Origin of the sequence: Xanthomonas hortorum pv. cynarae, from assembly GCF_002939985.1 — a bacterium.
Lineage (GTDB): Bacteria > Pseudomonadota > Gammaproteobacteria > Xanthomonadales > Xanthomonadaceae > Xanthomonas > Xanthomonas hortorum_D.
On the sequence record NZ_MDFM01000004.1, the window covers coordinates 57,672 to 115,342 of the forward strand.

Sequence of the window (57,671 nt, forward strand, 5' to 3'; positions counted from 1 at the left end):
GCGATGTGCGAGGCGATTACTTGATGGTGGCGAGCTTCAGGCTGGCCGGCGAGCTGACTTCGATTTCGGCACGCGAGCTGTCGCGCTGGATCTTGCCGAGCACACAGACGTCCTTGCCTTCCAGGGATTCGGGAGCAAAGCTGAACTTGCCGCGGTTGGCGCCGTCGATGCGGGCCGAGAAGGTGTGGCGCGGGAACATGCCACCCATGTACAGGAAGGTGGGTTCGCCTTCCGAGCTCTGCGCGTACTTGGCCTTTTCGACCTTGCCGCACACCATGCCGTCCTTGCCGACGAAGCGGGTGGCCATTTCCGGCGGAATCATTTCCTGCGACTGAGCCGAAAGCGTGGGAGCAACGATGACGAGAGCAGCGACGGGGAGGAGCGAGAGCAGGAACTTCATTGGGATTCTCCAGAATCAAAAGTCGAACGGTGACCCGTTTAAGTGCGCGGGCTTCTATTCAGCTATCGGCTAGCTGCCGTTCAACTTGAATCCAAAAAACGTGATTCCTATCTCACTTCATTCTAGGCGCACGTCGCGTGTCGGGAGGCTCCCGACACCAGATGGTCGTAACCGCGACTGCCGGCACCACTGCAGCCCCCAGGCGGGTTTGCTGCGTGCAGAAAGTCGTCGTGTAGCGCGCTACACGACGACTTTCGTGCTCTGACTAAGCATGCATAACTAGCGCTTGTTACGTGCCTTGATCGCTATACGTCAGGCGGCTTCTTCGGCCAATTGCTGCTGACCGAGTTCGGCGCTGTCCAGCAAGGTTTCGATATCCAGCAGGATCAGCATGCGATCGTCCTGGGTACCGATGCCCGAGATGAAACGGGTGTCGACGGCGGCGCCGAATTCAGGCGTCGGGCGGATCTGGTCGTCGTTGAGCGGGATCACGTCGGAGACGCTGTCCACCACGATGCCGACCACACGGTCTTCGACATTGAGCACGATCATCACGGTGAAGGCGTCGTAGCGCGCTTCTTTCAGCCGCAGCTTCAGGCGCAGGTCGATCACCGGCACGATGGTGCCGCGCAGGTTGATCACACCCTTGATGTAATCGGGAGCATCCGGCAGGCGGGTGACCGAATCGTAGCCGCGGATTTCCTGCACTTTCAGGATGTCCACGCCGTAGTGTTCTTCGCCCAAAGCGAAGCTGAGGAATTCACCACCGGTGCCGGTGGCAGTGCTTTTATCGTTCATGGAAACTCCGGGCGTTGCGGCTGAGTGTCAGATTGCTGCAGAAATGCGGCAGAAGCGTGCGAAAAAGAGTGTGGAAAAGGTTGCCCTAGCAACATCGGCGCAGCGCACGGCAACTTTAGCGGTGCGCTGTGCATGGTACGGGCGGGTTCAGAACACGCCGCTCTTGCGCGCGTTGCGCTGGCGGTCGACGCGGAAAATGTAGCGTTGGATGGTTTCGTCGGCACCGCGCGGAAGATCGCTGAACTGCAAGCCGACACGGAAGCCTTCGCTACCGTTGGGCAGGGACTGCTTATATTGGCTGCAGACGGTGAGCGGTAGCGTGATCGGCGCGGTGTCGGGCAACTGCAGCGTGCAATTGCGGTAGGTGCGTTGCGGTTCGAGCAGCGGCATGCCGTCCACGATCGCCACCGCCAGGCCGCCGCTGCTGATGTCGATCACGCGCAGCTGCAAGTTGAGAGTGCCGCCTTGTGCTTCGTCCTGACGAATGGTGCAGATGGGCGAATCGGTGATCGGCGTTTCCAGCCGGTACGATTCGCGGCGCTGCATGTGATACATGGCGTCGGGCAATGCAGCGCGGAAGGCGACGTGGATGTCGCGTTCCAGCCGGTCGGGCGTTTCCAGACGGAAACGGATATTGACCCGTTCCAGTTGCGCGTAGCACAGCAGATACTTGGCATCTTCGATGGCGCGGTTGGAAGCTTCGTTATGGCTGCCGTCCAGAATCACGCAGTCATCGTCTTCGTCCACTTCGAGCACGGCGGTGGGCACGGCCATGTCGCGGCCGGCCACGTGCATGGTCACCCCGGCGCGTTGGTCGAGCAGCTGGCGCAGCAAGCCACGGATCTGCCGTTTGTTGCGCAGCAGATAGCGCTCGTCGCCTTCGGCAAGGTGGTCGGCGTCGTGGTCCAGCTCTGAGGTATCGCCTTGGGACATGAGCACCAGCACAGTGGATGCGGGAATGCGCCCGGACGGTTGTCCCGGCGTCGCCTTGATATCGGCGGCAAAACCAAATCTTTAACAGCGGCTCATAAAACGACTGCGCTCACCGCTAGGCCGGTGTGGCCGGCTAGGTAATCGAGCGGTGCGGAATGCATCGGTTGCGGAGCGGCTGATCTGTGGTTTGGCCGCAGGGCCCTTGCCCGCCCACCATCGCGGGACACGCTGCAAGTACGTCCTTGTAAGCTCTTACGCGGCATCCATGCCGCGTAAGGTCCCGCGACGGTGGGCGGGCAAGGGCCAGTCGAGATGGTCGGTGTGCATGGCTTTCAACAAAGCAACCAGCAGACTCTCTGGTGCGGTAAGGGCATCGCGCGCTCGACTGACTAAGCTTTTGACCGCGACTCAACGACGCGAAATCTCGGTTGTCTTTGAGTGGTTGAGCGGTGCGGAATGCATTGGCTGCGGAGCGGCTGATCTGTGGCTTGGCTGCAGGGCCCTTGCCCGCCCACCATCGCGGGACACGCCGCAAGTACGTCCGTGTAGGCTCTTACGCGGCATCCATGCCGCGTAAGGTCCCGCGACGGTGGGCGGACAAGGACCGGTCCAGATGGTCGGTGCGCACGATTAAGAGCAGTGCGTGATGCGCGTTGTTCGATGACGTAGCGCCGGCTCAACGTCCGATGCACATCGCGCGAAAAACAGCTTTTTGCGCGACCACCGACCAACTTTCTGGTGCGGTGTCCTCGCCGATTGCGGGACCGTGTGGCGGCATGGATGCCGCCACCGAGCCTCCACGGACGGATTCACGGCGTGTCCCGCGAGCGGCGAGGGCACCGCGCGCTCGACTGACTAGGCTGGGCCTTTAGACGTCGCCACGATTCGAAATTTTGGTTGTCTCGCTAAGTGATTGGACAGTGCAGACAGGTCGTGCTGAGCGGCGAGGGCGCCGCGCCCTCGACTCATCGAGCGTTTGACTTACATCAGTGGTAGGCGTGGCGTGCGTTGGCCAGCAGGGTGCTCAGTTGGTCTTGTTGTTCCAGACGGAAAACCGCCACTGCGTCCACCAACTGCGCGGCCTGGTCTTCCATCGAGCGCGCTGCGGCAGTGGCTTCTTCCACCAATGCGGCGTTCTGCTGGGTGGTTTCGTCCATCTGGGTGACGGTCTGGTTGACCTGGGTGATGCCGGCGGCCTGCTCGCGCGAGGCGCTGGTGATCTCGCCCATGATGTCGGTGACGCGCTGCACCGAGCTCACCACCTGCTGCATGGTGTTGCCGGCTTCGGAGGCGAGTGCGGCACCGCTACCGATGCGTGCGACCGAGTCTTCGATCAGGTGCTTGATCTCCTTGGCGGCGCCGGCCGAGCGCTGGGCGAGGCTGCGCACCTCGGAGGCGACCACGGCGAAGCCGCGGCCTTGTTCGCCGGCACGTGCGGCTTCCACTGCGGCGTTCAAGGCCAGGATGTTGGTCTGGAAGGCGATGCCGTCGATGACGCTGATGATCTCGGCGATCTTCTTGGACGAGGTGTCGATGTCGGCCATGGTGGTGACCACGCGGCCGACCACATCGCCGCCCTTGGCCGCCACGCCGGCTGCGTCCAGCACCAGGCGATTGGCCTGGTCGGCGTTGTCGGCGTTCTGCTTGACGGTGGCGGTGAGCTCTTCCATCGAGGCGGCGGTTTCTTCCAGCGCGGCGGCTTGTTGCTCGGTACGACGCGACAGGTCGCTGTTGCCGGTGGCGATTTCGCTGGCGGCGGAGTTGATCGCCAGCGATGAATCCTTGATCCGGCGCACGATGCCGGCCAACTGGTCGGCGGTGGCATTGGCGTCGTCGCGGATGGTGGCGAACACGCCTTGCAGGTCGCCATCCATGCGCGCGGTCAGATCGCCTTGCGACAGCGACGAAAGCAGCGCGGACACGCGCGACAGGCCATCTGCATTGTTGTCCAGCAGCACGTTGAGTTGCTCTGCTAGCAGCAGCAGGAAGCCTTGCTTGCCCTCGGTGCCGACGCGCTCGCTCAGGTCGCCAGCGGCGGCGGCCCGCACGATACGCGCGACTTCTTCTTCGACCTGCACTTCCTGGGTGCGGTCGGCCCACTCGACCACAAAGCCCATGCGTTCGCCGGCCGCGCCCAGCACCGGGTTGACCACCAGCCGCATGGTGCGGCCGCCGACATGGATCTGCGCGGTGTGGGTGCCGGTGAGCTGGTCGAGCATGCGTGCCTGATGTTCGGGCTTGCGATGGAACTGGTCGATGCTGGCATTGATCAACGCATCGGCATCGAAGTGGGGCAGGTCGCGGCGCAGTTCGTCCTGCACGCCCTTGAGCATGCGCTGCAGCGGGCGATTGACGTAGATGATGCGGCGATCGGCGTCGGCGATCATCACGTTGGTGCTGACGTCGTCCAGTGCGGTGCGCACGCGCAGCGCTTCGCTGGCGATCAGGTGGTCGCGTTCCAGACGTGCGCGCAGGTCGTCGCGCATGGTGCGGGCGCTGAGCAGCAGGCGACCGAGTTCGTCGTGCCGATCGATCTCGATCGGGTTGTCCAGGCGGCCGGCCGCGACATCTCCGAGCACGCGCTCCACCGCCAGCAACGGGCGGGTAACCATCTTGCGTGCCGCCACAAAGACCACCGCGATGCACAGCGCCAGCACTACCAGCGAGAACAGCAGCATGCTGCCCATCAGCTCGTCCAGCGGGCCGTCGATGGCGCTGCGCGGCTGGGTGCCGATCACCGCCCACTGCCACGGCGCATAGCGCTGGGCGGTGACTTCGAACGCCTGGCTGTTGCCCTTAGCGTCGCGCAACTGCAGGTTGGCGCTGGGCTGCTTGCCGTCCAGCACCGATTGCAACAGCGCCTGCTGCTCGGCCGGCACCAGTGCCGCCAGGGCGGGCGGGGTGCCCGGTGGGGCGGCGATGACCTGTCCCTGATGCTCGCCCGGGGCCATGTCGACAATGACGAAGTAGCCATCCTGGCCGAGCTTGGTGGTGCTGACCTGCGCCTTGAGCGCGGCCAGGCCCTGGGTGTAGTTGCGACCGACGAACAGCGCGCCGATCACTTCGCCGGCCGCATTACGCAGCGGCTGGTAGTGGGTCATGTACTGCTCGCCGAACAGCTGCGCCTGGCCGGTGAAAGGCTTGCCTTGCGACAACGCGGCGTAGGCCTTGCCCTTGCGGTCGAGCAGGGTGCCGATCACGCGTTCGTTCTGCTTGTTGCGCAGCGAGGTGGTGATACGCACGAAGTCCTCGCCGGTGCGCGCGAAGATCGTGGCGACACCGCCGGTGGCCTGCGCAAAGCGGTCCACCGCGTTGACATTGAGGTTGAGCGCCTGCTTGCCGGCGCGCAGCGACGGGGTGGCCTGTTCGCCGATGGTGACGGTGCTGGCGGTATCGAGCGTGCGTGCGCCGCTGGGGAGCATGTCGTCGAACACGCTGCCCAGGCGCTGGGTGCTTTCGGTCAGGGTGACGTCGTACATCGCCACCGACTGCTGCATCAGCCGGGTGCTGGAGCGCAGTTCGGCCTTGACCTGGGATTCGATATCGCCAGCGGACTGGCGGTAGATGGTCAGGGCCAGCAGGCCCAGCGAAATGGCGATGACCAGGGTCAGCAGCGCGGAGAGCCGGGTGCCAACGGAAAGCCGGTTGAAGGAATGCATGAGGAATCGACCTTGCCCGGGGGAGGGCGTTACGGATGCGTGAAGTCGATAGCGGCCGTCTATGCTCAAAATTGATGTTTTATGTTGAATTAGGCACAAATTGTCGCGTTCGCTTGGTTCCACAGCAGGGGCGCAAGATTGCCATTTGTTAAGGACGGGTGAGTTTTCACGACCAGGCAGCGTCTGCATCCAGCATCTCGTGCGCTAATTTGAAGAAACATCTCGGCACAAAAAAAGGGCCGCCTCCCTCGCAAGGAAGCGACCCTCAAGATTCGTTGACCACGAATCAAACTACTCTCGAATGGTGTTCTTGAATGCGGCGTGTGTTGCGGGTTGCGGTGTGTGTGTCTTAGAACTCCTGCCAGTCATTCGGCCCGGCCGCTGCGGTCGCCGTGCCGTTGGCGCTGCGACGTGGCGGGGCGATGCTGGCGGCACTGACGGCCGGGCGCGCAGCGAAGCGTGCATTGACCGGCGCAGCGACCATCGACGATGGCTGACGTGCCACCGGGCCTTGCTCGACGATCTTGAACACGGCCACCGCTTCGGTGAGCTGCTGGGCCTGTTCTTCCATCGCGCGGGCGGCGGCGGTGGCTTCTTCCACCAATGCGGCGTTCTGCTGGGTGGCTTCGTCCATGTGGGTAACGGTCTGGTTGACCTGCTCGATACCGGCCGACTGCTCCTGCGAGGCGGCAGAAATCTCGCCCATGATGTTGGTGACGCGCTGCACGCTGGCGACGATCTCGGCCATGGTCTTGCCGGCCTGGTCCACCAGCTGCGAGCCGTCGGCCACACGCTGCACCGAGTCGTCGATCAGGCTCTTGATCTCCTTGGCCGCGGCGGACGAACGCTGTGCCAGCGTACGCACCTCGGAGGCGACCACCGCAAAGCCACGGCCCTGGTCGCCGGCACGCGCCGCTTCCACCGCCGCATTCAAGGCCAGGATATTGGTCTGGAACGAGATACCGTCGATGACGCTGATGATGTCGGCGATGCGCTTGGACGAGGCTTCGATGCCGCTCATGGTGTCGACCACCTTGCTGACCACGGCGCCGCCCTGTGAGGCCACGCTTGCGGCGCCGATGGCGAGCTGATTGGCCTGGCGTGCGCTTTCGGCGTTCTGCTTGACGGTGGAGGTGAGCTCTTCCATCGAGGCAGCGGTTTCTTCCAGGTTGGCGGCCTGCTGTTCGGTACGCTGCGACAGATCCTGGTTGCCGGCGGCAATCTCGCTGGCGGCGGCATTGATCGAGGTCGCCGAGTGCTGGATGTGCCCGACGATGCCGGCCAGCTGGGTGGAGGTGGCGTTGGCGTCGTCGCGCATCTGTGCGAACACGCCCTTGAAATCGCCGTCCATGCGCGCGGTCAGATCGCCTGCGGCGATGGACCGCAAGATGCCCGACAGCGACTGCAGGCTGCCGTCGGCGGTGGCCATCAACTGATTGAGGCTCTCGACCATCACGCGGAAATCGAACTGGAACTGCGCCGCATCGCCGCGTGCGCTGAAATCGCCGTTGGCCGCGGACTGCGCCAGCTGCTTGATCTGCTGATTCATCGAGGCCAGGTTGGTTTTCACCTGCGCCATGGTGTCGGTCAGCATGGCTTTTTCGCCGGGCAGCGCGTCCATGTCCTGGCTGAGGTCGCCGATCGCATAGCGGCCCATGATCTGCGCCAGGCGCTGCGTGAGCTGGATGTGGCTGTCGACCAGCGCGTTGGTGTCGCCGGCCATGCGGCCGTAGTCGCCCGGGAATGCGCCGGCATCCATGCGGAAGCTGATCTGGCCGCTGTCGTGGCGCTTGGCCATGTCCAGCTGCGCGGTGATCAGGTTGCGTACCTGCGATTGCATCTTGTCCATCGCCTGCAGCAGGCGGCCGGTTTCGTCGCTGGCCTCGCTGTGCACTGCGTTATCGAGCTTGCCGTCGGCAATCGCCTCGGCAGCGCGGGTGGCGCGGTTCAACGGGCCGGTGAGGCTGCGGGTGATCATCCAGGCCAGCAGGGCGCTCAGCAGCACCACGGCAACGCCGCCGCTGATCAGCATGCTACGGCCACGCGCCATCGAGGCACTGGCCTGGTCATAGGCCAACTGGCTGCTCTTGCGCTGTGCGTCGGAGTAGGTGCGGATCGCATCCTGCCAGCGCTGAGTAGCCGGCGCGGCGCGTTCGAGCAGGATCGGCATGGCCTGGTCGGCCTTGCCGGCCATGCCCAGCTCGCGGACCTGCTGGTTATGTGCCAGGGCCTGCTCGCGGGTCGAATCCAGTGCGTTGCGCAACTCCTGGTCGTGCGCATCGGCGGGGAACGCGTAGAGCTTGTCGCGCAGTTCCTTGTAGCGGATGCGCTGGGCGTCGATCACTGCGGCGAACTGCTGGTTCTGTTCGGTGGTGGTCGGCAGAACGATGTTGCGCAGGTTCAACGAGATGGTGGCATTGGCATCCAGCATGTCGGTGGCGTACTGGATCATCGCCATGTTGCGATTGACGATGGTGTCCAGACGCTCACGCGCCTGGCTTAGCGTATACAGGCCGGCGGCCACCAGCGCGCACGAGAGAAGGATCAAAACGCCAAAGGCCAGCGAGAGGCGCTTGCCGACGTTGAAGCGGTGCAGGAAGCAGTTCATTGAGGGACCTGAGCGGATGTGCCGTTGGGGTGGCAGGACGTACAACGCAGCGCTGGAGCATTGCGTCAGGCGTCATGCCTTGTGTGATGCATCGGTCAGATAACGGCGTTAGGCGCGCTGCATTGAGGCAAGCAGAACTGGCTGGTAAAGCCCGGTCTCAGCCATGTGATCGCCATGTGTAGAGCAGGTAGGGAATTGGTGGGGAGGTGTCAGGAATACCCTGAAAAAGCAGCCGTAAATAGCGGTTTTGACCCAAGCTTGGCGCGGGGTGACGTGCACGATGTGAAGTGCGATTTCACGCTTGCCGCAGTGCCTGCGGGTTACGTGCAGGCAGCGATGTCGCGCATAACGCAAAACGGCACCGCAAGGGCGGTGCCGTGGTGAACATCTTGCAGATCCAGATCCAGATCCAGATCCAGATGGTGCAGATGCAGACTTACGTGAGCGCGTGCTTGAGACGTTTGCGCAAGGCGCAACCATCTCAAGCGCGATGTGGAGGCACTGAGGCGCGCTTAAAACCACATTGCCGACAGCGGTGGGGCGTGGCTCAGAACTCCTGCCAATCGCTAGGATCGGCCGCTGCTGCCGAGGCGCCAGTCACGCTGCGACGCGGCGGAGCGATGCTGCCGGCACCTGCGGCCGGACGCGCAGCGAAGCGGGCATTGGCCGGTGCCTTGGCAATGGCAGAGAGCTGACGCGCCACCGCGGTGTGCTCGGCAACCTTGAACACTGCAACCGCTTCGGTGAGCTGCTGGGCCTGTTCTTCCATTGCGCGTGCGGCGGCAGTGGCTTCTTCCACCAGTGCGGCGTTCTGCTGGGTGGTTTCGTCCATCTGGGTCACGGTCTGGTTGACCTGTTCGATGCCCGCGTACTGTTCCTGCGAGGCCGAGGAAATCTCGCTCATGATGTTGGTCACGCGCTGCACGCTGGCGACGATCTCGGCCATGGTGGTGCCGGCCTGGTCGACCAGGGTGGCGCCCTGGGTGACCTTGCTGACCGAGTCGTCGATCAGGTGCTTGATCTCCTTCGCCGCACCGGCCGAACGCTGCGCCAGGGTGCGCACTTCGGAGGCCACCACCGCAAACCCGCGGCCCTGTTCACCGGCACGCGCCGCTTCCACTGCGGCATTCAAGGCCAGGATGTTGGTCTGGAAAGCGATGCCGTCGATGACGCTGATGATCTCGGCAATCTTCTTCGACGAACCCTGGATGTCGGCCATGGTGGTGACCACCTTGGCCACCACATCGCCGCCTTGCGAGGCCACGGCAGCGGCGCCGATGGCGAGCTGATTGGCTTGACTTGCGTGTTCGGCGTTCTGCTTGACGGTGGAAGTGAGTTCTTCCATCGAGGCGGCGGTTTCTTCCAGATTGGCGGCCTGTTGCTCGGTGCGCTGCGACAGATCCTGGTTGCCGGAGGCGATTTCGCCCGAGGCCGACCCAATCGCATTGGCGGCCAGCTGGATGCGGCCCACGATGCCGGCCAGTTGTTCGGCGGTGGCGTTGGCGTCGTCGCGCATCTGGGCGAACACGCCCTGGTACTGGCCGGTCATGCGGGCGGTGAGATCGCCGGCAGCGATCGACTGCAACAGGCTGGAGAGCGACTGCAGATTGCCGTCGGCGGTGGCCATCAGGTGGTTGAGGCTTTCCACCATGATGCGGAAATCGAACTGGAACTGCTCGGCATTGCCGCGTGCGCTGAAGTCGCCATTGGCAGCGGCCTGCGCCAGCTGCTTGATCTCTGCATTCATCGTCGACAGGTTCAACTTGACCTGATTCATCGCCGTGGTGATCGCTGCTTTTTCGCCCGGCAACTGCGGCATGTCTTCGCTCAGATCACCGATCGCGTAACGCTCCACCAGGTGGATGGTCTGCATCTTGACCTTGATGTGCGCGGCGACCAATTCGTTGGTGTCGGTGGCCATGCGGCCGTAGTCGCCGGGGAACGCGCCGGCATCCATACGGAAGCTGATCTGGCCTTCGTCGTGGCGCTTGGCCATGTCCAGCTGTGCGCTGATCAGATTGCGTACCTGGCCCTGCATGCGATCCATGGCCTGCAACAGGCGGCCGGTTTCGTCGTTGGACTGCGTACGCACATCGTTATCGAGGTTGCCGTTGGCAATCGCTTCAGCGGCGCGGGTGGCCTGGGTGAGCGGGCGCACCAGGCTGCGGGTGATCAGAAAGCCCAGCAACACACTGAACAGCACCACCGCCAGGCCGCCACCGATCAGCAGGGCACGGCCGCGCGCCATCTCGGCAGTGGTTGCGACGTAGGCCTCCAGGGTGCGTTGACGCTGCAGCGCCGAATAGTCTGCCAACGCGTTCTGCCACTGCTCGGTGGCCGGTGCGGCCTTTGCCAGCAGCAGCGTGAGTGCTTCATCGGGCTTGCCGGTCAGGCCCAGCTGCGCGACCTGCTCGTTGGCCTTGGCGGCTTCTGCGCTGGCCAGGTCGATCCGGTTGCGGATCTCGGTGGCCTGCGGCGAGGCGGAAAATTCGTACAGCTTGTCGTGCGTGTGCTGATAGCTCTCGAGCTGCTTCTTGATGATGGCGTAGAAGCGCAGATTGTCTTCTTGCGTGGTCGGCAACACGATATTGCGCAACTGCACGGCGATGACCGAGTTGGCATTGGTCATGTCCTGCGCGTGCTGCATGATCGTGATGTTGCGATTGACCACGGTGTCCATGCGGTCGCGCGCCTGCGCCAGCGTGTAGAGGCCTGCGGCGACCAGCGCGCATGACAACAGGATCAGCGTGCCGAAAGCGAAAGTCAGGCGCTTGCCGACGTTATACCGTTGAAGAAGAGCAATCATTGTGGGGTCTCGAGGCAGTGGCAAGAAGGACAAGACGCGTCGGCGCGGACGCGTTGGGCACTAGGTGAGGGAATGCGAGGCTGGGCATGGAGCGAGCCGATCATCGGTGCATGTGATACGTCGTCACGACGCGACCGAGTGCAGGGCAGGTGTGCATGCTTGGGATCTGTAACGGCCGGCTTGCTTGCCGCTTGATTCGCAAGGCCCATCACGTATGGGTGGCCGTCATTGAAGTGACGTGGATGTGCACAACCTGCCCGGAAAGCCCGGTGGGGCGCGATACCCGGAAACGCGCCGATGGCAGCGGATTCACTTTGCGATCACGCTTTCAAAAAGCACTGCGAAGGTGCCGCATTGCAAAAAGCTGGGTAAAGCACCGATTGAGCGTGGATGCACGCTAGCTGCTTCAGCGTACTGGCGTGCTGCATCAGACCGCTGGATGCAAGACCGCGTGCAATGGGCTCACGCCGTCACGCGGCGCGACCAAGCCGGGCGGGTGCGGCGGCTGCCTGTAACTGAAACACCGAGACAGCATCGCGCAACTGCTGCGCCTGTTCTTCCATCGAACCCGCGGCGGCGGTGGCTTCTTCCACCAGCGCGGCATTCTGCTGGGTGGCCTGGTCCATCTGTGCGATGGTCTGGCCCACCTGCTCGATGCCTTGCGACTGCTGCTGCGAGGCTTCGCTGATCTCGTGCATGATCTCGGTGACGCTTTGTACCGAGTTGACGATGTCCTGCATGGTGCGGCCGGCCTGGCCGACCAGCTGGTTGCCGTGTTCGACCCGGCTCACCGAGTCGTCGATCAGCTGCTTGATCTCTTTTGCAGCACCGGCCGAACGTTGTGCCAGCGTGCGCACCTCGGAGGCGACCACCGCAAAGCCGCGCCCCTGTTCGCCGGCACGCGCGGCTTCCACCGCTGCATTCAAGGCCAGGATGTTGGTCTGGAAGGCGATGCCGTCGATGACGCCGATGATGTCGGCGATCTTCTTGGAGGCGGCCTGGATGCCGGCCATGGTGCCGACCACTTGCCCGACCACCTCGCCACCTTGCGAGGCCACCGTTGCTGCGCCAACCACCAGCTGATTGGCGCGGCGTGCATGCTCGGCGTTGTTGCGCACAGTGGCGGTGAGTTCTTCCATCGAGGCGGCGGTCTCTTCCAGATTGGCCGCCTGTTGCTCGGTACGCTGCGACAGGTCCTGGTTGCCGGTAGCAATCTCGCTGGCGGCATCGTTGATCGCATCGGTGGAATGCTGGATGCGCCCGACGATGTCGGCCAACTGCATGACGGTGGCATTGGCATCGTCGCGCATGCGCGCGAACACGCCGTGGAAGTCGCCATGCATGCGGGTGGTGAGATCGCCGGCGGCGATCGCCTGCAGCACGCTGGAGAGCGAGGTCAGATTGGCGTCGGCGGTGGCCATCAGTTGATTGAGGCTGTCCACCATCGCGCGGAAGTCGTATTGAAAACGCTGCGCATTGCCACGCACGCTGAAATCGCCGTTGGCGGCGGCCTGCGCAAGCAACTTGATCTCGCTGTTCATCGCCGCCAGATTGCCCTTGACCGTGTCCATGGTGTCGCTGAGCACTGCCTTTTCACCGGGCAGGCGATCCATGTCCTGGCTCAGATCGCCGATGGCGTAGCGCGACATGATCTGCGCCAATTGCATCATCACCGCGATGTGCGAGCCGACCAACGTGTTGGTCTCGCGCACCATGGTGGCGTAGGCACCGGGGAAGGTTTCGAACTGCATGCGATAGCCGATCTGGCCGGCGTCGTGGCGCTGCGCCATCTCGCTCTGTGCGGCCAGCACGGCCTGCAGCTGTTCCTGCATCTGACGCATGTTGTCGAGCAACTGGCCGGTTTCGTCGCGGCTGGGCGCGGCGATGCGCTCGTCCAGCCTGCCTTGCGCGATGTTGGCGGCCACCGCGGCGGCGCGGCGCACATTGCGGGTGAGCTTGGACAAGGTGTACCAGCCCAGGGCGGCAATCAGCACGGCCAGCACCGACAGGCCGGCGATCGCTTGCCACATCGCAGTGCGAGCTTCGACCAGGTGACGCTCGGACTGTCGCTGCAAGGCCTGCAACGACACGCCGCTCAAGTCCTGCATGGCCTGGCCGAGATCGTCGAGCGCGGCATTCCAGCGCGTATCGGCCTGTGCATCGCTGCCTTCCAGCGCGCTGCGCAGTGCAGCCAATGCCGCGCTTGCACGCGCCGCTTCGGTCTTGGCGGCAGTCGCCAGGGCGGGGTCGGGGTGCTCCAGCAAGCCCATCGCCTTGTCCAGCTCATGGCGAAAGCGCAGGTGGTTGCGTGCGAGCTGGCCCAGTTGTTCGCGCAGCATGGCGCGGCTGTCGGCTGCCTGCGACGGGTCGTTGGCCGCGTCCAGCCGGGTCAGCGACTCGGTGGCATCGGGGCTGTAGATCAGCGTGGCCACCACCAGGTGGTAGCTCTCGATATAGGGGGTGTAGACCAGTTGGCTGTCGTCGCGCAGTGCATCCAGCGCGGCAAATGCCTGCTCGCTCAGTGCGGCATAACCCTCCGCGGCAACGCCGGCGATATGGCGTTTTTGCAAGGCAAGCAATTCTTTCTGGCTGCGTTCGAAACCGGGCATGCGCGCGGTGGTGGCGAGCAGTTGTTGCAGATCGCGATTGGCGCGTTGCGCGGCGTTACTGGCGGCGCTGCCGCTGTCCACATGTGCGGCGTGCAGGTCGGTGATCAAACCCAGCATCTGCCCGAGCGGGGCATAGCTGCGCAGTTCGTTGCTGCTGATGGCCACACTTTCATTGAGCTTGCCGCGATAGAGCAGCACCGGGATGACCATGCCTGCCAAGGCAAGCACACCGATCGCGCCGAGCTTTCTTGCGATTGCCAGATCGTCCCAGCGGCTGCTCCAGCGGCGCGGGGAGGGGTGGGCAGTCTGAGTCGACAGCGCGGGCGAAGTGGTCATTGATGCTTCTCAAGGGCGTACGCAGCTTATCGGCCGATCACTGCTGTGCCTTGAGCCGGCCGGCACGATGGCCGGCCGGCTCCATTCAGTCAAAACTCCTGCCAGCTGCTGTCGTTGCTGGGCGCGGTGACCACGGCACGCGGCTTGGACGCGGCGCTGCGACCGGCTGCGGCGACCTTGGCCTTGACGGCCGTGGTCACTGCCGGGCGCAGCACTGCAGCGCGTACCGGTGCCTGGGCATAGGCGACATCGGTCTTGAACACCGCCACTGCGTCGGTGAGCTGGGTGGCCTGGTCTTCCAGCGCACGTGCGGCGGCAGTGGCTTCTTCCACCAATGCGGCGTTCTGCTGGGTGGTTTCGTCCATCTGGGTGATGGTCTGGTTGACCTGTTCGATCCCGGCCGACTGCTCCTGCGAGGCGGCGGAAATTTCACCCATGATGTCGGTCACGCGCTGCACGCTGGCCACCACTTCGCCCATGGTCTTGCCGGCGGTGTGCACCAGTGCCGAGCCTTCGGCGACACGTTCGACCGAATCGTCGATCAAACCCTTGATCTCCTTGGCCGCCGCAGACGAACGCTGGGCCAGGGTGCGCACTTCCGAGGCCACCACCGCAAACCCGCGGCCCTGTTCGCCGGCACGTGCCGCTTCCACCGCTGCGTTCAAGGCCAGGATATTGGTCTGGAAGGCGATGCCGTCGATGACGGAGATGATGTCGGCGATCTTCTTGGACGAGGCTTCGATGCCGCTCATGGTCTGCACCACCTTGCCGACCACGTCGCCGCCTTGCGAGGCCACGCTGGCCGCGCCGATGGCGAGCTGATTGGCCTGGCGCGCGCCTTCGGCATTCTGCTTGACGGTGGAGGTGAGCTCTTCCATCGAGGCGGCGGTTTCTTCCAGGTTGGCGGCCTGTTGTTCGGTGCGCTGCGACAGATCCTGGTTGCCGGCGGCGATCTCGCTGGCGGCGCCCTTGATCGAAATCGCCGAGGCCTTGATCCCGCAGACAATCTCGGCCAGCTGCGTGGCCGTGGCATTGGCATCGTCACGCATCTGCGCGAACACGCCGCGGAAATCGCCGCTCATGCGTGCGGTGAGATCGCCGGCAGCGATCGACTGCAACAGGCCGGACAACGCCTGCAGGTTGCCGTCGGCGGTGGACATCAGGTTATTGAGGCTTTCCACCATCACGCGGAAGTCGTACTGGAAGCGCTCGGCATCGCCGCGGGCGCTGAAGTCGCCATTGGCGGCGGATTGGGCCAGGTGCTTGATCTCGGTATTCATCGCACCGAGATTGACCTTGACCTGCGCCATGGTGTCGCTGAGCACGGCCTTTTCGCCGGGCAGTTTTTCCATGTCGTCGGACAGATCGCCGATTGCATAGCGGCCCATGATCTGCGCCAGACGCATCTTCACTGCGATGTGCGAGCCCACCAGGTTGTTGGTGTCGTGGGCCATGCGGCCGTACTCGCCGGGGAAGGCTGCCGCATCGATGCGGAAGCTGATCTGGCCGTCGTCGTGGCGCTTGGCCATATCGGTCTGTGCGCTGAGCAGGCTGCGCAATTGCAGCTGCATCTTGTTCATGGCCTTGAGCAGGCGGCCGGCTTCGTCATTGGCTTGCGTGGTGACGTCGTTGTCCAGGCTACCGCCGGCAATCGCTTCTGCGGCGCGGGTGGCGCGGCTCAACGGCTGGGTGAGGCTGCGGGTGATCAGCAGGCCCAGCGTACCGCTCAGCAGCACCACCAGCAGCGAACCGCCGATCAGCAGCTTGCGTGAGTCGTCCATGGATTGCAGCGCGTCAGCGGAGGCCTCGCTGGCGAGCTTGTCCTGCAGAGAGATGTTTTCGCCAATCTTGTCCTGCCACTGCTGCATTGCCGGTGCGGCCTTGGTCAGCAGCAAGGGCAGCGCCTCGTCGCTATGACCGGTCATCACCAGATCCATGACTTTGTCGTTCAAGACTTTGACCTCGGCGCGGCGGGCATCGATCTCCGCGCGCAGGATTTTGCCTTTTTCGGACGGCGGCATGGCATAGAGTTCGTCGCGTGCCTTGGTGTAGTCGGCACGCGCAGACTGGATCTTCGCAATGAAGTCGCGATTTTCTGCATCGGTGGTGCGCAGCACGACATTGCGCAACTGCAGGCCGATAATGAAATTGGCATTGATCATGTCGTTGGACAGACGGATCTTTGTCATGTTCTCGTGCACCAACTGGTCCACCAGCGAGCGGGCCGAACTCAGGCCGCGGTAGCCGATAAAGGCGATGACGCCAGACAACAGGATCAGCACGGCAAAAGCCGCTGCCAATCGAGGGCCGACGTTGTAGCGTTGGAGAAGTGCAGTCATGACAGATCCTGGATGGCGTTATGCGATTGAAGGGAAGCGACCGAGTAGCGCCGACCACTTGCTGTATGTCGCGTCGCTATGCGCAGTAACGGCGCGTCATGCTGATTACTTAATACATCGATATCAGAAATATATAAGTCGAGTCACGCTTGTGAAGACGGCGTAGACAAATAAATCGTTTTGCAATCCAGATTAAAGTTTCCAGATTGTCGATAATGTCGAGCTGGACCGACCAGTAATCAATACATAAGTAAAATATTATTATATATACGCGTTTATCCTTATCTCATTGCTGAGGCTGCTTTCGAAACGTTGCGACAATAAAAAAGCCGCGCTCTCGAAAGAGCGCGGCTTCGATGTCACCGGCCTGCAGCCTGCCGATGAGTGCGTTTAGAACTCCGCCCAATCCGACTCGTTGGACGGTGCCGCTGCAGCGGCAGTACGTGCGGTCGACCGTGCGGCAGCCGGCCTGGAGGCAGCCAGCTTGGACACCGATGACCTGGCAGCGGGCGTCTTGGCAGCAGGTGCGGTGCTGGCGGCCGGGCGCTTGGCGGTGATGTGGCGCACCACCGGGGTGGCGCGTGTCACTGCTTCCAGCTCGGCCGACAGACGGAACAGCGCGACCGCCTCGGTGAGCTGCTGCGCCTGCTCTTCCATCGAGCGCGCGGCGGCGGTGGCTTCTTCCACCAGCGCGGCGTTCTGCTGGGTGGCCTCATCCATGTGGGTGACGGTCTGGTTGACCTGTTCGATACCGGCCGACTGCTCCTGCGAGGCGGCGGAAATCTCGCTCATGATGTCGGTGACGCGCTGCACCGAAGAGACGATCTCGCTCATGGTGCTGCCGGCCTGATTGACCAGCGCCGAGCCTTCGGCCACTTTGCTCACCGAGTCGTCGATCAGGCTCTTGATTTCCTTCGCTGCGCCGGCCGAACGCTGTGCCAGCGTGCGTACTTCCGAGGCGACCACCGCAAATCCACGGCCCTGCTCGCCTGCGCGCGCCGCTTCCACTGCCGCGTTCAACGCGAGGATATTGGTCTGGAAGGCGATGCCATCAATGACGCTGATGATCTCGGCGATCTTCCTGGACGAGGTCTCGATGCCGGACATGGTGGTGACCACCTGGCCGACCACGCTGCCGCCATGTGAGGCCACACCGGCTGCGCCGATCGCCAGCTGATTGGCTTGGCGCGCGTGTTCGGCGTTCTGCTTGACGGTGGAGGTGAGTTCTTCCATCGAGGCGGCGGTTTCTTCCAGGTTGGCGGCCTGCTGCTCGGTGCGCTGCGACAGATCCTGGTTACCGGCGGCGATTTCGCCTGCGGCGGTGTTGATGGCCAAGGTGGAGTGCTTGATGCGGCCGACGATGTCGGTCAGGCGCTGGGTGGTGGCATTGGCATCGTCGCGCAGACGCGCGAACACGCCGTGGAACTCGCCATCCATACGCGCGGTGAGATCGCCCTCGGCAACGGCGCCGAGCAACTGCGACAGCTTGCCCAGATTGCGGTCGCTGACTTCCATCATCGAGTTCAGATCCGACACCATCACCGCGAAGTCGTACTTGAAACGTGCTGCGTCGCCACGTGCGCTGAAATCGCCGGCGGCGGCGGCCTGCGCCAGCTGCTTGATCTCGGTGTTGATCGACAACAGGCTGGCCTTGGCCGCATCCATCGCTTCATGCAGGATCGCGCGACTGGCCGGCAGACGGCGTGCGTCCTGGGTCAGGTCGCCTTGCGCGTATTGATTGAGGATGCGCACCGAATCGGTGATGGCATCCAGATGCTCGAAGATCATCGTGTTGATGCCGCCGGCCAGGTTGCCGTACACGCCGGGGAAATCTTCCGGCATGCGGTGGGTGATGTCTTCGGCCGCATGCAGATGCGACATGCGCGCGGTTTCGTCGCTGAAGCGGCGCAGCATCTGCGTCATGCCACTGGTGGCCTCCAGCATCTGGCCGATTTCGTCGTTGCTGGTCTTGCTGACCTGCACGCTCAGATCGCCACGCGAGACCGCCTTGATGGCGCCCAGTGCGTTGGACAGCGGGGTGGTGATGCTGCGTGCGATCAACCAGCCGAAGGTGACCGACAACGCCGCCATCAGCAGCGTGCCGAGCAGCAGCACCGCGCTGGTGAGTTTGAACGAGGCTGCGCTGGCGCTCACCATATCGCTCAATGCCTTGGACTGCTGCGCATAGAGCTTGTCGACCGAGGCGAACAGTTCCTTGCGGATCTCGCCGGACTGCTTGCGCGAAAATTCCATCGCCGCGGCGCGGTCGGGGTCTGTATAGAGCTTGCGCAGTTGCTGGTTGGCCGCGAAGTAGCGCGTGCTGGCATCGGTCAGCCTGGCGTACTCGGCCTTCAACGGCGAGGTGGCGCCGATCTTGGTATCCAGGACCTTCTGCGTTTCGATGTATTTGGCCTGGATCTCGTCCATGCGCTTGAAGAACATCGCATAGCGTTCCGGATCTTCCAGATTGACGAACTGGCCCACTTCATAGACGCGGAATTCGCCAGCGAAACCACGCAACTCGGACAGGCGGCTCAGCACCGGCACCACGTCCTGATTGATCAGGTCGGTTTCCTGCTGCATCTGCTTCATGCGTGAAAAGCCGAGTCCACCCAGCAGGGCAGTCAGCACGGCGCTCAGGCAGAAGGCAAACATCAGTTTGCGGCGGATCGGCCAGTCGTTGAACTTGTTCATCATTTACCTCGGAGTTACGCACAGACGTTGTCCAGCACGCTAGCGGCCCGGCCGGAAGATTCTTTACTCATGAAGAAGAATCGGTCATGCGGTACGCGCTGTTTCCATAGTCCAGGCTGCTGCAATACCCCGTTTCGATAGGGCAGGGCATGCATTACGGTCGCGCGCGCAGCGCTGCGCAGGCGACCGGTGCAGGATTCAGAAGTCCTGCCACTGACTATCGTTGCCGGCAGTTGCCGCAGGCGTACTGTTCGATCGACGTGGTGAGGCCGGTGCACGCGTCGCGGTGGCGGTTGCACGCTTGGCTGCGGCGCTGGCCGATTTTTTCGTGGGCGCGGCAACGGCGATGCCGGGCGTCGTCTCCAGCGTGAAGCGCGCCACTGTCAGCGCCAGTTGCCCGGCCTGCTCTTCCATCGTGCGTGCGGCGGCGGTGGCCTCTTCCACCAGCGCGGCATTCTGCTGGGTGGCTTCGTCCATCTGGGTGATGGTGCGGTTGACCTGTTCGATGCCGGACGACTGTTCCTGCGAAGCCGCTGCAATCTCGCCCATGATGTCGGTCACGCGCTGCACGCTGGCCACGATATCGGACATGGTGGTGCCGGCCTGGTGCACCAGCAGCGAGCCTTCGGTCACCTTGCCGACCGAGTCGTCGATGAGGTGTTTGATCTCTTTTGCCGCGCCGGCCGAACGCTGCGCGAGCGTGCGCACTTCGCTGGCGACGACGGCGAATCCGCGGCCCTGTTCGCCGGCGCGGGCCGCTTCCACTGCGGCATTCAAGGCCAGGATATTGGTCTGGAAGGCGATACCGTCGATGACGCTGATGATCTCGGCGATCTTCCTGGATGACACCGCGATTGCGGACATGGTGGTCACCACGTTCGCCACCACCGCACCACCTTGCGAGGCGACACCGGCTGCGCCGATGGCCAGCTGATTGGCCTGGCGCGCGCTTTCGGCATTCTGCTTGACGGTGGAGGTGAGCTCTTCCATCGAGGCGGCGGTCTCTTCCAGATTGGCCGCCTGTTGTTCGGTGCGTTGCGACAGATCGTTGTTGCCGGCGGCAATTTCACTGGCGGCCGCATTGATCTGCGTGGCCGAGGTCTGGATGCCGGACACGATCTCGGTCAACTGCGCCACGGTGGCATTGGCATCGTCGCGCATGCGCGCAAACACGCCCTGGAAGTCGCCATCCATGCGCACGCTGAGGTCGCCTTCGGCCAGCGCGCTGAGCAGGCTGGAAATACGCTCCAGGCCCTGCGAGGTGGTGTCCAGCAAACCGTTGAGCTGACGGCCGAATTCCAGGTAGAAGCCGTGCTTGTCGTCCAATGCGAGGCGCTGCCCGAAGTCGCCCATCAACGCGGACTGCACCAGCGTGGCGACTTCCTGCTGCGTGCCGACTTCGGTGGTGACATTGCGCCAAAACAGCATGCTGCCGCTGCGATGACCATCTGCGGCGTACAGCGGGGTCATGGTCAGATCCAGCGTCACCGGGCCGAACGAGTAACGCTCTGAGGTGGCCGACTGCAGCTGTTGCAGACGCTGTGAGCGGGCCCTGCCATCTGCATCGCAGCCGAGCACGTATTCCAGCGGATTGCCGACCACCGCATCGGCGCTGAATCCTTGCTGGCCCTTGGCATGGAAGGCCGGTTCGCCGTATTTGAACGAGGTATGCAGCGCCTCGGTGATGAACACGGTCGTGTGCTGTTCGTCGGCGAGCAGGATTTCCATTCCCGAGTGTTCCAGCGCGGTGCGGATGCGCAGATTCTCGTTGGCGATCATTGCATCGCGCTCGATGCGGTGGCGTAGATCGTCCTGCATGCGCTGCATGCCACCCAACAGGCGGCCCACTTCGTCCTGACGTTGTACGCTGATCTGGTTGTCCAGCTTGCCGGAGGCGATCGCATCGGCCACCTTGACAGCGGAATCGAGCGGGCGCACCACCAGACGACGCAGCAGCGCCAACAACGCCACGCTCAGCACGAGTGCCGAGCCCAGGCCCACCGCCAGAATGGTCCACAACAGGCGATGTGCCTGCTGCATGATCGCCGCATACGGCACCACCACACCCAACGCAAAGCGCTCCTGCGCCTGGCCGATCTGCAACGGCACATAGGCGCTGACCGTGCCGGCGGCATCCGGCGTGAAATCCAGATAGTCCTTGCCGGCCCTGGTCGCCTCCAGCATCGCGCGATAGTCGGCGCCGTCGGCCGGCTTGCCGATCCGCGCAGCGTCACGCGAGGCCAGAATCACCCCGGCAGGCGAGATCAGCTCGACATAGCCGTCGTCCATCGGACGTAACGCACTCAGGCGTTTCTGCAACGCGGCCAGGGCGAAATCCACCGAGACCACGCCCACATACTTGCCCTGATCCATGATGGGCGTGGACAAGGTGGTCATCAGCACCGGCTTGCCGCCGATCTGGTAATCGTAGGGGCCGGCCACGATCTGCCGGCCCAGCTCGCGGGGTTTGAGGTTCCAGTCGCCGTCGCCGGGTTTTTCGTAACCGACCAACGGTTCGCGGATCAGCGACTGCCCGTTATAGGCCCAGTAGGTCATGAAACGACCGGTGTTGTCGTGGCCCTTGGCATCGACATAGTCGCCGTCCTTGCCATCGAAGGCCTGCGGTTCCCACAACGTCCCCATGCCCACCCATTCGGGATGGTTCTGCAACTGGTCGTGCACGATCGCCGCCGCCGCATCGCGGCTCACCCCACCATGGGCACGCTGCGCCAGCAAGGCGCTGGCGACCGACTGGCCGGTGGTGAACGCCTGCCCCAGCTCGCTGCCGATCTGCTCGGCCTGATAGCGCGCGGCGTTCTGCATCGTGGTCTGTGCCGAGGCGATCAGTGCGCGACTGCTTTGCCAGTAGCTGATCGCCGCAGTGAGGCCGAAGCACAGCAACGCAGCGACGGCGGTGCCGAGCATCAGGCGGTACGCCAGACTGCCGCCGGAGCGGGATTGCGTGGGGGACGAGGGCATGGGCGTGGCTTCGAAGTAAGGGAGGTGGTGCGGGAGCGATCGGGCGGTCGTCAGCTGGCGACGCGCAAGGCCTCCGCGCGCGCGCCAGCGCGGCTGCTGCCGCGCTGTGCGGGCGAGGCAACGCTTACCCGGAAGCTGGACACCGCTTCATCAAGCTGCTGCGCCTGCTGCTGCATGGCGTTGGCGGCGGCGGTGGCTTCTTCCACCAGCGCGGCGTTCTGCTGGGTGCTCTCGTCCATCTGGGTGACGGTGAGATTGACCTGCTCGATGCCGGCCGATTGTTCCTGCGAAGCGGCGGAGATCTCGCTCATGATGTCGGTCACGCGCTGCACCGAGGACACGATCTCGGCCATGGTCTTGCCGGCCTGATCCACCAGCGCCGAACCCTGTGCCACCTTGCCGACCGAGTCGTCGATCAGGTGCTTGATCTCCTTCGCCGCGCCGGCTGAGCGCTGTGCCAGCGTGCGCACCTCTGATGCCACCACCGCAAACCCGCGGCCCTGTTCGCCGGCACGCGCGGCTTCCACTGCCGCGTTCAAGGCCAGGATATTGGTCTGGAAGGCGATGCCGTCGATGACGCTGATGATTTCGGCGATCTTCTTGGACGAGGTCTGGATACCGGACATGGTGTCCACCACCTGGCTGACCACGTGCCCGCCTTGCGATGCCACCGATGCCGCACCGATTGCCAACTGATTGGCCTGACGTGCGCTCTCGGCGTTCTGCTTGACGGTGGAGGTGAGTTCCTCCATCGAAGCGGCGGTCTCTTCCAGGTTGGCGGCCTGCTGCTCGGTACGCTGCGACAGGTCGTTGTTGCCGGCAGCGATTTCGCTGGCCGATCCGGTGATGGAACTAGCCGCTTGCTGGATGCGTCCGACAATGCCAGCCAGCTGCGTGGCAGTGGTGTTGGCATCGTCGCGCATGCGTGCAAACACGCCGTGGAACTGGCCGTCCATGCGCGCGGTGAGGTCGCCCTCGGCCAGCGCGGCCAGCAGCTCGGACAGCTTGCCCAGGTTGCGGTCGCTGACCTCCATCATCGCGTTGAGGTCGTTGATCATGCGTGCCGATTCGTGCTTGAAGCGTGTGGCATCGCCACGCTGGCTGAAGTCGCCATTGGCCGCAGCCTGGGCCAGGCGCTTGATCTCGGTGTTGATCGCCAGCAGGCTGGCCTTGGCTGCATCCATCGCTTCATGCAGCACGGCACGCGTGCCGGGCAGGCGTTCGGCGTCGCGCGACAGGTCGCCTTGCGCGTATTCGTTGAGTACCCCGATCGCATCGATGATGGCGTCCAGGTGTTCGAAGATCATGGTGTTGATGCCGCCGGCCAGCTCGCCGTATACACCGGGGAAATCGGTCGGCATGCGATGGCTGACATCTTCGCCGGCGTGCATGTGCATCATCACCTTGGTCTGCGCGGAGAAGCGCTCCAGCGTGTGCACCATTTCGTCGGTGGCCTTGAGCATCTGGCCGATTTCATCGCTGCCGTGCTGGGCGGTGCGCACGCTCAGATCGCCACGCGCCACGCCCTTGATGGCGGCAAGCGCACGCGACACCGGCTCCAGAATCGAATTGCCGATCAGCCAGCCCACCAGCAGATTGATCAGCACCAGCACGCCGCCGGCCACGGCGACAACGCCGGTGAAGGCCAGTGCCTGCGATTGGGTGTCGTCCAGATACACGCCGGTGCCGATCACCCAGCCCCACGGCTTGTACAGCGATGCGTAAGAAGTCTTCTGCACCGGCTCTTTTTCGCCGGGCTTGGCCCAGGCGTAATCGACGTAGCCGCCGCCAGCCTGCGCGGCAGTGACGAATGCCGGAAAGATGCGCTTGCCGTCCGGGCTCAGCACATCGTTGAGCGGCTTGCCATTGAGATCCGGCCGAGTGGGGTGCATCAGCATCACCGGCGCCTGGTCGGTGACGTAGATGTAATCCACACCGCCGCGTGCACGCATCGTGGACAAGGTGGCCAGCGCTCTGCTCTTTGCGGTCGCCAGATCCATCTCGCCCTTTTCGGCGCGCTCGGCGTAACCATTGACCACCGCGATCGCCATTTCGATCTGGCTCTTGAGCCCATCGCGGCGCGTATCGGTGAGATCCACGTACTGCATGCGCGCGGCGATGACCGCCAGCGCGATGATGCCCAGCGCCACCAACGCAGTCTGGAACAGGAACTTGCGCTTGAGCGGCACGTTGGCCAGCGTGTTTGCGATCGTGGTCTTAAACGTCATGGCGGGTATCCAGTGAAAGGATTGTGACCGGGATATGTCGGATAGCGACCCGTCTGCAGAAAGGTTGAGCGTTGCCCGACGGCTGGTGTGTGGGTGATTTGCAGTGCTTTTTTGAAGCCATTCTTTGAAGCCATTGCTGCTCCCGCGCCGGCACACGACTTGGTAAGCCTGCAGCGGGTTACGCGCACCGTCGGGCCGCGCAGCGCGCAGCGCACGCCGACCTGGACGTCAGGTCGCGTGGATCGGCGCAGCGTGGGGGGCTGGCTGGAATGGGCTTGCGGTGCCGCCACGACCGAGGAGTGGCGGGGTAGGCGTCCGGCGGATGCGCAGGAGTTTTGTTAGCCGCTCTTAGTTGCGCTGCGTGCTGCTGACGCTTGCCACGGACTGCTGCAGGTTCTGCAATTCGCTCCACAACTGGTGGCGGGTATCGCCGGCGTGGCCGAGCGACAAGGCTTGTGCGGTTTGCAGATCGCCATCGTGCAGAGCGCGATTGGCCTGACGGTGTTGCGCCAGATACTGGCCCAACTGCTGCTGCACCAGCGCAAACTGCCGTGCCTGTTCGCCTTGTGGTGCAGTGGCCTGGAAGTAACCGGCATGCCGCGCGATACGTTGACGCAGATGGCCCAGACGCTCGTCGTAGGCATCGATGCGTGCGAGGTCATGCGAGGCGGCAAGCTGCGCACGCTGGTCGTCGCGCAATTGCACCAGATCGATGGCAAGCGACTGCAGCGCGCTCACCGGGACGTTGTCCAGAAGCACCGAGACCGGCGCTGCCGGTGCGGCGAAAGAGGGGGGCAACGACACACCGGCAGCCAGCAGCGCGACGACGAGCATGGAGCCCAGCATGTGGCGGGCAGAGCGTGTGGAATTGGCGGTGTGCATGCGGAGTTCCTTCAACGTAGCGCGGGCAAGACTGCCCTCATTGCTCTGTGTATCGGCCGCAGGAGCTTGCGCTTGATCACCTTTCGACCAACGGCAGTGTTGGGGGAATCTCAGGGGTGTTGCGATGTGGCCGGGGTGTTGCAAGGTGGGGCATGTCTGCCGGTTTTTGCCTGATAGCAAAACGCCCCGACAGGATCGGGGCGTTTTGAGCGTCAATGACAACGTGCGCGAAGCGTCTAGTAGCTGTGACAGCATTGCGCGTGATTGGTGATTGGTGATTGGCCGCGGCGCCTTACCCTCACCCCAACCCCCGCTCTGCGCCCCGGCCCGCGCTTGCGGCGCGGGCGCTCCAAGGCACGCGCGCCCATGGCGCGCAAGCTGTGCCTTGTCGCCCCGGCGGGAGAGGGGCTTTAAATCTGGCGCCTTCAGCCCTCGCTCCCTTAAACCGCTGCCAGACGCCGCAGGACCGGGATGTTCGTTACCGAAGCCAGCGCAGCGTCCGGCTGGATCTTGAAGATCGCCACCGCATCGGAGAGCTCACCGGCCTGTTCTTCCATCGCACGCGCGGCGGCGCTGGCTTCTTCCACCAACGCGGCATTTTGCTGGGTGGCCTCGTCCATCTGGGTCACGGTGAGGTTGACCTGTTCGATACCGGCGGATTGCTCCTGCGAGGCGGCGGAGATCTCGCCCATGATGTCGGTCACGCGCTGCACGCTGGCGACCACTTCGGTCATGGTGGTGCCGGCCTGATTCACCAATAGCGAGCCTTCGGCGACCTTGCCGACCGAATCGTCGATCAGGTGCTTGATCTCCTTGGCCGCACCAGCCGAGCGCTGGGCCAGCGTTCGCACTTCGGAGGCAACCACGGCAAAACCGCGGCCCTGATCGCCCGCACGCGCCGCTTCCACGGCGGCGTTCAAGGCCAGGATGTTGGTCTGGAAGGCGATGCCGTCGATCACGCTGATGATGTCGGCGATCTTCTTCGACGAGGCTTCGATGTCGGCCATCGTGGCGACCACCTTGTTGACCACCTCGCCACCGTGCGAGGCGACGCTGGCCGCGCCGATCGCCAACTGATTGGCCTGGCGCGCGCCTTCGGCATTCTGCCTGACGGTGGAAGTAAGCTCTTCCATCGAGGCGGCGGTTTCTTCCAGGTTGGCCGCCTGTTGCTCGGTACGCTGCGACAGATCGTTGTTGCCGGTGGCGATTTCGCTGGCAGCGGTGGTGATCGACACTGTGGCGTGCTGGATGCGCCCGACGATGCCGGACAGCTGTTCGGTGGTGGCATTGGCATCGTCACGCATCTGCGCGAACACGCCATGGAACTGGCCGTGCATGCGCTCGGTCAGATCGCCCGCGGCAATCGCCTGCAGTACCTTGGACAAGGCGCCGAGGTTGCCATCGGCGGTGGCCATCAGCTGATTGAGGCTCTCCACCATGGCGAGGAAGTCGTACTGAAAGCGCTGTGTATCGCCGCGCACGCTGAAATCGCCATTGGCCGCGGCCTGCGCCAACAATTTGATTTCGCTGTTCATCGCAGAAAGATTGCGTTTGACCGCATCCATGGTGTCGCTGAACACGGCTTTTTCGCCGGGCAGTCGATCCATGTCCTGGCTCAGATCGCCGACCGCATAGCGCGACATGATCCGTGCAAGCTTCATCTTCACCGCAATATGCGATTCGACCAGTGCATTGGTGTCGCGCACCATGCTGCCGTATTCGCCGGGAAACACCGCTTCGTCCATGCGGAAGCTGATCTGCCCGCTGTCGTGGCGGCGGGCCATGTCCTGCTGCGCCGCGGAGACGGCTTTGAGCTGTTCCTGCATGCCACGCATGCTGGTCAACAACTGGCCGGGTTCGTCGCCGGGCTGCGGGCCGATCGGGTTGTCCAGCTTGCCATGCGCGATCGCTTCGGCCACTTGCGTGGCTTGTGTCAATGGACGCACCAGACTGCGCGAAATCAGCCACGCCAGTGCAGCGGCCAGGAACGCCGACAGCAGGCCGAAGGCGATCAGGGCGCGGTTGGCCAGCGCAACGCTGCCCAGGATGGCGGCCGCACCGGCGGCGTTCTGCTGGTTCTGCAATTCCACTGCGGCGGCAATTGCGTTGGAGCGACGTTCCAGCAGCGGCTGTGCTTCACCGCTCAACAGCTGCTTGGCGCCGTCCAGATTGCCGTCGCGGATCATGCCGAGCAGGCGGTTGTTGGTGGCGCGTGCGGCGGTGAGGCTGTCTTCGATGGTCTGGCGTGCACGCATGCCATCTGCAGTGGTCGGCAGGCGTTTCAGCGCAGTCCACAACTCGGCGTAGTGCGCGCGATTGGCCTTGAGCTGCGCATCGATCGTGGGCTGTTGCTGCGGCGTGGCCAGCATGAAGTCGCGGATATAACGCTCGCCCAGCATATTGCTCTCGCGCATCTGGTTGAGCAGCTGCGCCTTGCGGTTATTGATTTCGATGATGATCGAGACCTGGTTCTTGACCGTCTTGAATTCGTATAACGCCAGGCTGGTGGAACCGGCCAATAAAACGATCAACAAGGTGAAGGCCAACGCCAGGCGTCGCCCGACATTGAGCGAATGCAGAAATTTCATGGTGTTCTCGGGGAGGGAGGGAGGAAAAGAGGTACAGCGGTAGCGTTCGCTGGCGGGTTTTCTTGAGCTGATGCGCGTTCGTCGATGCGTCTGCGTTCATCGTTGTTATGGCGGGTGCGCTGCGTATGAGGCGTTGCGTTGCGTCGTGCAATGGGGACAGGCAAGGGCGGCAACGGCGTCATTGCCAGCGTGTGGCGAGTGGGTGCGTGGTAACGACAAAGCCCCGGCATCGCTGCCAGGGCTTTGTCGTTACCGCACAACATCGGCGGCCTTCGCGGTTTAGAGCGACTAACAAAACTACGTCACGCCAGCCTACTGCAGGCCGGCTGATCTGCTGTCTGGCTGCAGGGCCCTTGCCCCGCCCACCATCGCGGGACACGCCGCAAGTACGTCCGTGTAGGCTCTTGCGCGGCATCCATGCCGCGTAAGGTCCCGCGACGGTGGGCAGGCAAGGGCCAGTCGAGATGGTCGGTATGCCTGGTTTTAAACAATGCAACCAGCAGACTCTCTGGTGCGGTGTCCTCGCCGCTTGCGGGACCGTGTGGCGGCATGGATGCCGCCACCGAGCCCCCAGGGACGGGTTCACGGCGTGTCCCGCGAGCGGTGAGGGCACCGCGCATTCGACCCACTCAGTGTTTGATCTGGACGTCTGACTGCATCCACCAAGATTCTGACTGCATCCACCAAGATACGGCCGACAAAACCACTGCAGTCACTGACAGGCGCTCGCTAGGCTTTGTTAGCCGCTCTTAGTGCCTTCTTCTGCGGCTTTGCGTCTTACGCCGCCTGCGGCACTTTCAACGAACGCACCAAGCCACCGATGTCCACGATCAACGAGACCCGTCCATCGCCGAGGATGGTGGCGCCGGAGACGCCCGGGATACGGCGATAGTTGTTTTCGATGTTCTTGACCACGACCTGCTGCTGGCCAAGCAATTCGTCCACTTCCAGTGCGATCTTCTGGCCGTCGCCTTCGACCACCACCACCAGCGATTCCTTGGAGGACTGTTGCCCGCCGAAACCGTAGTAATTGGTGAGCGACAGGATCGGCAGATATTCGCCACGTACGCGCAACACACGGCCGTCGCCGGCCATCGAGCGGACATCTTCCGGCGCCGGCTGCAGCGCTTCGAGCACGTAGGACAGCGGCAGGATCAGGGTTTCGCCGGCAACCGAGACGGTCATGCCGTCCAGGATGGCCAGGGTCAGCGGCAGACGGATCAGCACGCGGGTACCGCTGCCGGCGCTGCTTTCCAGCTGCACTTCGCCACCCAGGCCCTGAATGTTGCGGCGAACCACGTCCATGCCCACGCCACGACCGGAGAGATCGGTGACTGCGTCAGCGGTGGAGAAGCCTGGTGCGAAGATCAGATCCCACACCTGCGCATCGGTCGGGTTGTCCGGCACGGCAATGCCGCGTTCGGCCGCTTTTTCCAGGATCTTGGCCCGATTGAGGCCACGGCCGTCGTCGCTGACTTCGATCACGATGTGACCGCCCTGGTGCGATGCCGCAAGGGTGATGGTGCCGGTCTCGTCCTTGCCGGAGGCGCGGCGCGCATCGGGCATTTCCAGGCCATGGTCGATCGAGTTGCGCACCAGATGCACCAACGGATCGGCAATCTTTTCGATCAAGCCCTTGTCCAGTTCCGTGCTTTCGCCAATCGTGCGCAGACGCACCTGCTTGCCGAGGCGGCTGGAGAGGTCGCGGACCAGACGCGGGAAGCGGCGGAACACCGCATCGACGGGCAGCATGCGCACGCCGATGACCGCTTCCTGCAGGTCGCGGGTGTTGCGTTCGAGCAGATCCAGACCGGCAAACAACTGTTCGGCATGCGCCGGGTCCAGGCCGGTGGAGACCTGCTTGAGCATGGCCTGTGTAATGACCAGTTCGCCGACCAGGTTGATCAGGGCATCGACCTTGTCGACGCTGACGCGGATGGAGCTTTCGGCTTCGGCAGCGGCGGCCTTGGCAGGCGTGGCAACGGCGGCGGCAGGTTCTGCCGCGGCGGTTGCTGCAACCGCGACGGCGGCAGTGTCAGCCGCGTCGACCGCCAGGCTCGGCGGCGGGCCGGGCACGGCCATCGGGCGGATATCCAGCTCGCAATCGTCCACCACCCAGGCAAAGGTGTCTTCGATCTTGCTGCGCGGAATCTTGCCGATCAGGCCCAGATCCCAGGCCAGGTAGGCTTCCAGCGGATCGATGTTTTCAAAGCCCGGCATGCGCTCAAGACGGGCGGCAATCTGCAGCGGGCCCAGGTGCTCGAGCTCGCGGATGATGCGCAGCGGGTCGTTGCCGCTCATGAACAGCGACGGCGCCGGGGTAAAGCCGATATGCCAGGCTTCGGGTTCTTCTTCCTTCGGCTTGGCAACGACTGCAGCCACCGGTGCTTCGCCAGCCAGCACCGCGTTCAAGCGGGTGTGCACGGCCTTGACCGCAGCCGGGTCGGCCGGGGTGCCGTGTTCGGCTTCGCGCAGCAGGGCGCGCAGCACGTCGACCGAGCCGAGCATGGCATCGACCGCATTGGGTGCGAGCTGGCGCTTGTTGGAGCGCAGTTCGTCCAGCAGCGTCTCCAGCACGTGGGTCAGGCCGGCGACGGCCTCGAAACCGAAAGTGGCAGCGCCCCCCTTGATCGAGTGCGCAGCGCGGAACACCGAGTTGATGATTTCCGGGTCGCGGTTGCCCTCTTCAAGGGACAGCAGCCCGGCCTCCATCGCGTCGAGCCCTTCACGGCTTTCCTCGAAAAAGGTGGCGTGGAAACGTTGCAGGTCCATGCTCATGGGTGCGAAATCCGATGGTGAAGCGAGAGAGAATTAACCCAGAACTTTCTGGACGGTGGCGATCAGCTGTTCTGGATTGAACGGCTTGACCAGCCAGCCGGTGGCACCGGCAGCTTTGCCTTCGGATTTCTTGTCGGCCGCCGATTCGGTGGTGAGCATCAGCATCGGGGTGAACTTGTAATCCGGCAGCTGGCGCAGTTCGCGAATCAGCGAAATGCCGTCCATGTTGGGCATGTTCACGTCGGTCACCACCGCATTGAAGCGCTGGCCCTTCGCGCGGCCCAGCGCAACGGCGCCGTCTTCGGCTTCTTCGACGGCAAAGCCGGCAGAGGTGAGGGCGAAAGAGACCATCTGGCGCATTGACGCCGAATCGTCCACCACCAAGATACGTGCGCTCATGCGGCGTTCTCCACAGATTTCAGGTTGTCATTGGATGCGGAAAGTCCGAGCGCGTCGGTGACGCCGAGCAGACGGACCGCATCTCTAAAAGTGTCGTTGCAGCCATCGAACTCGGTGTTCAACCCGGCCTGGCGGCGGGCCTGCACGAAGGCGCAGAGCAACTGCACGCTGGCGGTGTGGATGCGGCGGACTTCACCGGCGTCAAGCACCAGATCGCCATCCTCCGCGAGGACTGCGGCTAGCTTTTGCTTGAGGTCGGTGCTGGTCTCGATGCCGAGATCCTCACCCAATGTCACTGTGCTCATCGTTGCTCCGAACGGACGGTTCTATGCGTACTAACGGCGGGGGGCGGGAAAGCTTTAACGTTGAATCTGTGTGCGTGCATGTGCGCGTCAGCTATGCGGCGCATCAGTGCAGCAGATGGCTGGCATCGAGCAGGATCATCGGCTGATGGCCCAGGCGCGCGACGCCGCGGAAAAGGTTGTTGGAGATGCGGCACAGGCGTGCGTTGTCCGGTGGCTCGATCTGCTGATCGGTGAGGCTGGTGACGTCTTCCACCGCCGACACGCGCAGACCCATGGTCTCGCCGTTTTCTTCCAGCACCACCACGCGGGTGTGCAGATCCATGTCCACTGCCGATGCACCGAGATGGATACCCAGATCCATCACCGGCACCACCTGGCCACGCAGATTCATGATGCCGAGCATCGCGCTGGGGGTGCCGCGCAATGGCAGCAGCGGCACCGGCAAAACCACTTCCTGCACCTTGAGCAATTCGAGTGCATACGTCTGTTCGCCGCAGCGCAGGCGCAGCCAGCGCGTACTGCGTTCGGCCGCGCGCCGTTCGGCATGGATGCGCTCGGCCTGGCCGGGCGCCAGCAGCGCCTCAAGGCCTTGCGGATAGATCGAAGGCGGCGGCGCGCGGTGCGGTGCGATCGGCGCTTGCGCCGGGCGTGCAGGTGCCGGCGCGGGCGGTGCGGCAAGACCGAAGGCCGGGTCCGCATCCATCTCCGACAACAGATCGACAGCCAACAGCTCGGCACTGGAGGCGGCGGTGCCGAAGGCCGGGTCTGCGTCCATTTCGGCCATCAGATCTGCCGTGCTCATGAACGGGCTGGGCGCGGCGGTGGCGAAGGCGGGGTCGGCATCCATCTCGGCCAGGAAATCGGCGGCGATGTCTGCGGCGCTCGGCGCAGCAACGACCGGCGGTCCGAAGGCCGGGTCGGCATCCATTTCGGCCAGGAAATCGGCGGCGATGTCTGCAGCGCTCGGCGCGGCGACGACTGGCGGTCCGAAGGCCGGGTCGGCATCCATTTCGGCGAGGAAATCGGCGGCGATGTCTGCGGCACTCGGCGCGGCGACGACTGGCGGTCCGAAGGCGGGGTCGGCATCCATTTCGGCGAGGAAATCGGCGGCAATCGCTTCGGCGCTGAGCACGGGGGCGATTGCTTCCGGCACAGCGACAGCCTGCACGGGCGGCTCTGCCAGCGCGACGTCTGCATCGGTGTCGGCAAGCGCCGGTGTCGCGGCAATGTCGGCAGTCGCCACCGCAGCGGTGACAGCAGCGGCAGTCACGGCCGCGGGGATCTCCACGCCGGCATCGTGCAGCAGGCCTTCCAGATAATCGTCGAGCTCACCGTTGGCGGTGTGGTTGCTCATGCGGCTTGCTCCATGGGCATCGCGTCATCGGCCAGCACCCATTCCAGCGCGCGGCGATAAGCAGACAGGCCACGGCCCTGATAGTCGCCGCCGGTGGCGGGAACGGTCAGCGCAGCGGCGTTACAGATACGGGTATCCACCGGCACCGCGTCTTCCCAGACCACGGCGCCATAGGTGGCCTGCATTTCCTTGAGGGTGTCGGTGCCGGCGCGGGTGCGGCGGTCGAACAAGGTCGGCAGGATCGACACCGGCAACGGGCGGCGACGCGAGCGCTGCACCATGTCGGCGGTGCGCACCATGCTGGCCAGGCCGTGCAGGGCGAGTGGCTCGGCCTGGGTCGGCACCACCACGCGGTCGCAAGCGGCCAGGGCATTGATCATCAGCAGGCCAAGGGTCGGCGGGCAGTCCAGCAGGATGTAGTCGTGCTGGCCGGCGTGGCGGGTCATCGCGTTCTGCAGGGCCAGGCCCAGACCGGGCTGATTGGCGCTGCGACGTTCCAGCGTGGCCAGTGCGGCTTGCGCGCACACATAGGACAGGCCGGGGATGCTGCTTTCGTGCAACAGGCTGGCCAGGTCGCTCGGCGGGGTGCCGAACAGGTCCAGTACCCCGCGCGGCGGCGGGTCCACCGCCACGCCGAACGCGCGGGTGAGCGAGGAGTGCGGATCGAGGTCGACCAACAGCACCCGGTGGCCGAGCGCGGCCAGGCCGCGACCCAGTGCCAGCGTCGTGGTGGTCTTGCCCACGCCGCCCTTTTGGTTGGCGATTGCCCAGATACGCATCTCACTGCACTCCTTGAATTACGGCGGGGACGGAACTTGTGCCGCTTTCGGTGGTGACGGCCGTTTGGCCGCCGTCAGACTTGGGAAGCTTCGGCGCCCCGGCGGCGGTCGCATGCATCTGCGATGGCGGATCGGGTGCGAGTGAGCCAGCCGAATCAGCGAGGATGATCAACACCACGCGCCGGTTCGCATTCCGTCCCGCCTCAGTGCTGTTATCGGCACGTGCGCGGAATTCTCCATAGCCCACCATCGCCAATCGCTGCGGGGCGACACCGTCGTCGGCGAACAGGTGCACCACGCTGGCGGCACGCGCGGCCGACAGTTCCCAGTTGGAGGGGAACTGTGCGGTGGCGATCGGCTGGTTATCGGTATAGCCCTCCACGCGCACGCCGTTGGGCGCATCGCGCAGCACGGAGGCGAGGGTGGACAGGGTGTCGCGGGCGGTGCCGGCCAATGCGGCCGAGCCGGTGCCGAACAAAATGTCGCTGTTGATCTCCACTTCGATCCACAGATCGTTGCGGCGGATGGTGATGAGTTTCTTGTCGATCAGCGGCGCCAGCGTCTTGCTCAGCTGCGCGGCCACCGCATCCATCTGCCGCTGCGCACGCGCCAGTTGCGCCTGGTTGCGTAGCGACACCGGCATGCGCATCTGCGCGGCCATCGATGGCAGCAGGGTGGGGTCGGTGGGGCCGTTGGAGGCCGCCATCGGTGCGCCGGCCTTGATCACCCCGGCTTTGATCACAGATGGGCGGTCGTAGTCCGCCCCCAGGGTCTGGGTCTTGCCGATCTGCACCGGGCTGGCCGCATTGGACGAGCCACCGAACGCGGTGGTCAACGCCTGCGCCATGACCTTGTACTTGCCCTCGTTGAGCGAGGAGATGGCGTACATCACCACGAAGAACGCCAGCAGCAGCGTCATCAGATCGGCATACGGAATCGCCCACGCTTCGTGGTTGCCATGGTCTTCGTGATGTTTGCGACGGCGGGCCATGGCGGGCTTAATGCAAGTATCCGGCCAATTTCGATTCGATGTTGCGCGGGTTCTCGCCCTGGGCGATCGCAATCAAGCCTTCGATCGCCATTTCGCGCTCGTTGGTGCTGCAATGGATGACGCTCTTGAGCTTGGCGGCGACCGGGAGAAACAGCAGGTTGGCCGAGGCAATGCCGTAAATGGTGGCGGTGAACGCAGCCGCGATGCCGTGCCCGAGCATGGCCGGGTCGGCCAGATTCTTCATCACCGCCATCAGGCCGAGCACCGCGCCGATGATGCCCAGCGTGGGTGCATAGATGCCCATGCCTTCGAACACCTTGGCGGCGGCAAGATCCTGACGCTCCTGGTTGTCCACTTCGATCTCGAGCATATGCCGCATGGATTCGGGCTCCACGCCATCGACCAGCATCTGCAGGCCCTTACGCAGAAACGCGTCGTCCTGGCGCGGGAGTTGGTCTTCCAGGCCCAGCAGGCCCTGGCGGCGTGCGATGTTGCTCCATTCGACGATGCGCGCGAGCAGCTGCGGGCGGTCGCTGGCCGGCGGCTGGATCACCCAGCGCAGGATCTTGAAGGCGCGCCGGAAAACTGCCGGGGAGGTGTGCAGCAAAATCGCCGCCACGGTACCGACGATCACAATCAGGAAGGCAGCCGGCGACCACAGCGACGAAATACCGGCGCCTTTCAACACGCTACCGCCCACGATCGCCACGATCGCGAGCAGCAGTCCGATAATGCTAAGTCTGTCCATGGAAGCGATATCGGCCCAAGCGCGGCGGACTTGATAGGCGCGCTTGGTTGAAGCGCCAGAAAGTTGTCGTTTTGCGGCATGGGCCGCTTCCACTCTGGCGTCGATGCATGGTTGACAGGTCATCGGCGCATGCGCTTCCGACCAAGGCGTGTCATCAATGCCGCAGCAGGCCCCGCCGCCCTTGCGCGTGTACGCAGGCAACAAGCGCGCGCATGTTCGGTGTGGCGATCGCGTTAGCGATGGCCGCCAAGCGGCGTGTGGTGGGCGATACCCTCACGTCGATCCAGTCTCTTGCTGAGCTCGGTTTCAAATAAGGTGTCTGCTGGCGCTTCGGTAAACCGCTTGCGTCCGGTTGCGGGCGAGGGTGTGTTGCTTGCAGCGATCACGCTGCTGCAGCCGGCGATGCGGTAGGCCTTGCCTTGCCGTGCCGCGTGCAAGCGTAGCGGGCCGGCCGCTCATCGTGGATGCATTGCAACGCCGCTGGTCTGTTGCGCGGCAGAATGCGCTGCCGCATGGGCTGTGCTACTTACGCTTTCCACGGCATTAGAACGATCTAATCGCATCTGCGTGGAAGCGGACGCAAGAGGAGGGGGCAGGCTGCCGCAACGACGCCGGATATTTTTTGTGCCACTTCGCGGAGCGTTCCTGGCCGATCGTTGGATCGACAGACATCCGCCGAAGCCAATCACCTTTGGGAGAGCATGATCGAAATGAACTGCATGCCATTCGCACGCCACCGCAGCACGCTGTCCGCCGGTATCGCCATCGCCTTGTTCGCGAGCACCGCCTCCACCGCCGCCGCCCAGCAGGCCGACGGCACGCCGGCGCCCACGGGCCAGGCCGAGGTGCAGGCGACCGACCTGGATGCGGTGACGGTGACCGGCTACCGCTACGCGATCGAAAAAAGCCTGGAGCAGAAGCGCAACGCCAACGCCGTGGTCGATGTGATCACCGCCGAGGACGTGGGCAAGTTCCCCGACAAGAACGTGGCCGATGCGCTGCAGCGCGTGCCCGGCGTGGTCATCAGCCGCGACGGCGGCGAAGGCAAGAACGTCAGTGTGCGCGGCCTGTCCTCGGAGCTGGTGCTGACCGAATTGAACGGCAACTACATCGCTACCGCCGAGTCCAACGGCGACCCGACGCGCTCGTTCAACTACACGCTGCTGCCGTCGAACCTGCTGGGCAGCGCGGAGCTGTACAAGACCCCGGAAGCGCGCATCGACGAAGGCGGCATCGGCGGCACGGTGATCCTGCAGACGCGGCGCCCCCTGGAACTGGAGCCAAACTCCGGCTTCGTCTCTGCCGAGGGCACCTGGTCCGATACCAGCAAGAAGACCGACGGCCAGTTCTCCGGGTCGTACGCGTGGCACGACAAGGACAACCGCTTCGGTGTCTTCGTTGGCTACACGCAGCAGAAGCGCACCGCACGAACGCTCGATGCCAGTACCGAGAGCTGGCAGTGGTACGGGCGCGACGAAGTCGGCCCGGCGGTCGACGTGAACGGAAATCCCTCGGACTTCAATGCCAACTGGTGGGGTGGTACCGGTTTCTGGAACCAGGACGGCAATTACTCCACCGGTTTCATGATGCCGACCGCGGTTAGCCTGGGCGCCAAACGCGAGGAGCGCCAGCGCAAGGGTGGGCAACTGACCTTGCAGTTCAAGCCGACCGACGACCTGACGCTGACCGCGAACTACTTCCGCTTCGACCTGTCGCAGGACTCGCAGACCAATACCATCAAGATTCCCGAGTGGAACATCGCCCGTTACAACGGCGACGGCAACTGGCGCGGCGGCCGTCTGCTCGACCGGCTGCAGTTCGATCCCAGCGGCACCATCGTCACTGGCGCCGCCTACAGCCTGCGCCCGGGCAAGACCTACTACTGCAGCGAGGCCGAGGCTGCTGCGGCGGGCCTGCCGCCGGGCGGCTGGGGCTCGGACGATTGCACCGTGCCGACGCCGCAGATCACCGGCAGCTACAACATCGAGAAATCGCAGTCGCAGACGGTGGACCTGGGCGGCGAATGGCGTGGCGAGCAGGTGGACGTGGCATTCAAGGTCGGCCGCACCTGGGCCAAGGGCGGGCCGGAGCTGCAATTCTCCCTGCCGATCAAGCCGCGCCTGCAGAACGCCGACGGCAGCTGGAGCAACGGCAACTTCGCCAGCGCCTGGGACCTGACCGGCACGCCGTCCATGACATTCTCGCCGCAGCTGATGCAGAACCTGCGCGACGGCATCCTGCAGGTCGACCTGGGTTCGACCGGCTCGTCCTGGACCCGCAACACCAATCAGCAGCAGTACGCACAGATCGATACCACCTGGCATTTCGATGGCGAGGTCGTCGACTCGCTGCAGTTTGGCCTCAAGCGTCGCGACGGCGGCATCCACCGCAGTACCGGCAACAACTACTGGGTGTGCCCGGGCACCGATCCAAGTGACTACGACAACCGCTACTGGAACGGGCGCTGCAATGCCATCGCCACCCAGTTCTCGCCGGGCCTGCTGTTCGCGCAGGACAACCTGGCCGGTGGCGTCAACGCCAGCGCGTTTCCGGCAATCAACTTCCCGGGCTACATCGGCTACTTGAACCAGACCTACGGCGCGATGCAGACCCGCAGCGAAGACAACTTCGTCTACAACGTCGACGAGGAGATCTATTCCACCTACCTGCAACTCAACTTCCACACCGAGCGGCTGCGTGGCAACGTCGGCGTGCGGGTGGCGCGCACCGGCCAGCGTGCCGATTCCACCGACAAGGTGACCGCCTACAACGACTACTTCTTCGATGGCGCCGACGGCAATCCGCTGGCCTGCCAGCAGGGCGCCGCCATGCCCAGCGGCGCCCCGGCCGACACCTATTGCGGGACCGAAGGCTACTGGCGTTTGTCCGACAGCGTGCAACGCACCGAGTCGTTCGTGGTCAGCGGGCTGGACCGCAACTACACCGACGTGCTGCCGAGTTTCAACCTGGCCTACGACCTGACCGAGAACCTGCTGCTGCGTGCGGCAGCCGCGAAGGTGATCGCACGTCCCAGCTACAACGACATCGCCGCGCCCGGCAGCCTGGAGTTCTACAGTCCCGAGTACGTGGCCGACCGGCGCCTGACCGGCGGTGCCAGCGAGCAGGGCTGGTACGGCTCGGGCAGCAACAAGAACCTGGAGCCGTACAAGGCCAACCAGTTCGACCTGGGGCTGGAATGGTATTTCCAGCCGGGCTCGGTGGCAGGTGTGGGACTGTTCCGCAAGAACGTGGAGAACTTTGCGGTCGACGTCATCAGCGACGTGAACATGATGATCGACGGGCAGCCGGTCACCGTGCAGAACTACAGCACCCAGGCCGGCGGCCAGGACGCGGTCTCGCAGGGTGTGGAGCTCTACGCGCAGCACACGCTGCCATTCGGTCTTGGTGTGCAGTTCAACTACACCTACAACGATGCCAGCAAGGCGGCGGTGCGGCTGGAGGACGGCACCGAGGTCGGCAAGACCTCCATGCCGGGCAGCGCCAGAAACCAGACCAACCTCACCGTGTTCTACGAGACCGACAGCCTGCTGCTGCGCGCCTCGTACAACCGTCGCGGCGAGCTGGTGCAGGGCCTGGTCAACGGGTTGAACGTCTTTGAGGAGCCGTACTACCAGATCGATCTGAACGCGGCGTACAACATCACCCCAGCGCTCAGCCTCACCGCCTCGGTGCTGAACCTGACCAAGCAGGAGTCCCGCTCGCACCTGGGCGACGACACCCGCGCCCGCTTCTATACCGGCGGCTACGCAGGCCGGCTGGCGTACCTGGGACTGACCTACAAGTTCTAGGTCCCAGCATGTCGCACCCATGCCTGCCGCGTGGCGGTATGGGCGCGATGGTAAAGAAGTGAACCTGGAACCGTTATTTAAGACCGCAGGCGTGGCGGGGCGACGATTGCGCGCCACAGCAAGGGCCAAGGCTCAGCCGAGCGTGAGATTTGGCCATTTCGAAAAACGTTAACATTTCGGCCTATTTTTTATATAGAATCTGCGCACTCTCCACCGCAAACCACAGGTACCACGCCATGTCAACCTCTCTTTCGACGTTCAAGTTCGATCAGCGGCTCACCGACACTATTGAACAACTGAAGGACAGCCAGCATGCAGCCTCGAAATCGGAGATCGTCCGCAGAGCTATTGCACTCTTAAAGCTCGTGCAGGACGCCAAGGAGAACGGTGAGCGCTTGGTTCTTGTCACTGACGACGGCAAGAAAGAGCGTGAGATCGTTCTTCCATGACCAATACAGGCGATGGAGCGCCGCAGCGGGAGCGCACAACGATCCGCCTAGCTGACGCGGAGGGACTTGAACGCTCGTCGGTCTTGCTACTCGACGAGACTAAGAAACAGGGCAAGGCCATGGAAGCTCATGACATTGCCCGTCTCACGATGGCAAAAACGATTCTAGCCGCACTGGCGTTACTTACAGTTTTGACACTAGCGGCAATTATATTTGCACCTGAAACAAGGGTGACTCATGTCATGGAATTTTTCTCTTTCGTAAAGTCAGCAGTTCCCCCTCTGGTAACACTTGTGGCTGGGTTCTACTTTGGACAGTCGAATCGAAACGATTGAGGACATGAAATCTCGGAGGGGGAATTCAAATGATCGGGCCCGCAGAAAAATTATCTGGGAGGATTCTCAATGCAAGGTGGCTTGTGGCCGACCGCCTAGCACGAGATTCCGGTGATGATGCAATAAGTCGTTCAGCATGCTACCGCGCGGTTGCATCCGGCTCAGGCCAACAAGCCTTTATCAAAGCTTACGATTTTCGGCACGACGAATTAGCCGGAGACACCGAAAAGCTACAACGCATGGTTAGCGAGTTCAACAATGAAAAGCGTGTTCATGAGCATTGCAAAAGCAAGAAGCTGAGCCGAGTAACTCAGATTTATGACCACGGCGTAGAAATCATTGATGGCAAGCCAGTGCATTTTATCGTCTGTGAATGCGCCGATCGTTCTTTGAGAAGCTACCACCCGCCTGGCCAGGGTGATGTACCAGTATGGGAACGCCTTATAGCTTTGCGTCAAACTGCCTCAGCGCTGGTGCAACTTCACACTGCAGGCGTCGCCCACCAAGACATCAAGCCAAGTAATGCCGTTTACTTCGAGGATGGCAGGGTAAAGATTACTGACTTAGGAAGTGCATCATGCATACATCTGCCTGCACCTCCACATGACGAAGAACGTTATGTGGGTCAACCTAATTTTGCACCATACGAACTTGTTTACAGTAACGGAATTGATCCACAGTGGCAGCGCAGGCGATATGGATGTGATGTTTTTTTATTAGGCAACCTAATCTTCACCTCATTAGTCGGCGGATCAATTACTGCCCTCATGGTGCATGCAATTCCCCCGCAACTTCTCCCCGCCGCTTTTGATGGTCCATATCGCGAAGTAATACCTGACCTCGAGCGCGCTCACCTTCTGATTCCTGACTTCATTAACGAAGTGGCGCCAAAATGTATTGCGAACGATATCAATAAGCTAATCGAATCGCTCTGCCATCCTGACCCCAGGCTTAGGGGGCTAGGCTCGCTAAATGCGAATGGTGAGCGGAACTACGATCTCAATCGAGCTGTTGGGACTCTCAACACTCTCGCACTACGAGCAAAGCTGGATGCCACGCAAGAACTCGCTAATACGAAGTAAAGAGGTATGGGCAGGAAATTTACTTGCTGAACGAATTATGCTATCGCGATGGCGCTCACCAAGCGGTGCGGCAGCAGCCGGGGAGCGTAGTGGTAACTCAGAAGTGATGCAAACTAAAGCGCCAAACTCTGAGAAATGGCGTCGTGTTCTTCAGGAGGCTCACAAGCGCGAGGATCAAACAGCAAGCAGAGATCTTGCAGAAACAGATTATCTATTAGGCACAATTGGCGGGCCAAGCTGGAATGAATCCTTGGCCCCGCTGCAGCAGCTTTGGGATAAGGCAATTACACTGCAACATCTTGCAGAACATGGCCGTGCGCCCTTGGTAAATTCCAATCCTCAAGAAGTAGCTCGCGCATCTATCGGAAGAATTAGGCAACAATTAAACAAAAGCCAACGCCAGCCTCTTTTGTGGTCCGAGCTAGCGAGACACCACCTCATCCTTGGACAAGACAACCAAGCAATTAGCGCCATGACCTGTGCATTGCAACTGGCACGTGGACACGCGTATATAACAAGGGCCGCGGCGAGACTTTATGTCCACTTAGATAAGTCAGACGAAGCGCTTTCGATAATAAGACGCAATCCGCTGTTTCGGTCAGACCCTCGCCTAATGGCAAGTGAAATCTCCCTTTCTTCTGGCACACGAATTTCGGGTGCCTGGCATGCAGCTGCCCAGAGAATAATCACGAATTCGAACTATCGACCTTCGTTTGTAGGTGAGCTTGAGGCTGCCCTAGCCACTGTTGAGATGACCAACGGAAAACACAAACGTGCACGCACGTTATTTAGCTCCAGCATGGAGCATCCGTCTGAGAACTCATTAGCTCAAGCCCAATGGGCAAAAGAAAGAGATGCAAAAATAATAATACCTCCTAGTGCATGGAACGTCCCCGGCAGTGACGAAGCACGGGCGCTTGCAGCAAGAGTGGACCACAACTGGGATCTGGTTTTGAATGCGGCAGAAACATGGCTAGACGCGGAACCATTCTCTGCAGATCCAGCCGCAATGGCCTCGTTTGCGTCTTTCACGTTCGAGCAACAGCAAAGAGCAGAAATTATTGCAACTCGCGGACTAGCAGCCAATCCAGAAGATGCATTGTTGCTCAATAATAGGTCCGTTGCCCGAGCTTACCAAGGAAATACCAACGGGGCTCTTGATGACGTTCGCCGCGGGTTAGAAATAGCCCCTGCATCTGACAAAAATGACCCTGTGTTGTTCGCAACACTTGGCTTAACTGCATACCGGAGCGGCGACTCTCAGACGGGCCGCTCGTGCTACGCATATGCGATTCAAATTCTAGCCAAGGAACGACAACCGCGCGCGGCTGCATTGGGAGCATTGTTTTGGCTCAGAGAAGAATTTAGATCGGCCCCGGGTGCTAGTACAGATGAACTCTTTGAAGCGGTAAAAAAGGCTATCCCAAGGATCACCCGAGGAGCACCATCCCCAGAGATTGATTCCATGATGGAAGCGTTAGAGAGAGAGCGCGGGCAGTCCTCAATGCCGTTCGCTGAGCCAAGTTTCACTCACCTGCAAATCGCAGATCTGGCAGACAGATTTATGCCAGGCCGCGAACTAGACGTTCTGCCGATCCAGCCGGTGGTCGCACCTGCCTGATGACGAAATAACGGTTCAAATAACAGTTCCAGGTTCACTTCCACGAAATAACGGTTCCGAAATAACGGTTCCAGGTTCATTTCCATTGCAGCCCAGCCGTCGCCAAACAATCGCGCCCATACCGCCACGCGGCCTGCCGGGCGTGGACGAGGTGTCGGACTTGAGGTGCAACTAGCTGCCCGATTCGTCTTCGCGCATGGGTGGGTCGGAAAGCATCATCACGTCAGCGCCGATACGCGCACGAACGGATGCCTTGCAGTTGGGGCAGACGGTTGGCTTGAGAAGCTTGTCAGGGCCGAAGGGAACCATGGCCGTGCATTTGCAGAGAAGGCCGACGGCCGGAATCTTCTCGATCCGATGCTCTGGATCGTTCTTGATTGCGATGTAGCTGGCGTTGCACTTGGTGCTAGGGCAGAAGATTGCCTTGTCACCGGCTTGCTCTGCGGGCCCCAAGATCAACACTTGGCCGCACGAACATTTACTGGTGGCGATGTCTTTGGCTGCCGCTATCAAGGTTGAGGTCGCTACCTCTTCCAGCTCGGAAATCCAAAGCTGGAGCTTTTCCACCCTGGGGGGCCTGGTGCGCTGGTCCTTCTGGAGGTGGAGGTAGCTGCCCAGCGCGTTGTAGTAGGTGCGGAACTTTGACCAAGGGATGCGCTTTGCTTCGCCGATGGGCAAGAACTCTTGATCGCCAAACAACTTTTTCAAGTCGCTGGTTTCGAAGTTGAGGTCGTCTGGAGGCGGTGAAGTGGAGATGGAAAAGCTCGCCGTTTGATCGGAGTGTGGGTCGAATTGCGCCAGCATCCGGATGATCTGGTCAGGTCGCCACTCACGGGTAAGCTCCGCCGAAACCTCTTCTCCATATGCCGCCAAGTTCTGGTAGGCCACGGACTCGAAGCAGAATCGGAGTTCAAGCGCTGCATAGAGCAGTGAATGCTCGTTGCCAGTTGCGATAAGTTCTCTTGCCCGGGCCAGCCGGTCGGTGATGTTGTAGAGGGCCATCAAGGTAGGCTACTGGGGTTGGGGTGGCGCGTCATCACCGGCCTAATGCGTTGTGCTGCTGGGCTGCGGAAGGACCGTGATGGGGTCAGGTGCACTTATCAGGCAACGGCGTTCGGCTTGCCTGGCCCGTATGGAACCGCGCCAGCGGCGCACACAGCCGCGCGAGACCCGCCAGCGTGTCTTGACACGCCAGACCGTGTACTTGCAATCTAGTCCCAAGGAGCGTCGAAACTCCTCTAGTAGCGGTACCCACCTCCGTCAAACCGGTGGGTTTTTTGTGCCTGCATCCCGCAGGTACAAGCCGACGCAATGCCTGTGTCGGGAGGGCGGCTAATACAACACCCGCAAGGGGAATACGCCCGCCGGCTACTAGCGGTTTCGAACCTCCCGACATCCCGTCGCCGTTGGCGGCGGTTCTTGGGTTGTTCCAGGAGGGCGTTGCCATGTCTACCGCACCATCCGTGCCGGCATCGGTGCCGGGTTATCTGTTGCCAGCTTCCGCCCACAGCTTGCTGAGCGAGGTAGGCGAAGTGCTGCGCCGGCTGGCCGCACGCGCAGCCGTTGAGCAGGCCAGCGACGATCTTGCGCAGCAGTTGCTCAACCAGCCCGGCGTGTTGTCGCAGGCCTTGCATAGCCTTTCTGCACGCATCGACGTGGCGTTGCAGCAGTGCGTCGCTGCACCCAGCGCTACCCGCCGCCAATCGGAGGCGCCATGACACGCCACCTCCCACCCACCACATCTGCCAGCACGCGGCCCACCCGCACGCGTGCGCGCCCCACGCCGCCCAAGCGGGTGCAGTGGGTCGTTGTGGAACCCGACCGCACCAAGCTGCCACCGATGCTGCCGCCCGACCCGGACGCCTCCCCGCAAGGCCCCGGCACGCTACGCGCACCCCGCCGCGCCCGCCGCCCGCGCCAATGCACCGTCAGCTACACCCATTACCCCGGCGCCCACGACCATGCCGGCGACCAGCACGTGCCCCACGTCCGCCTCAGCGGCCTATGGCTGGAACAACTGGGCTTTGTCATCGGCACCAAGCTGCGCATCACCGCCAGCGAAGGGCAGCTGCTGATGGAGGTGTTGCCGCCGGTGGAGGTGCCGGCCAAGGCGCGCAGCGTGCGGCGATGATGCTGCGGCTGCCAGATCCCTTGCGATTGACCTCGGTGCTGCAAAAGAATGGGGTCAGATTCACTTAAGGAAGTCAACCTGACCCTGAGGTTTGGACCCGTTATTCGACAAATAGCTGCCATTGTTGAATGGCCGGGATTGGTGAAATGCGGAAAGGCTGGTTTCGAAGCAGCTAAAGCGATTCCCGCCGCTTAGCCGTATCACCAAACCGGCGAGAGATTTCTGTATTGCGAGGTGGCGACACCATACAACGTCGCGTATGCGGACAGGAAGCATCCGTCCGAATAGGGTGATAACCTTTGCATGGCTCAAACGCTGATGTTGGAGTGAGGAGTAAAAATGGTCGCCTCAATTAAACGCCGCACTGTTTTGGCTGCGGCATTATCCATGGCCCTGCCGATGCGTAGCTTTGCCAAACCCGGAATTGAAGCTGATAGCGTGTCCTCGGCCCTTCGCCGTCGCGTAGCCGAGGAAAAGCAGGGCACCGGGGCCGTATTGGGGGTGGTACGCGCAGGCGAATTGAAGACCTTCCACTACGGAACGGTTGGCCTAGGTAAACTCCAACAGCCGAATGATCGGTCAGTATTTCAGATCGCCTCGCTAACCAAGATATTCACGGCACTATTACTTGCTGATTGCGTTCAGCGGGGTGAAGTGAATCTCGTCGATCCGCTATCAATGTACATTGCAGTTCCTCCCGCCACCTTCGACGGGAATGAGATCACGCTTCTCGATTTAGCCACTCATACGAGTGGGCTACCACTTCGGCCATCCAGTCGCACCGGCCTCAGTCAAGACAACCCCTACGCCGGCTACACCGAGAGCGATCTTTGTGCTGATTTAGGTCGTGTTCGTCTCACGCGCTTACCGGGGTCGAGTTTTGAATACTCGAATTTTGACTACGCGTTATTGGGTTACGCGTTGTCACAGCGCCTTGGCAAAACGTATGCTGACCTCTTGCGAGCTCGCATTCTTGAACCGCTTCGTATGGACGAGACTACGCTTACTCTATCAACGGAGATGCAGCACCGGGAAATTTGGGGTTACGATGCGGACTTCCACTGGGCTCAACCCTGGGAATTTGGTGCGCTTGCGCCGGCAGGCGGCCTTTTTTCGACGGTGAAGGACCTGTCGAAATTCATGACACTTTGGACAAACAAAGAAAGCGGTCTCCTCTCGCGGGCAGCTTCAATGATGCTGACCGTAGATAGGCCCGGCGATAATACCGATACCAGAATGGGTATCGGCTGGCGGAAGGTCCACCCGGAAGGCCAGAGTATAGCTTGGAGCAATGGAAATGGCGGCGGCGTTCGTAGCTTCATGGGCTTCAACGCCGACACGCGCGTCGCCGCAATCGCGTTTATCAACAAAACATCGGGTTTGGGAGTTGACGATATCGCGCTTGGGATGCTTGCGCCACCTGGCTCGCATGTTCCCCCGTTTTTCTAAAACCCGGGCTGGTTTAAGATGCTTAAATATTAGCTGTAAATAACGGTTACAGGTTCACTTCCACGGCAGCCTGACCGTCGCCAAACCATCTCCCCCATGCCTGCGCGCGTAACGGCGTAGATCGGCAGCGATGCAGGTAGTGAAACGACAACGGCCGCAGTGCGCGGCCGTTGTCGTTAGATCAGGCAGCCAGGATCGTCTTGACGATTCCCGATTCCCGATTCCCGATTCCCGATTCCCAATCCCCAATCCCCAATCCCCAAAATCAATGATCGCTGGAGCGCAGCCCATCCACATCCAGGATCAGCGCCATGCGGCCGTCGCCGATCAAGGTGGCGCCGGCGTAGCCGGGCAGGCCGCGCAGGGCGCGCGGTAGTGGTTTGATCACCACTTCCTCGCGGCCGCGCACCTGGTCCACCACCAGGCCGAAGCGGGTTTCGCCGGCCTGCAGCAGTACCACGGTCAGTAGCGGCGGTTGCTCGGCGGGCACGCCCAGCCAGCGGCGCAGGTCGATCAGTGGCAGCGTGTGCGAGCGACGGTCCAGGACGGCGCGGCCGTCGAACCAGCCCAGCGAGGTCTGCGGTGCGTGCAGCACTTCGACCACGCGGGCCAGCGGCAATGCATAGACGGCTTCGCCGGCCTGCACCAGCAGGGTCGGCAGGATCGCCAGGGTCAGCGGCACGCGGATCATGAAGCGGCTGCCGCGGCCCAGTTCGGACTGAATCTGGATCTGCCCGCTGAGTTCGCGGATGCGCGATTGCACCACGTCCATGCCGACGCCGCGGCCGGAGATGTCGGTGACTTCGGCCTTGGTCGAAAAGCCCGGCATGAAGATCAAATGCAGGCACTCGTCGGTGCTCAGGCGGGCAGCGGCTTCGGCATCGATCAGGCCCTTGTTGCGGGCGATCTCGCGCAGGCGCTCGGGGTCGATGCCGGCGCCGTCGTCCTGGATCTCGATACTGACGTAGTCGCCTTCCTGCTGCGCAGACAGGCGCACATGGCCGCTGCGTGGCTTGCCGGTGGCTTCGCGCAGGGCCGGCGATTCGATGCCGTGGTCGATCGCGTTGCGCACCAGGTGCACCAGCGGGTCGGCCAGGGCCTCGACCAGGTTGCGGTCCAGTTCTGTTTCGGCGCCGATCAGCTCCAGTTCCACTTCCTTGGACAAGGTGCGCGCGACATCGCGGGCCACCTTGGGGAAGCGCGAGAACACCTTGCTGACCGGCTGCATGCGGGTACGCATGACCGCGGTCTGCAGGCGGGCAGTGGCGATATCCAGCACGCTGACCGCGCGATCGAGTTCTTCATCGCGCAGGCGGGTGCGCAGGGTCTTGAGACGATTGCGCGAGAGCACCAGTTCGCCGATCAGGTTGACGATGGCGTCCAGGCGCTTGGTGTCCACGCGCACGGTCTGTTCGGCTTCGGCACCTTTTGCGGCGGCTTTGGGTGCGGCTTTGGCGCCGGGTGCCGGTGCATGGCCGTCGTCATGGGCAGGTGTGGCCACCGCAGCCAATGCGGCTTTGGGCGCGGCCTTGACCGCCGGCGGGCCGCTCTTGGCATCGAACTGCGCAATCAGCGAGGCCGGTGCATGCGGCACGGTTTCGCCCGAGCCCATCGCATCCAGCATGGCCTGCAGATAATCCAGCGACTGCTGCGCGGCATCGAAGTGATGCGCCTGCAACACCGCCTGGCCGGAGCGTGCCATGCCGAGGGTTTCTTCAGCGGCGTGGCACAGCTCCACCATGGGCTTGATCGCCAGAAAGCCGGCGCCGCCCTTGAGCGTGTGGAAGCCGCGGAACACCGCGTTGAGCTGGTCGGCTTCGTCCGGTGCCTGTTCCAGCGCGACCAGCTGTTCGCCGAGGCGATCCAGGATTTCCTGGGCCTCGACGATGAAATCGGCAGCAATATCGTCTGGAACAGCACTCATGGTTACAACCCCAATCCGGACAGCAGGTCGTCGGCGTCGTCTTGCGACACCGCGTGACGGTCCAGGCCCTTGACTGCAGGACCGGCAAGACCGCCGTCGTCTTTCTTCGGCTCGGTGCTCTTGGGCGGCAGGCCGAGCGCACCGAAGCCTTCGTGCACGCGCCGCACGATACCGGCCACGCGACGGATGATCTGCCCGCTCAGGTCCTGGTAGCTCTGCGCCAGCGACAGCTCGGTCAGGTTGTGGCGCATCTTGTCCATCAGCGCGCCCTGGTCCTGATTCAGACCGCCGTCGCGCAGCTGGTTGGCCAGCTCACGGCATTCTTCGACCAGATCCAGCGTGCGATGGCTGGCCTTTTCGGTCATTTCCACCACGTGGTCCAGGCGCGAACACGCATCGTCCAGTTCGCCGGCTTCTTCGGGCACGGTGGGCAATTCGCCCAGCGCCTGACCGAGTTCGCGTGCGAGCCGGCTCAGGCCCTGCATCATCGGACGGGTGCGCAAGGCGGCGAGGTGGTCGACCTCGCGCTTCCAGGCGGCTTCGTCACCGCTTTCCAGTGCGTCGAGCGCGCCCTGCAGGCGGTCGATCAACGCGGCGCGTTCGGCATTGGTTTCCACGGTGGCGTTCATCAGGCGGTCGCCGCCAGACGTTCGAACACCTTGCCCAGCTTTTCTTCCAGCGTCTGCGCGGTGAACGGCTTGATGATGTAGCCGTTCACGCCGCACTGCGCCGCTTCGATGATCTGCTCGCGCTTGGCTTCGGCGGTCACCATCATCACCGGCAGGTGCTTGAGCTTGGCGTCGGCGCGGATGTTGCGCAGCAGGTCGATGCCGGTCATGCCGGGCATGTTCCAGTCGGTGACCACGAAATCGAACGGGCCGGCCCGCAAGGCAGCCAATGCGCTGTTGCCGTCTTCGGCCTCTGCGGTATTGGTGAAGCCCAGATCGCCCAACAGATTCTTGACGATACGTCGCATCGTCGAGAAGTCGTCCACGATCAAAATCCGCATGTTCTTATTCACATCAAGCTCCTAACACTAAAAAATGCGCGAAAAAATTATTCGTCAATTTCGACACCGGCATCGGCCAGTTCGAAGACCTTGAGGCGGCCGCGCAGACGCACCACTGCCTGGCCATGGATCTGGCACACGCGCGATTCGCTGACACCGAGCACGGCGCCGATTTCCTTCAGGTTCAATTCCTGTTCGTAGTACAGCGACAGCACCAGCTGCTCACGCTCGGGCAATTGACCGATGGCCTTGCCCAGCTCGCGGCCGAATTCGCCACGCTCCATCATCTGCTGCGGGTTGGGGCCACCCTTGGCGGTGGTGTCCAGCTCGCCGTGATCTTCGATCCGCGACTCCAGGCTCAACACCTGGCCGCGGGCGGCATCTTCCATCAGACGCAGGTAATCGGGAAGCGGCATTTCCATCGCGGCGGCCACTTCGGTGGCGGCGGCGGCACGGCCGGTGTGCTGCTCGATCTTGCGCACCGCAGCGGCGGCGTCGCGGGCACGGCGGTGCACCGAACGCGGTACCCAGTCGCCTCTGCGAATCTCGTCGATCATCGAGCCGCGGATACGGATCGAGGCATAGGTTTCGAACGAGGCGCCCTGGTCGGAGTCGTAACTGCGCGAGGCTTCGATCAGGCCGATCATGCCGGCCTGGATCAGGTCGTCCACTTCCACGCTCGCCGGCAGGCGCGCGGCCAGATGGTGGGCGATGCGGCGCACCAAATCGGCATGCTGGGTGACGATGTCGTTGGCGTTGGCGTTGTTGCGTTGCACTGCACGGTACTGCGCGGTGGCCGTCGTTGCGGTAGCGGTAGCGGTGCTCATGCGGCGACCCCCCGTTGAATGATGCGTTCGACAAAGAACTCGACGTTGCCGCGCGGCACCGTGGGTGCCTGCCAGCGCGAGGTACGCCGCGCGATTTCTGCGATGGCCAGCGCCGACGGACTGGCGGGGTAGGCCTTGATGACGGGTTGCTGACGCTGCACCGACAAACGCAACCAGTCGTCCTGCGGCACGTGGCCGAGGTAGTTCAGCGACACGTCGCCGAGGAATTTTTCGCAGACCCGCGACAGCTTGTCGTACAGCAGGCGGCCTTCGTTGGGGTCGCGCACCATGTTGGCGATGATCTGCAGACGGTCCACGCCGCGTTCGCGCGAGAGCACCTTGATCAGCGCGTAGGCGTCGGTGATCGAGGCCGGTTCGTCGCAGACCACCACCACAGTGTCCTGGGCGGCCTGGCAGAAGGTCAGCACGCTGTCGGTGATGCCGGCGGCGGTGTCGATGACCATCACGTCCAGGTCGCGTTCCAGTTCGGAGAACACGTTGACCAGGCCGATGTGCTGGGCCGGGGCGAGTTCGGCCATGTGGCGGCGACCGGAGGCGGCCGGAACCACCAACACGCCACCCGGGCCTTCGATGATCACTTCGTCCAGCGTGCAGCGGCCGGCGATCAGGTCGGCCAGGGTGTACTTGGGCGACAGGCCCAGCACCACATCCAGGTTGGCCAGGCCAAGGTCGGCGTCGAGCAGCAGGGTGCGCTTGCCCATCTCGGCGAGGGCCACGGCCAGGTTGGCGGAAATGTTGGTTTTACCCACGCCGCCCTTGCCACCGGTCACGGCAATGGTGCGCACCGGGCCCAAGGGCTCGGGACGGGTCGCCGTCAGGGGGAAGGCGTTGGTCAGCTTGGCGTATTCACGCGACTGCATGGTTGTGCTCCGGAGTACAGGGCTTATCGGCAGCGCGCCGCAAATCTTCAAGGCGAAGAACGAGACTGGCGGCATTGGCGCGGTGCAGGTCGTCGGGGACCCGCTGTCCGTCAGTCACCCAGGTGATGGGCATTTGGTGGTCGACCACCACCGACAAGGCGCTGCCGAAGCGGCCGGTCTCGTCGAGTTTGGTCAGCACCACGCCTTGGGGCTTGGCGTGGGCGAAGCGGCGTACGACCTCGTCGAGGTCGGAAAAATGGGCATTGGCCGGCAGCACCAGCAGCGAGGTGACCTGGTGCGCGGCGCGCAGCCAGTTCAGCTGCGCGGCCAGGGCGCGGTCGCGCTGGCCCATGCCGGCGGTGTCGATCAACACCAGCTTGTAGTCGCGCAGGCGCTCGAGCAGTTCCAGCAGGCTCTCGGCGCTGTCGGCCTCGTGCACCGCGATGCCGAGCTGACGGCCGTAGCTGTGCAGCTGCTCGCGGCCGCCGACGCGCTGGGTGTCGGTGGTGACCAGGGCCACGTCGCGCGGGGCGTGCTGGGCGGCGAAGCGCTGCGCGAGCTTGGCGATGGTGGTGGTCTTGCCGGCACCGGTCGGGCCGACCAGGGCGATCACGCCGCCGCGTTCCAGCGGGTCGACCGGGGCCACCGGCAGACGCTTGGACAGCAGGCCCAGCATCAGCCCGCGGCCGCGGTGCAATTCGGTATCGGCCGGGATCTGCAGGGCCACGTCGCGGATCAGACCGGCGTCGAAGCCGTAGTCGTCCATCAGCTCCAGGGCCTGCGCACGCACCGGGGAGCCACGCAGCCGCTCGTCGGTGAGGCGGTTCATTTCGCGCTCGATCATCTGACGCATCAGCGCCAGCTCACCGCGCAGCTGCTTGAGTTCTTCGTCGTTCTGCGGCACCGGGGCGGCGGCGACCGGCACCGCGGCCAGGGCGACCGGGGCGGCGACCAGCGGCGGCAATGCGGCCGGCGGCAGGATCTGCGGCAGCGCGTCGTCCATGTCGAAGCCGTCGTCGTCCTGCTCGTCGTCCTGCCCGTAAGAGGCGTGGGTGGCGAGCGCGGCGGCCATGATCGGTGTGCGTGCCTGCACCGGGGCAGCGTGCACCGGAGCCTGTACCGGGGCGGTGGTCAGGAAGTCGGCGAACAGCTGTTCCGGCACTGCCGACAGCGCGTGTTCCTGGCGCGGTGCGGCGGCAACTGCAACGGCGTGGGCCAGTGCCTGGGCGGCGGCAGACGGGGCGGCGGCAGTCCGTACCGGTGCGGCGACCGGCGCCGAGCGCGGCACGTTGACCGGCTGGCGCAGCGCCATCGCGGCGATCATGTCGTCTGCGGCGCTGGCAACACGTTGACGCTGGCTGCTGCCGGTGTCGCCGGCCGGCTTCAGCGGGGCGTGGAACGGCGCGGCCGGCCTGGCCGGGGCCTGCTGGGCCGGCGCATGCTGGGCAGGCGCCTGTTCGATCTGTGCCGCAGCTGCCGGAGTCTCGGAGCGCGCGGTTTCCAGAGCGCGCTGCACGAGTTCTTCGTCGTAGTTGCTGGCAGCGACGATCTCGATGCCTTCGGCGGTACGGCGGTTGGACAGGATCACTGCGTCCGGGCCGTGTTCTTCACGCACCATGCGGAATGCGGTGCGCATGTCCGGGGCAACGAAGCGTTTGATTTTCATGCGAAGTGCCTCCAGGAACGGGACCCGCCGGACGCCGGACGGGTGCGCGATGAATGTGGGTGTGTTGCCAGCGTCATGAGTTGCCTGTCCCGTTCGGTTGTTCCAAGTGCTGCTGCTCGCCCCGCAGCGATCAAGCTGACTGCGGTCTCGCCAGAGCTAATGCACGCGGCGTGCCAAAACGCGGTGCCGGTGTTCCGGCGCGGGGATCAACGGGTTGGGGACGGGGCGGACGCGGTGCGTCCTGCCCAGGCGCAAGATTTCAAGTCAATGGATTGATTGACTTTTTTCCGGGAGCGCGGTGCGTTGGCGTCTGCGTGCGGACGGATGCGCTGGCGGGCCGGACGTTGCGCCTGGGGCGTTCGGAAAGCCTCGAAACGGCCAGCGTCGTGCAATCGATTGGAGGTTTGGACGAGTGGCGGCTTTCCGACGCGGTGGTCGGGCGCCTGTCTGCAGCGAGAGGGCCGGGCGTGGGTGGGTTCGTAGGAGCGCACCTGGGCGCGATGGGCCATCTAGGTAAAGCCCTCGCGCCCAGGTGCGCTCCTACAGGTGTCGGCGACCTTGCCTGGTCCGCAGCATGTCATCCGGCGTGTTGTAGGAGCGCACCCGGGCGCGATGGGCCCTCCCGGTAACGCCCTCGCGACCAGGGTCGCTCCTACCGTGATGTCAGCAAGCTTTCCTGGTCCGCAGCATGTTGCGTGTCGTAGGAGCGCCCTTGGGCGCGACGGGCCGTCCCGGTACAGCCCGTCGCGCCCGGGTGCGCTCCTACGAGGTGCGTCAGCCTCAGCTGATCGTGCCGACCAGCTTCAGGCGCTTGTCTTCCGGCACTTCGCTGTACGCCAGGACCGACAGGGTCGGCACGCTGTGGCGGACCAGGCGGGCTAGCGCGGCGCGGACCTGGCCGGGTACCAGCACCACCGCCGGTTCGTTGCGGGCCTCCTGCTTGCCGACGCAATCGGCCAGGCTTTGGTGCAGGCGCTCGGCCAGGCCGGGTTCCAGGGCCACGCCGTTGCCGTGGGTGGATTCCTGCAGCACGCTGCCGAGCAACTCAGCCGATGCAGGCGCCCGGCGTCGCCTGGTGACTGCGCAACGCGTCAGTCGTGGTCTGGTCGCTGCCCCTTGCGGGCCTTGGCGACATCTTCAATGAAGGTGCTGAAGTGTTCGATGACCTGCTGCCAGGCGTTCAACGCAGTCTGCTTCAATTCCGCATCGCCCAGCGGCGCGGCTTCGTCGAACTGAGAATCCGACCGGTGCGTCACATTGCTCTGCCAGGTGCGCAGCAGCAGTTCGGGGTCGGGATGGGTGACGATCAGCATCTGCAGCACGAAATCCATCGCCTGGAAATGTTGCCCATACGCCACATTCTGGGTCGTGATCGAACGGAACGGTTCGTTGAGCCAGAGCGACTCCAGCTCTGGCGGCTCTGGCTGCTGCGTCGCATCGCCATGCGCATCGATGACGCGATTGAGGGAAAGTCCAACCTGCCGCTGCAACTCTTCCACGGCGTGTTGTCTTCGGCGTTCTTGCCAGCGCTTGAATGGATTCATCATCACGCGATTATCCCATGACCGGTCCCGTCTCGCTCGGCGCATTCTGTTTTGCCTGCGCCATCGCCTCCTGTTGCCGTGCGGTCTCCAGGGTCTGTGCCTGCACGTCCTGCATCGTGGCCTGGATGGACGGTGCCGGTTCGGCGAGCGACATCTTCGTGCGCGCGGTGAGGTCGTCGTAGTTCTGCGCGTAAAAGGTGTCGTTGACCACATCCACCCGTCCCTGCCAGCCGGGCTTGAAGCCCCCAAGGTAGACCGCGGCGGTGACCTGGGTGAGACGGTCTTCCGGCAGCGGCGTGCCTTTGTCTTCCAAGCGGCTTTTCACGTCCGCGTACAGCGCATGGCCGGGGTGCGCGGGGTCGCTGAAGGGGCGCAGGGTGGGCGGCTGCTGGTCACGTGCAGGGCTGTCGATGGCGCTCGACGCCTGCTCCTTGTCGCGCTGGGTCTCCCGGGTTTTTTCCTGCTCGGTCAGCCGCCCGCGCTCCTGTTGCAAGGACTGCTCCTGTTGCAACTGCCATTGGTGGTGTTGTTCCAGCGCATGTTGCTGTTGTTGCGTGTGCAGCCCTGATTGCTCCTGAGTCTGGGCTGTTGTTGCGACCTGCGCCGTCGCAGGCGGGAGCATCGCGCCGCGCGTTGCATCATGCAACGGGGGCGCACCGTGCCCCGGCGCCATGTCGCGCTGGGCGATGGCATCGTCGGCATGCTGCTGTACTGCCGCGCGCGTAGCGCGGTCGGCAATGCCATTGACCTCATCCATGCCGTGCATCAACTGGAACGCCTGCACGCCGCGCTCGGTCTGCTGGTCGTAGAGGCCGGTGATCTCAATCGGCGTCTTGACCCGCGCGTTGATGCCGAGCTGGATCAGGCTGGCCTGCAGCGCCAGCACCTCGGTGCCGCGGTCGCCCGGGCGTAATGCGGCATCTTTCGCTTGGGCTTGGGCAGGTGAGGTTTGTTCGGGTGCGGCCTGCTCGCGGGCCTTATGCTCGATGCTCTGAATGTGGTCATCCATACTCGGCACCACCGTTTCGGTCATCAGGTGCCGCTCGGTGGCTTCACTGAAGCTATCGGCGACGTGGTCTGCAAGCATGCCAGTCCTGGCCAGATTGATCAGGCCCTGCACTGTCATGGGGTTGTGAATCGCAGCAGTGCCGACCACGGCCGTCACCGCACCGGCCTGTTTGGCATAGAGCTCAGGCGCCTGCGCCGAGATCGCTTGGGCATACCGCCCCGTCGTATCCAGCGCCGCATTCGCACTGATGCCCACAGCGGCTAGCGTGTCGTGCTCGGCCTGGCCGACTTGCTTGGCGGCTGCTCCCAACGCGTTGGCAGAATCGTGGGTGCGCTGACGAATCTGCTGTGCGTGCCCGGCTGCATCCTGCACCGCCTGCGCTGCCTCCGCGTGACCCTGTCGCTGTGCGGCCGCACCGGCCTGCGCCAGACGTTCGGCCTGTGCATTGGCCTGCTCGCTCAATCCCTGCGGCAACATTCCGCCAAGGCCGCGCAAGGCGGCTGCGCCCAACGAGGCCGCTTCGCTTTCCACTTGCCCCTGCAAACGCTCGGCACCGGCTTGCGCCTGGCCCAGCGCCTGCCGACCCTTCGCAGCCAGTACACCGACCTGCTCCACGCTCAGCGCCGCCGCCGCGCCCAGCACCTGGGTCGTGCCCTGGCGCACCCGCGCGGCGGCCTGTGCCGCGTTTTGGGTCAGGTCGCCGGAGGCGTCCAGCCCCTGTCCGGCCAGCTGCCCCGACTGCGCCACCACACTGCCCAGGTTGCGACCCAATCGCGCGCCTTGCGAAGTGAGATACACCGCATCCAGCGCCGGGCCGGCGAAGTTGGAGACGTCCTGCAACGACAGCAGCGCCGGACGATCTACGATGCCCTCGCCAGTGGCGGCGTGTTGCCTGGCCGCCAGCAGCGGCTGTGCCTGACCTGCGGCCAGCGGCAGCTCGCGCAGCAGTTGCGCGGTGTCGGCTTGTTGCAGCCGGTCCAGGAAGGCATGCACCGAGGGCTGCGCATAGCGCGGCACCCCGGCATCGAGCTGGCTGGCCAGCAGCTCTTTGCCTTGCGGCAGCTCCTTGAGGATGGTGCTGGTTTCCTTCAACACCGCGCCCAGTTCTTCGCGCCGGAACGCGTCCAGCCGGTGGATGTTCTGCTGGATGCCGTCGTTGAGCACTTCGCCGGCCACTTGGTAGGCGATCACGGTTTTTTGCGTGTCGTAAAGCTGTAGCCCGTTTTCCTGTGCGAAGCGCTGCGCGGTAAGTGGATGCAGGCCAGCGGCGTTTAGGGTGGTGGTGCGCATGCCGGTGACCGCGGCAGCGGCAGAGGCCATGCCGCCGCCTAAGGAGTGGCCGGCGAGGTCGAAGTCGAGCCGTTGGGCTTTTAGCGTCGATGCCAATTCCATCGCACGGTCGTAATAGTCCGTTTTCAGGCCCACCGATTGCGGGAAGTTGTTGGCGATGAAATCTTCGCTGCCGGTGTCGCGCAGGCCGTCTGGCGTCAATACCTCGCCGGCCGATCCCTTGAAGACCAGGGTCGGTTTGTAGCCTGGTCCCAGGATCGCCGGGTCCGGGAGGTAGATATCGGCGCGGAAGCCGGAGTTATCCGGCTTCAAGAGATCTCTTATCTGGTCGTTCGTCAGGTTCAGCTGCGAAGCGTACTCGCGCAGCTTGTCGGGATGTTCGCTGGCCCGAATCCATCCGGCATCCGGCCGTCCTTCACCTTTGGCCGAGTCGTAAACATCGTCGGCCAGCCCCGCCATCTCGCGAGCGTAATACAGCTGATTCAGCTGCATGGCTTGCTGCTGGGTTTCAGGGGCGTCGCCTGCACGCAGTTGCTCCAGCAATGCGCGTTGTTGTTGGTGTTTTTCGAGAGTGGGCATCTGAAACTTCCTTCTTCAGCGGTCGATCAAAGGAGTGGGATATCTTTTTCTTCGGAGGGGAAGCCGAAGGCTTTGCGCATGCTGCGGTAATTTTCGGGTAATGGTGGTCGCTTGATGCCATGTTGCAATAACCACTGTTGGCACTTGCGTTGCCAGGTTGGGTCGTCCGGATTGCCGGGATGCCAAAAAACTGCCTCAATTACATATTCATTGGAAGCATCGGCGCCATGCTCAAAGAGCCAATGGACTTGCTGAAAGCCACCGCGAGTCGCGTACTGGAAAACGATAGGCTGATTGCGCGTTTTACCGTTCACATCTGCCCCGCGCTCTATCAGTAGTTTCACGTTCTTCCATTGACTCTGTGTAATGAAAGCTTGGAAAAGAAGGGTCTCACCATTGGAATTGCGCGCATTCGGATCGCCGCCATGATCGAACAATAGCTTCAGATAAATAGGATCCTCCTGCTTGGCCGCCCACACCATCGCGTTGTCCTTGTAGCGCCCTTTGAATCGTGTTGTGTTCTGTTGGGGATGCAGCTTGCGCGCATTCGGGTCGGCCCCATTTTCCAGCATGGCACGTAAGCCTTCCGGGTTATGCGTCATGATCGGCCACATCAACAGCGGATAGCCGTCGGTAGAGAAGATCACGTCGGGATCGACGTGTTCCTCCTTCATCAAGCGCCGCACTTCCTTGACATTGCCATACTCGGCCGCCAATGCCAGCGCCTGTGCCTTGGGATCGGGAAAATACGAAGGCAGCGGGTACGCGGACTGCTGCGCGGTGGCAGGCAGCGACACACCACCGCAACCGGCACAGGCCAGCAACACCGACAGCAACAACACACGCAGAAGAC

General features: G+C 63.2%; 38 protein-coding genes and 1 pseudogene (1 of these 39 only partly in view). 8 read left to right on the forward strand and 31 right to left on the reverse strand.

What is annotated here, in order from left to right:
- Positions 1-16 precede the first annotated feature (16 nt).
- From XcyCFBP4188_RS03945 to XcyCFBP4188_RS04055, 20 genes are all read right to left on the reverse strand, one after another.
- A complete protein-coding gene (locus tag XcyCFBP4188_RS03945; protein ID WP_005993867.1) occupies positions 17-400 on the reverse strand; it encodes a hypothetical protein in 384 nt (127 codons plus the stop codon).
- A gap of 312 nt (positions 401-712) precedes the next feature.
- Complete coding sequence (locus XcyCFBP4188_RS03950) at positions 713-1,198, reverse strand: chemotaxis protein CheW (RefSeq protein ID WP_006451575.1); 486 nt, start codon at positions 1,196-1,198, stop codon at positions 713-715.
- A gap of 147 nt (positions 1,199-1,345) precedes the next feature.
- Positions 1,346-2,131, reverse strand: coding sequence for a flagellar brake protein (locus XcyCFBP4188_RS03955; RefSeq protein WP_006451574.1), 786 nt, complete (start codon positions 2,129-2,131; stop codon positions 1,346-1,348).
- A gap of 986 nt (positions 2,132-3,117) precedes the next feature.
- Positions 3,118-5,790 carry a methyl-accepting chemotaxis protein gene (locus XcyCFBP4188_RS03970; RefSeq protein ID WP_046932830.1) on the reverse strand — a complete coding sequence of 891 codons (2,673 nt, stop codon included), beginning with the start codon at positions 5,788-5,790 and terminating at the stop codon, positions 3,118-3,120.
- A 349-nt stretch (positions 5,791-6,139) separates the two neighbouring features.
- On the reverse strand, positions 6,140-8,398 hold the full coding sequence (locus XcyCFBP4188_RS03975) for a methyl-accepting chemotaxis protein (protein WP_104591662.1): 2,259 nt from the start codon (positions 8,396-8,398) through the stop codon (positions 6,140-6,142).
- Between the two features lie 547 nt (positions 8,399-8,945).
- Complete coding sequence (locus tag XcyCFBP4188_RS03980; RefSeq protein ID WP_104591663.1) at positions 8,946-11,204, reverse strand: methyl-accepting chemotaxis protein; 2,259 nt, start codon at positions 11,202-11,204, stop codon at positions 8,946-8,948.
- 470 nt (positions 11,205-11,674) lie between these two features.
- On the reverse strand, positions 11,675-14,149 hold the full coding sequence (locus XcyCFBP4188_RS03985) for a methyl-accepting chemotaxis protein (protein ID WP_046933722.1): 2,475 nt from the start codon (positions 14,147-14,149) through the stop codon (positions 11,675-11,677).
- 89 nt (positions 14,150-14,238) lie between these two features.
- Positions 14,239-16,488 carry a methyl-accepting chemotaxis protein gene (locus tag XcyCFBP4188_RS03990; protein WP_104591664.1) on the reverse strand — a complete coding sequence of 750 codons (2,250 nt, stop codon included), beginning with the start codon at positions 16,486-16,488 and terminating at the stop codon, positions 14,239-14,241.
- Between the two features lie 390 nt (positions 16,489-16,878).
- Positions 16,879-19,182 (reverse strand): methyl-accepting chemotaxis protein, encoded by a 2,304-nt coding sequence (locus XcyCFBP4188_RS03995; RefSeq protein WP_043911292.1) that lies wholly within the window; start codon positions 19,180-19,182, stop codon positions 16,879-16,881.
- Positions 19,183-19,380: 198 nt separating this feature from the next.
- Positions 19,381-22,161 carry a methyl-accepting chemotaxis protein gene (locus tag XcyCFBP4188_RS04000; RefSeq protein WP_006453182.1) on the reverse strand — a complete coding sequence of 927 codons (2,781 nt, stop codon included), beginning with the start codon at positions 22,159-22,161 and terminating at the stop codon, positions 19,381-19,383.
- A gap of 50 nt (positions 22,162-22,211) precedes the next feature.
- Positions 22,212-24,389 carry a methyl-accepting chemotaxis protein gene (locus XcyCFBP4188_RS04005; RefSeq protein ID WP_167393500.1) on the reverse strand — a complete coding sequence of 726 codons (2,178 nt, stop codon included), beginning with the start codon at positions 24,387-24,389 and terminating at the stop codon, positions 22,212-22,214.
- Between the two features lie 348 nt (positions 24,390-24,737).
- The gene (locus XcyCFBP4188_RS04010) at positions 24,738-25,271 is read right to left on the reverse strand and encodes a hypothetical protein (protein ID WP_074057537.1); all 534 of its coding nucleotides are present in this window, start codon (positions 25,269-25,271) and stop codon (positions 24,738-24,740) included.
- Between the two features lie 440 nt (positions 25,272-25,711).
- Positions 25,712-27,859, reverse strand: coding sequence for a methyl-accepting chemotaxis protein (locus XcyCFBP4188_RS04015; protein WP_104591665.1), 2,148 nt, complete (start codon positions 27,857-27,859; stop codon positions 25,712-25,714).
- A 777-nt stretch (positions 27,860-28,636) separates the two neighbouring features.
- Positions 28,637-30,637, reverse strand: coding sequence for a chemotaxis protein CheA (locus tag XcyCFBP4188_RS04025; protein ID WP_006448511.1), 2,001 nt, complete (start codon positions 30,635-30,637; stop codon positions 28,637-28,639).
- A 33-nt stretch (positions 30,638-30,670) separates the two neighbouring features.
- Positions 30,671-31,036 (reverse strand): response regulator, encoded by a 366-nt coding sequence (locus XcyCFBP4188_RS04030; protein WP_002806565.1) that lies wholly within the window; start codon positions 31,034-31,036, stop codon positions 30,671-30,673.
- A complete protein-coding gene (locus XcyCFBP4188_RS04035) occupies positions 31,033-31,341 on the reverse strand; it encodes an STAS domain-containing protein (protein ID WP_006448510.1) in 309 nt (102 codons plus the stop codon). Before XcyCFBP4188_RS04035 ends, XcyCFBP4188_RS04030 begins: the two co-directional genes overlap by 4 nt.
- Before the next feature lie 103 nt (positions 31,342-31,444).
- The gene (locus XcyCFBP4188_RS04040) at positions 31,445-32,695 is read right to left on the reverse strand and encodes a chemotaxis protein CheW (protein WP_104591667.1); all 1,251 of its coding nucleotides are present in this window, start codon (positions 32,693-32,695) and stop codon (positions 31,445-31,447) included.
- Positions 32,692-33,474 carry a ParA family protein gene (locus tag XcyCFBP4188_RS04045; RefSeq protein WP_006452730.1) on the reverse strand — a complete coding sequence of 261 codons (783 nt, stop codon included), beginning with the start codon at positions 33,472-33,474 and terminating at the stop codon, positions 32,692-32,694. The genes XcyCFBP4188_RS04040 and XcyCFBP4188_RS04045 overlap by 4 nt, the downstream gene beginning before the upstream one ends.
- Before the next feature lies 1 nt (position 33,475).
- Entirely contained in the window at positions 33,476-34,465 is a 990-nt protein-coding gene (gene motD / locus XcyCFBP4188_RS04050; protein WP_006452731.1) for a flagellar motor protein MotD, read from the reverse strand.
- Positions 34,466-34,472: 7 nt separating this feature from the next.
- Entirely contained in the window at positions 34,473-35,213 is a 741-nt protein-coding gene (locus XcyCFBP4188_RS04055; RefSeq protein ID WP_006452732.1) for a flagellar motor protein, read from the reverse strand.
- 656 nt (positions 35,214-35,869) lie between these two features.
- On the opposite strand from XcyCFBP4188_RS04055, the gene XcyCFBP4188_RS04060 reads away from it, so the two are divergent.
- From XcyCFBP4188_RS04060 to XcyCFBP4188_RS22485, 5 genes are all read left to right on the forward strand, one after another.
- Entirely contained in the window at positions 35,870-39,022 is a 3,153-nt protein-coding gene (locus XcyCFBP4188_RS04060) for a TonB-dependent receptor (RefSeq protein WP_174705826.1), read from the forward strand.
- 236 nt (positions 39,023-39,258) lie between these two features.
- Positions 39,259-39,471, forward strand: a complete 213-nt coding sequence (locus tag XcyCFBP4188_RS04065; protein WP_104591668.1) for a ribbon-helix-helix protein, CopG family — start codon at positions 39,259-39,261, stop codon at positions 39,469-39,471.
- Positions 39,468-39,806 carry a hypothetical protein gene (locus XcyCFBP4188_RS22480; protein WP_146094027.1) on the forward strand — a complete coding sequence of 113 codons (339 nt, stop codon included), beginning with the start codon at positions 39,468-39,470 and terminating at the stop codon, positions 39,804-39,806. Before XcyCFBP4188_RS04065 ends, XcyCFBP4188_RS22480 begins: the two co-directional genes overlap by 4 nt.
- A gap of 29 nt (positions 39,807-39,835) precedes the next feature.
- Complete coding sequence (locus XcyCFBP4188_RS04070) at positions 39,836-40,888, forward strand: protein kinase domain-containing protein (RefSeq protein WP_104591669.1); 1,053 nt, start codon at positions 39,836-39,838, stop codon at positions 40,886-40,888.
- A complete protein-coding gene (locus XcyCFBP4188_RS22485) occupies positions 40,857-42,509 on the forward strand; it encodes a tetratricopeptide repeat protein (RefSeq protein ID WP_146094028.1) in 1,653 nt (550 codons plus the stop codon). Before XcyCFBP4188_RS04070 ends, XcyCFBP4188_RS22485 begins: the two co-directional genes overlap by 32 nt.
- 171 nt (positions 42,510-42,680) lie before the next feature.
- Here XcyCFBP4188_RS22485 and XcyCFBP4188_RS04075 read toward each other — a convergent pair whose 3' ends face one another.
- Positions 42,681-43,511: a hypothetical protein gene (locus tag XcyCFBP4188_RS04075; RefSeq protein ID WP_104591670.1), complete on the reverse strand. Its 831-nt coding sequence runs from the start codon at positions 43,509-43,511 to the stop codon at positions 42,681-42,683.
- A gap of 443 nt (positions 43,512-43,954) precedes the next feature.
- Between XcyCFBP4188_RS04075 and XcyCFBP4188_RS04085 the strand changes: the two genes are divergently transcribed.
- The 3 genes from XcyCFBP4188_RS04085 (at position 43,955) to XcyCFBP4188_RS04095 (ending at position 46,089) form a co-directional block, all read left to right on the forward strand.
- The gene (locus tag XcyCFBP4188_RS04085; RefSeq protein ID WP_104591672.1) at positions 43,955-44,227 is read left to right on the forward strand and encodes an XAC0095 family protein; all 273 of its coding nucleotides are present in this window, start codon (positions 43,955-43,957) and stop codon (positions 44,225-44,227) included.
- Positions 44,224-44,640 carry a SymE family type I addiction module toxin gene (locus XcyCFBP4188_RS04090; protein ID WP_104591673.1) on the forward strand — a complete coding sequence of 139 codons (417 nt, stop codon included), beginning with the start codon at positions 44,224-44,226 and terminating at the stop codon, positions 44,638-44,640. Before XcyCFBP4188_RS04085 ends, XcyCFBP4188_RS04090 begins: the two co-directional genes overlap by 4 nt.
- Positions 44,641-44,979: 339 nt before the next feature.
- Positions 44,980-46,089: a serine hydrolase domain-containing protein gene (locus tag XcyCFBP4188_RS04095; RefSeq protein WP_104591674.1), complete on the forward strand. Its 1,110-nt coding sequence runs from the start codon at positions 44,980-44,982 to the stop codon at positions 46,087-46,089.
- A gap of 265 nt (positions 46,090-46,354) precedes the next feature.
- Here XcyCFBP4188_RS04095 and XcyCFBP4188_RS04100 read toward each other — a convergent pair whose 3' ends face one another.
- The 10 genes and pseudogenes from XcyCFBP4188_RS04100 to XcyCFBP4188_RS04150 form a co-directional block, all read right to left on the reverse strand.
- Positions 46,355-48,013 carry a chemotaxis protein CheA gene (locus XcyCFBP4188_RS04100; protein WP_055826896.1) on the reverse strand — a complete coding sequence of 553 codons (1,659 nt, stop codon included), beginning with the start codon at positions 48,011-48,013 and terminating at the stop codon, positions 46,355-46,357.
- Between the two features lie 2 nt (positions 48,014-48,015).
- Entirely contained in the window at positions 48,016-48,642 is a 627-nt protein-coding gene (locus tag XcyCFBP4188_RS04105; RefSeq protein ID WP_006450905.1) for a protein phosphatase CheZ, read from the reverse strand.
- The gene (gene cheY, locus XcyCFBP4188_RS04110) at positions 48,642-49,034 is read right to left on the reverse strand and encodes a chemotaxis response regulator CheY (protein WP_002813536.1); all 393 of its coding nucleotides are present in this window, start codon (positions 49,032-49,034) and stop codon (positions 48,642-48,644) included. The genes XcyCFBP4188_RS04105 and cheY overlap by 1 nt, the downstream gene beginning before the upstream one ends.
- A 35-nt stretch (positions 49,035-49,069) precedes the next feature.
- Positions 49,070-49,849, reverse strand: a complete 780-nt coding sequence (locus XcyCFBP4188_RS04115) for an RNA polymerase sigma factor FliA (protein WP_104591675.1) — start codon at positions 49,847-49,849, stop codon at positions 49,070-49,072.
- A complete protein-coding gene (locus XcyCFBP4188_RS04120; RefSeq protein WP_006451802.1) occupies positions 49,846-50,730 on the reverse strand; it encodes a MinD/ParA family protein in 885 nt (294 codons plus the stop codon). Before XcyCFBP4188_RS04120 ends, XcyCFBP4188_RS04115 begins: the two co-directional genes overlap by 4 nt.
- Complete coding sequence (flhF, locus tag XcyCFBP4188_RS04125) at positions 50,717-52,396, reverse strand: flagellar biosynthesis GTPase FlhF (protein WP_104591676.1); 1,680 nt, start codon at positions 52,394-52,396, stop codon at positions 50,717-50,719. Before flhF ends, XcyCFBP4188_RS04120 begins: the two co-directional genes overlap by 14 nt.
- 780 nt (positions 52,397-53,176) lie before the next feature.
- Positions 53,177-53,509: pseudogene (locus XcyCFBP4188_RS04135) on the reverse strand (FHIPEP family type III secretion protein); the annotation flags it as partial.
- A complete protein-coding gene (locus XcyCFBP4188_RS04140) occupies positions 53,488-53,943 on the reverse strand; it encodes a hypothetical protein (RefSeq protein WP_006449764.1) in 456 nt (151 codons plus the stop codon). The gene XcyCFBP4188_RS04140 and the pseudogene XcyCFBP4188_RS04135, both read right to left, overlap by 22 nt.
- Before the next feature lie 7 nt (positions 53,944-53,950).
- Positions 53,951-56,818 carry a peptidoglycan-binding domain-containing protein gene (locus tag XcyCFBP4188_RS04145; RefSeq protein WP_104591678.1) on the reverse strand — a complete coding sequence of 956 codons (2,868 nt, stop codon included), beginning with the start codon at positions 56,816-56,818 and terminating at the stop codon, positions 53,951-53,953.
- Between the two features lie 26 nt (positions 56,819-56,844).
- On the reverse strand, positions 56,845-57,671 hold the 3' portion of the coding sequence (locus XcyCFBP4188_RS04150; protein WP_110090235.1) for an ankyrin repeat domain-containing protein. The gene runs 7 nt beyond the window's last position; the window shows 827 of its 834 coding nt (coding positions 8-834); its start codon lies off the right edge, out of view — the gene reads right to left on this strand; its stop codon occupies positions 56,845-56,847.

What these genes read in the sequence shown, in the direction of transcription:
- XcyCFBP4188_RS03945 (WP_005993867.1), bottom strand. Translation starts at nt 400, where the DNA reads ATGAAGTTCCTGCTCTCGCTCCTCCCCGTCGCTGCTCTCGTCATCGTT.
- XcyCFBP4188_RS03950 (WP_006451575.1), bottom strand. Translation starts at nt 1,198, where the DNA reads ATGAACGATAAAAGCACTGCCACCGGCACCGGTGGTGAATTCCTCAGC.
- XcyCFBP4188_RS03955 (WP_006451574.1), bottom strand. Translation starts at nt 2,131, where the DNA reads ATGTCCCAAGGCGATACCTCAGAGCTGGACCACGACGCCGACCACCTT.
- XcyCFBP4188_RS03970 (WP_046932830.1), bottom strand. Translation starts at nt 5,790, where the DNA reads ATGCATTCCTTCAACCGGCTTTCCGTTGGCACCCGGCTCTCCGCGCTG.
- XcyCFBP4188_RS03975 (WP_104591662.1), bottom strand. Translation starts at nt 8,398, where the DNA reads ATGAACTGCTTCCTGCACCGCTTCAACGTCGGCAAGCGCCTCTCGCTG.
- XcyCFBP4188_RS03980 (WP_104591663.1), bottom strand. Translation starts at nt 11,204, where the DNA reads ATGATTGCTCTTCTTCAACGGTATAACGTCGGCAAGCGCCTGACTTTC.
- XcyCFBP4188_RS03985 (WP_046933722.1), bottom strand. Translation starts at nt 14,149, where the DNA reads ATGACCACTTCGCCCGCGCTGTCGACTCAGACTGCCCACCCCTCCCCG.
- XcyCFBP4188_RS03990 (WP_104591664.1), bottom strand. Translation starts at nt 16,488, where the DNA reads ATGACTGCACTTCTCCAACGCTACAACGTCGGCCCTCGATTGGCAGCG.
- XcyCFBP4188_RS03995 (WP_043911292.1), bottom strand. Translation starts at nt 19,182, where the DNA reads ATGAACAAGTTCAACGACTGGCCGATCCGCCGCAAACTGATGTTTGCC.
- XcyCFBP4188_RS04000 (WP_006453182.1), bottom strand. Translation starts at nt 22,161, where the DNA reads ATGCCCTCGTCCCCCACGCAATCCCGCTCCGGCGGCAGTCTGGCGTAC.
- XcyCFBP4188_RS04005 (WP_167393500.1), bottom strand. Translation starts at nt 24,389, where the DNA reads ATGACGTTTAAGACCACGATCGCAAACACGCTGGCCAACGTGCCGCTC.
- XcyCFBP4188_RS04010 (WP_074057537.1), bottom strand. Translation starts at nt 25,271, where the DNA reads ATGCACACCGCCAATTCCACACGCTCTGCCCGCCACATGCTGGGCTCC.
- XcyCFBP4188_RS04015 (WP_104591665.1), bottom strand. Translation starts at nt 27,859, where the DNA reads ATGAAATTTCTGCATTCGCTCAATGTCGGGCGACGCCTGGCGTTGGCC.
- XcyCFBP4188_RS04025 (WP_006448511.1), bottom strand. Translation starts at nt 30,637, where the DNA reads ATGAGCATGGACCTGCAACGTTTCCACGCCACCTTTTTCGAGGAAAGC.
- XcyCFBP4188_RS04030 (WP_002806565.1), bottom strand. Translation starts at nt 31,036, where the DNA reads ATGAGCGCACGTATCTTGGTGGTGGACGATTCGGCGTCAATGCGCCAG.
- XcyCFBP4188_RS04035 (WP_006448510.1), bottom strand. Translation starts at nt 31,341, where the DNA reads ATGAGCACAGTGACATTGGGTGAGGATCTCGGCATCGAGACCAGCACC.
- XcyCFBP4188_RS04040 (WP_104591667.1), bottom strand. Translation starts at nt 32,695, where the DNA reads ATGAGCAACCACACCGCCAACGGTGAGCTCGACGATTATCTGGAAGGC.
- XcyCFBP4188_RS04045 (WP_006452730.1), bottom strand. Translation starts at nt 33,474, where the DNA reads ATGCGTATCTGGGCAATCGCCAACCAAAAGGGCGGCGTGGGCAAGACC.
- motD (WP_006452731.1), bottom strand. Translation starts at nt 34,465, where the DNA reads ATGGCCCGCCGTCGCAAACATCACGAAGACCATGGCAACCACGAAGCG.
- XcyCFBP4188_RS04055 (WP_006452732.1), bottom strand. Translation starts at nt 35,213, where the DNA reads ATGGACAGACTTAGCATTATCGGACTGCTGCTCGCGATCGTGGCGATC.
- XcyCFBP4188_RS04065 (WP_104591668.1), top strand. Translation starts at nt 39,259, where the DNA reads ATGTCAACCTCTCTTTCGACGTTCAAGTTCGATCAGCGGCTCACCGAC.
- XcyCFBP4188_RS22480 (WP_146094027.1), top strand. Translation starts at nt 39,468, where the DNA reads ATGACCAATACAGGCGATGGAGCGCCGCAGCGGGAGCGCACAACGATC.
- XcyCFBP4188_RS04070 (WP_104591669.1), top strand. Translation starts at nt 39,836, where the DNA reads ATGATCGGGCCCGCAGAAAAATTATCTGGGAGGATTCTCAATGCAAGG.
- XcyCFBP4188_RS22485 (WP_146094028.1), top strand. Translation starts at nt 40,857, where the DNA reads ATGCCACGCAAGAACTCGCTAATACGAAGTAAAGAGGTATGGGCAGGA.
- XcyCFBP4188_RS04075 (WP_104591670.1), bottom strand. Translation starts at nt 43,511, where the DNA reads ATGGCCCTCTACAACATCACCGACCGGCTGGCCCGGGCAAGAGAACTT.
- XcyCFBP4188_RS04085 (WP_104591672.1), top strand. Translation starts at nt 43,955, where the DNA reads ATGTCTACCGCACCATCCGTGCCGGCATCGGTGCCGGGTTATCTGTTG.
- XcyCFBP4188_RS04090 (WP_104591673.1), top strand. Translation starts at nt 44,224, where the DNA reads ATGACACGCCACCTCCCACCCACCACATCTGCCAGCACGCGGCCCACC.
- XcyCFBP4188_RS04095 (WP_104591674.1), top strand. Translation starts at nt 44,980, where the DNA reads ATGGTCGCCTCAATTAAACGCCGCACTGTTTTGGCTGCGGCATTATCC.
- XcyCFBP4188_RS04100 (WP_055826896.1), bottom strand. Translation starts at nt 48,013, where the DNA reads ATGAGTGCTGTTCCAGACGATATTGCTGCCGATTTCATCGTCGAGGCC.
- XcyCFBP4188_RS04105 (WP_006450905.1), bottom strand. Translation starts at nt 48,642, where the DNA reads ATGAACGCCACCGTGGAAACCAATGCCGAACGCGCCGCGTTGATCGAC.
- XcyCFBP4188_RS04115 (WP_104591675.1), bottom strand. Translation starts at nt 49,849, where the DNA reads ATGAGCACCGCTACCGCTACCGCAACGACGGCCACCGCGCAGTACCGT.
- XcyCFBP4188_RS04120 (WP_006451802.1), bottom strand. Translation starts at nt 50,730, where the DNA reads ATGCAGTCGCGTGAATACGCCAAGCTGACCAACGCCTTCCCCCTGACG.
- flhF (WP_104591676.1), bottom strand. Translation starts at nt 52,396, where the DNA reads ATGAAAATCAAACGCTTCGTTGCCCCGGACATGCGCACCGCATTCCGC.
- XcyCFBP4188_RS04140 (WP_006449764.1), bottom strand. Translation starts at nt 53,943, where the DNA reads ATGATGAATCCATTCAAGCGCTGGCAAGAACGCCGAAGACAACACGCC.
- XcyCFBP4188_RS04145 (WP_104591678.1), bottom strand. Translation starts at nt 56,818, where the DNA reads ATGCCCACTCTCGAAAAACACCAACAACAACGCGCATTGCTGGAGCAA.